Raw genomic sequence first — 54,654 nt, forward strand, 5'->3', positions numbered from 1 at the left:
GGTGATGGCCTGGTCGGCCCGCTGCTGGGTGGTCCCCACGGCGGCGATGGCGTCGTCGGCTCGCTGCTGGGTGCCCTGGACGGCGCTGATCGCGTCGTCGGCGCGCCGCTGGGTGGACTCGACGGCGACGATGGCCTGGTCGGCCCGCTGCTGGGTGGTACCCACAGCGTCGATGGCCTCGTCGGCCCGGCTGCGGGTCCCGTCGACGGCGGCGATCTCGTCGTCGGCCCGCCGGCGTGTGGACTCCACGGCCTCGATGGCGCGGTCGGCGGCCCCGATCGTGTCCCCGGCGTGCTCGACGAGGTCCTCCACCCGGCCGACGACCCGGTCGACGCGGTCGAGGAGGCCCTCCAGCCGGCCCACCGCGGCCGCCACCCGGGGCAGCAGGACCAACGCCTCGCCGATGCCCTCGCGCAGGCTCTCGACCGCGGAGAACACGTCGGAGGGGCCGGGTATCGAGGGCAGCCGCACGAGGGGGACGCTACGGCCGCGCCCGGCAGGTCGCCCGGCCGGCGAGTGGCCCACCACCCGCCCGGGTAGGTCCCGGCGCGATCGTCGGCACCGACCTCCCGCGCGTCGGCCGCCCTGGAGGACCGCGAGCCGTATCGTGGAGTGCTGCCGCGAGTGCGGGGTGCAACCGATCGGACGCCGCGGCGCGGACGACGTGACACGGACGACGACGATGGGATGTCGACACCGGTGGGCGACGAGCGGGGGCGGGGCGACCGGGCCGGTGGCCGGGTGCCCGACGCGTCCGGGCCGATCTCGGTCGAGCAGCTGATCGCGCGCTCCGGCAACGCCACGGGCCGCCGGGCCGCCCGGCGCACCGGCGAGGTGCCGATCCCGCTCGAGCCCGGTGAGTCCCTCCCGCCGCACCGCGGACCCCGTCCTCCGGTCCCCCCTGCCACCCGGCAGCCGGCGCCGGAGCGGGACCACCGGCCGGCCGGCGACGACACCCCGAGCCCCCGCCGCGGCCTGCCGCCGGTCCCCGCGGCCCCCGCCGGTGTCCAGCAGTCCCGGCCGGTGCCGCCCGCGGTCCGCGAGGGCGTGCGCCGCTCCCAGCCGGTGCCACCGCTGCACCCCGGGACGCCGGGAGCGGTCCACCGTTCCGGCCCGGTGCCGCCGCTGCCCGGGACCCCGGGGGCGGTCCACCGCTCGGGCCCGGTGCCGCCGCTGCCCGGGACGCCGGGTGTCGTCCACCGTTCCGGTCCCGTGCCGCCGCTGCCGGGGACCGCCGGGGCCGTCCACCGCTCCGCGCCGGTCCCGCCCATCCCGGGACTGGACGGCTCGCCGGTGTCCGGTGCCGGCAGCACCCGCCGCTCCCCGGCGCCGAGACCCCCGCGCAGCCCCTTCCGCCGGCGGCTGGTCCGGGTGGGCCTGGTCCTGGCCGTGGTGCTCGGCCTGGCCCTCACCTACCACCTGGGCCTGTACACCTACGTCGACCGGAGCGTCGCCCGCGTCGCCGCGCTCGCCCCCGAGGGGCCGGAGGTGATCGCCCCGCAGCTGCAGGAGGGGTCGACCACCTACCTCGTCGTCGGCACCGGCCTCCCCGGCACCGACGGGCCGGCCTCGGTCACCACGCTGCTCGTCCACGTGTCCGCCGAGGAGGACCGCGCCGTCCTGGTCAGCGTGCCGCCGACCGCGCTGGTCGACACCCCCGGCTGCCGCACCGACGACGGCGCCGTCCGCGAGCCGGTGTCCGAGGCGTTCGCGGCCTCGCTGCTCGACGGCGGACCGGCGTGCATGGTCCGCGCCGTCCAGCAGGTGTCGGGGCTGCGGGTCGACCACTACCTCGCCGTCGACCTCGCCCGGCTGCCCGGCCTGGTCGACGCGGTCGGCGGGGTGGACGTGTGCCTGCCCACCGGCGACCCCGCCGACGCCGCCTCCGCCGCCTCCCTCCCGGCCGGCACCTCGCGCCTCACCGGGGACCTGGCGACGCGCTACCTGACCCCCGGTGACGCCGCCGCCGACGCCACCGGCACCGCCGCCGCCGAGCGCACCCAGCGGCTGCTGTCGGCGATGCTGCGCACGGCGGTGACCGCCGGCACGCTGGCGAACACCGTCGAGCTGACCCGGGTCCTCACCGGCGCCGCCGACGCGCTCACCGTCGACGAGCAGACGACGCTCGGCGACCTGCGGACCCTGGCGACCGCGCTCGGCGACCTCGAGGGCGACGCCGTCCAGCGCGTCGCGCTGCCGGTCGCCCAGGTCGGCCACGTCCCCGCGGGCAGCGAGCGGTCCTACGTGCTGCTCGACGGCACCGGCGTCCGGTCGCTGTTCGACAGCGTCATCGAGGACAGCCGGGTCCCCGAGGAGCTCGCCGCGCCGGGGGTGGCCGTCGAGACCGCCGCGGCACCCGAGCCGACGCCCGAGCCCGCCCCCGCGGCCGGGCCGTCGCCGGCCCCGGCCCCGGCCCCGCAGGGTCCGACCGTCGCGCCGGCCGCGGTGACCGTCGACGTGCTCAACGGAACCGCCACCCGGGGGCTGGCCTCCACCGTGGCCGACCAGCTGCGCCAGCAGGGGTTCACCGTCGGCACGGTCGGCAACGAGACCGGCGGCGTCGACGGGACCGTCGTCCGCCACGGCCCCGGCGCCCTGGAGCAGGCGCGCACGGTGGCCGCCGCCGTCCCCGGCGCGGTGCTGCAGGAGAGTGCCGCCGCGGGCGACGCCGTGCAGCTCGTCGTGGGCCCGGGCTACGACGGGGTCGTCCCCGTCCAGCTGGCCGCCCCGGCGCCCGCTCCGACCCCCGCCGCCGAGGAGACCCCCGCCGACGCGACCGCCGCGGCGGCGGCCGCCCCCGCGTCCGGCACCGCCCCGGCCGACTGCGGCTGACGAAGGACCCCGCTGCCCCCCCCACCGCTCCCTCGCTCGCGGCGGGCCCCTGCAGCGGGGCCGACAGACGACGAGGGCCGCCGCGGACGTCCGCGGCGGCCCGGTCAGGCGAGGGGGTCCTCCGGTCAGCCGAAGCGGCCGGAGATGTAGTCCTCGGTCGCCTTCTGGTCGGGGTTGCTGAAGATCTTCTCGGTCGGGTTGAACTCGATCAGCCGGCCGGGCTGGCCCACGCCGTTGAGGTTGAAGAACCCGGTGGACTCGCTCACCCGCGCGGCCTGCTGCATGTTGTGGGTGACGATGACGATCGTGTAGCGGTCCTTGAGCTCGGCCATGAGGTCCTCGATCGCCAGGGTGGAGATCGGGTCCAGCGCCGAGCAGGGCTCGTCCATCAGCAGCACGTCGGGCTCGACGGCGATCGCGCGGGCGATGCACAGCCGCTGCTGCTGGCCGCCGGACAGGCTGGAGCCGGGGCGATCGAGGCGGTCCTTGACCTCGTTCCACAGGTTGGCGCCGCGCAGCGAGCGCTCGACGAGGTCGTCGGTCTCGGACTTCTTCATCTTCCGGTTGTTGAGCCGGTTCCCGGCCACGACGTTGTCGTAGATCGACATCGTCGGGAACGGGTTGGGGCGCTGGAAGACCATGCCGATCTGCCGCCGGACGTCGACCGGGTCGGCGTCGGGGCTGTAGAGGTCCTGGCCGTCCATGACGACCTTGCCCTCGACGCGGGCGCCGGGGATGACCTCGTGCATCCGGTTGAGCGAGCGCAGGAAGGTGGACTTGCCGCAACCCGAGGGGCCGATCAGCGCGGTGATGCTGCGCGGCTCGATCGAGACGTTGACGCCCTCCACGGCGAGGAAGTTGCCGTAGTAGATGTTGAGGTCGGAGACCTCGATGCGCTTGGCCACGTACGGATCCTCCGGGACTGTCCGGTCAGCGACCGGTCTTGGGGGCGAAGAAGCGGCTGATCAGGCGGGCCACGATGTTGAGGGCCATGACCAGGATGATGAGGACGAGGGCCGCCGTCCAGGCGCGGTCCAGGAACGCCTGGGTGTCCGTCCCCGGCTGGGTCAGCTGGTAGTAGGCGAACACCGGGAGCGTCGCCATCCTTCCGTCGAACGGGTTGAGGTTGGTGCCGGTGATCAGGCCCACGGTCACCAGCAGCGGCGCGGTCTCACCCACGACGCGCGCGACGGCCAGGGTGATGCCGGTGCCCAGTCCCGCGATGGCGGTCGGCAGGACGACCTTGACCACCGTCCGCCACTTCGGCACGCCCAGGGCGTAGCTGGCCTCCCGCAGCTCGTTCGGCACGAGCTTGATGACCTCCTCGCAGGAGCGCACGACCACCGGGATCATCAGCACCGAGAGGGCGACCGCGCCCATGACGCCCATCCGGACGTCGTTGCCGAACAGCAGCGTGAACAGGGCGAAGGCGAACAGGCCGGCCACGATCGACGGGATGCCGGTCATGACGTCGACGAAGAAGGTGATGGCACGCGCGAGCCGGCCGCGGCCGTACTCGACGAGGTAGATGGCGGTCAGCAGGCCGATCGGCACCGAGATGAGGGTGGCCAGCGCGGTGATGATCAGCGTGCCGAGGATGGCGTGGTAGGCGCCGCCGCCCTCCCCGACCACCCGGAACATCGAGTTGGTGAAGAAGGCGGCGTCGAACCGTGCCAGGCCCTTGTCGAGCACGGTGTAGACCAGGGACACCAGCGGGATCATGGCGATCACGAACGCCGTGGTGACCAGGGCGGTGACCAGCCGGTCGGTGGCCTTGCGGGTGCCCTCGACGGCCCGCGCCCCGACGTACACGGCGAGGGTGCCCAGGACCGCCCCGTAGACGACGGTCAGGGCGATGCTGAAGCCGGTGAGGGCCGACAGGCCGGCCCCGAGCGCGATGCCCGCGGCGTAGAGCCCGGCCGCGCCGTACCGGGGCAGCCGGCGCCGCGGGCGGATGCCGGGTTGCGGCTCGTCGGCGACCCGGACGGGCGGCTGGATCTGGGTGCTCATCAGTTGGCTCCGGAGAAGTCGGCGCGCCGGTTGACGATCCAGCGGGCGAGCATGTTGACCGCGAGCGTGATCACGAACAGCACCAGGCCGCTGGCGATCAGCGTGTTGACGTCGATGCCGGTGGCCTCGGGGAACCGCAGGGCGATGTTCGACGCGATCGTCGAGGGGTTGGAGCTGCTGATCAGGTTCAGCGTGGCACCGGCGCCACCGGACAGCACGATGGCCACCGCCATGGTCTCGCCGAGGGCGCGGCCCAGGCCCAGCATCGCGCCGGCGATGACGCCGGACTTGCCGTACGGCAGCACCGCCATCTTGATCATCTCCCAGCGGGTGGCGCCGAGGGCGAGGGCGGCCTCGCGGTGCAACGCCGGCGCCTGGCTGAACACCTCGCGGGCGATGGCCGAGATGATCGGCAGGATCATGACCGCCAGCACCAGGCCGACGGTGAACATCGTGCGCCCGCTGGAGGAGGCCGGGCCGGCGAAGAACGGGAGCCAGCCCAGGTTGTCGGCGGCCCACACGTGGAAGGGGACGAGGGCCGGCGCGAGGACCGCCAGGCCCCAGAAGCCGTAGACGACGCTCGGGATGGCCGCGAGCAGGTCGATGACGTAGCCCATGGTCGCGGCGATCCGCCGCGGCGCGTAGTAGGTGATGTAGAGCGCGATCCCCACGGCGAGCGGGGTGGCGACCAGCAGGGCGAGGACGGCGCCCAGGAGCGTCCCGAGGACCAGCGGGGCGACGTAGGCACCCAGGCCCTCGCCGCCGGGGATCTCCTCCGCCGGGGCCGTGAGGGCCGGGATCGCCTCGCCGATGAGGAAGGCGGCCACGCCGGCGAGCACGAGCAGGATGAAGATGCCCGAGCCCTTCGCGCTGCCGGCGAAGACGCGGTCGCCCGGCCTGCGGACCACGCGCTGCTTCGTCGGGGGTTCGGTCGGGGCCTTCGTGGCGGTCACCGCTGCTCCGGGTGGTCGGTCGGTGGTGCGGGGGAGCCCGTCTGCGGGCGGGGCGGGTGGCCCGGGACGTCGCCGACGCCCCGGGCCACCCGGGAGTGCTCCGGTCAGCCGGCGGTGATCGCGTCGACCGCGGGCTGCGCCTGCTCGCGGAGGGTGTCGGAGATGGGCGCGTTGCCCGCGTTCTCGGCGGCCGCCTGCTGGCCGTCCTCGCTGATCACGTAGGACATGAAGGCCTTGACGTTGTCGGCGGCCGACTGGTCATCGTACTGGATGCAGCCGATGTGGTAGCTGACCAGGACGATCGGGTACTCGCCCGAGCCCTCGGTCTGCCGGTTGACCTCGATGGCGAAGTCGTACTCGCCGCGGCCCTCGACGGCCGGGGAGTTCTCGACGACGGCCGCGGCGGCCTCGGCCGACGGCGCCACGAACTCCTGACCGACGCCGACGTTGACCACGCCCAGCTCGCCGGCGCGGCTCGCGTCGGCGTAGGTGACCGCACCGACGGTGCTCTCGACCACGCCCACGACGCCGGACGTGCCGTTGGCGGCCTCGCCACCGGGCAGCGGCCAGACGCCGTCGGGCTCGGAGGTCCACACGTCACCGGCGGTCTGGAACAGGTAGTCGGTGAAATTGTCGGTGGTGCCCGAGTCGTCGCCGCGGTGCACGGGGGTGATCGGCGTGTCCGGCAGCTGCGCGTCCGGGTTCTCCTGCGCGATCGCCGGGTCGTTCCAGGTGGTGATCTGGCCGGCGAAGATGCGGGCGATGGTGCCCGGCGAGAGGTCCAGCTGGTCGATGCCCTCGAGGTTGAAGATGACCGCGATCGGCGAGATGTAGTTGGGCAGCTCGAAGATCTCCCCGCCGCCGCAGCGCTCCTGCGCGGCGGTGAGCTCCTCCTCGTCCAGCGGGGCGTCGGAGCCGGCGAAGTCGGTGGCGCCGGCGATGAACTGCTCGCGGCCGCCCCCGGAGCCGACCGGGTCGTAGCTGAAGGCCACGTCGGGGTACTCGCCCTCGAAGCCGGCCTGCCACGCCTCCATGGCCGCCTGCTGGCTGCTCGCGCCGGCGCCGACGAGGTCACCGCTGAGCTCCGCGGCGCTCTCCTCGCTGCCGCCGCCGTTGCCCCCAGAGGCGGTGTCGGACTCGTTCGCAGCGCCACACGCGGTGAGCGCGAGGGTGCCGGCCAGCGCCGTCGAGAGGACGGCGGCGCGCGACCTGGTGCTGAGCTTCAACTGGGTGCCTTTCGCAGAGGGAGCCCGGGCCTCGTCGCCGGGCATGGCGGGACCAACGGGCAGCGACGCTAGGCAGCGCAGGTGGCCGGTCCCGGGTGGATCGGTGAACGCCGGGTGAACGCCCACCGAGCCTTTCCCGACCGGGTGAGAACGAGGTCACGTCCGGCAGGTGAACGAGTGCGTTTCGGGTGGCGCCGGGCACACCGGGTAGGGCAGAACTGAGCGGTTGCGCCTCAGGCCGGGACCTGCGGGACGCGCCGCCAGGAGACGTCGGCGGCGTACCGCGTGAACCCGCTGCGCTCGTAGAGGGCGACCGCGGGGACGTTGTCCTCCTCGACGTAGAGCAGCACCTGTTCCAGACCGAGGCGGCGCAGGTGGGCCAGGCCCAGGGTGGTCAGCCCGCGGCCCAGGCCGAGGCCCTGGGCGTCCGGGTCGACGCCGAGGACGTACACCTCGCCGACCGGGTCCGGGCCGGCGTCGCCCGGCGGGTGCACCTTCGTCCAGTGCGACCCGAGCAGCGTGCCGCCGGCGCCGGGGTCGCCCCGCCAGGCGAGCAGGAAGCCGGCCGGGTCGAACCAGGGCTCGGCCTCGCGCAGCCGCAGGTCCTCGGGCGTCCAGGAGCCCTGCTCGGGGTGGGTGGCGAAGGCGCGGGCGTTGACCCGCAGCCACGCCTCCTCGTCCCGCCCGGGCCGGAAGGCGGCGACGGTGACGTCCGCGGGCAGCGCCGGGCGAGGGTCGAGGTCGGCGTCGGTGAGCGGACGGCGCAGCTGCAGCAGCACCCGCGCCCGCGTGTACCCGCGCCCGCCGGCCAGCACGGCGGCCGCCGGCAGGTCGCCGTGCGCCCAGACCCGCAGCGGCCGGCTCCCGGCCAGCTCCTCGAGCCGGGACAGCAGCGCCCGCCCGGTCCCGCGGCCGCGGGCGGCGGGGGCGACGACGACCTCGGCCTCGGCGTCGCCGTCCGCCCCCGGCGCCCCCAGCTCCAGCCGGGCGTAGCCCACCGGCGCGCCGTCGGCGTCGGTGGCCAGCAGGTCGCGGCCGCCGGCCGGGCCGCCGTGCTGCAGGCGCAGCTCGGCCTCCTCCGACAGCGGCCGGACGCCGTCGACGGCGGCCGCCGCGCGCAGCAGCGCGAGGACGGCCGCGGTCTCGGCGGGGGCGAGCCGCTCGGTGTCGCGGACGGCGGCGGTGCTCAGCGCAGCGGGGCGGTGCTGCGGGAGCCCTCGGTCAGGGGCTCGGCGAGGTCGGCCTGGGCGCGCGCGGCGGCCGCGGTGGCGTCGGCGACCTGCTGGTCGAGCTTGTAGCCGACGTTGCGCACCGTGCCGATCAGCGCCTCGTGCTCGGTGCCGAGCTTGGCCCGCAGCCGGCGGACGTGGACGTCGACGGTGCGGGTGCCGCCGAAGTAGTCGTAGCCCCAGATCTCCTGCAGCAGCTGCGCGCGGGAGAACACCCGGCCCGGGTGCTGGGCCAGGTACTTGAGCAGCTCGAACTCCTTGTAGGTGAGGTCGAGCGGGCGGCCGCGGAGCTTGGCGGAGTAGCTGTGCTCGTCGATGACCAGCTCGCCGGCCTGGGTCACGCCGCCGTCGGCGCCGTCGGCGGGGGTGGCGGCGGCCAGCCGGCGGGCGGTGGCCCACCGGAGGCGGGCGTCGACCTCGGCGGGGCCGGCGGTGTCGAGCAGGACGTCGTCGACGCCCCAGTCGGCCGACAGCGCCACCAGCCCGCCCTCGGAGAGGACCGCCACCAGCGCGGAGGCCACCCCGGTGGAGGACAGCAGGGCGCACAGGGCGCGGGCCCGGACGAGGTCGTGGCGGGCGTCGACGAGCACCACGTCGCCGGAGTCGCCGTCGAGCAGGCTGGACAGCTCGGGCGCCACCACGCGCACCTGGTGGCCGAGCAGGCCCAGGGCGGGGAGCACCTCGGTGGTGGCCTGACGCGCCGCGGTCATGAGCACGAGTCGCATGTCGTCTCCTCGGGGAGGGCGTCGACGGCGCTGTCGAACCGAGATCGCAGGATAACCGACGGGTGCGGCCGGGACGCCGAGGTCACGGGTGCCCGCGTCGCGGCCGGACACGCCGGGGCCTCCGCTCGCCGGACGCGCCGGGCGGGGGGCGTCTGCGACGATCGGGGTCCAGCGGGCGCCGGGGCGCGGACCCGCCGTCCGCGGGCAGGAGGCGACGTGACCACCGCGCTGGAGACCGGGGCCGCCACGCGCGGGCGGCACCTCGCCGCGGCCGTCGTCGTCGCGGCCGCCGCGGCCGCCGTGGTCTGGGCGCCCGAGGTGGCCGGGGACGACGGCCGGCTGGGCGCGGTGCTCCTGCTGCAGGTCGCGCTGGCCGCCGCGTGGGCGCGGGCGCTCGCCCCTGCCGGAGCGGCCGGGGCGGTGGTGCTGGCCGTCGCGGCCGCCGCCGGCTCCGACCTGCTCGTCCGGTCGGTCGAGGACCCCGGGCCGGGCGTGCTGCTCGTCGTCGCGGGGCCGGCGCTGCTGGCCGCCGTCGTGCACCAGATGCTGCGCCGCCCGCCGCGGTCGGACGTGGTCGGCTCGCTCGGGTCGGTCGCCGTGCTCGTCTCGTCGGCCTGCGCGCTGTCACCGTTCCTGCTGCCCGGGGTGGCCGGCGACCCCGACTCCCCGGCCACCTCGCCGCTGCTGGTGGTCGCGGGCGCGCTCGCCGCCGGCCTGCTCGTCGACGCCGTGCTGCCGCGTCCGCCGGTCGCCGAGGGGGCCTCCCGCGGCGTGCTCGGCCTGCTGGCCGCGGTGGCGGCGGGCATGGCCGTGGCGCTGCTCGAGAGCGGCACCGCGGCGCTGGTCGAGGTCATCTCCGGGGTCACCACCGGGCTGGTGCTGGGCCTGGTCGCCGCGCTGGCCGGGACGGCGGCCTCCTTCCTGCTCGCCGACACCGGCCGCCGGGTGCCCGGGATCGCGGGAGCGGCGGTCGAGGCGCTGCTGCCACTGGCCGTCTGCGCGCCGGCGCTGCTCGCGCTCACCGTGGTCTGACCGTGCGGACCCTCCTCGCGCTCGTCGCGCTGCTGGTCGCGCTGCTCGTCGTCGTGGGGCTGGTCGCCGACCCGATCGCCGAGGGCGCCGCCGAGGAGCGCGTCGCGGCGGCGCTGCGGGACGGCGGCGGCCTGGCCGGCACGCCGGAGGTCGACGTCACCGGCTGGCCCTTCCTCACCCAGGCGGTGTCGGGCACCTACGACGACGTCCGGATCTCGCTGACCGCCGCGGACCTCGGCCGGCCCGAGGGCACCCGTGCCGACGTGACGCTGCGCGGCGTGCACGTGCCGCTGTCGGACGCGCTCGCCGGCTCGGTGCAGGAGGTCCCCGTCGACCGGATCGACGGGACCGCGACGCTGTCCTACGCGCTGCTGTCGCAGGAGCTCGGCGCCGACACCGTCCTGCGGCGCGAGGGCGACGGGCTGCGCGTCACGCGCACCGTCGAGGTGCTCGGGTACACGGTGCCCCTCACCGCCGTGGGCCGGGTGGCGCTCGACGGGCAGGACCTCGTCGTCGACGTCGAGGGGGCCTCGGCGGCCGGCGTCGACGTGCCCGACGCCGTCGTCGACCGGGCCGGCGACGCGCTCGACCTGCGCTACCCGGTGCAGCTGCCCTTCGGTCTGCGGCTGACCGGCGTCCGCCCGGCCGACGACGGCGTGCACGTGGCCGTCGAGGCCACCGACACGGTGCTGCGCACACCCTGACGGAACACCGCACCCCCCGGCCGGGTTGGTCGGGGGGATGCGCGAGGACGAGGGCGGGGGCGGGCCGACCGCCGTGCTCGAGGGCCTGGGCGTGCGGCCGGGTGACGCCGACCTGACCGTCGTCCAGTTCTCCACCGCGTTCTGCGGGCCGTGCCGGACCACCCGCGCCCGGTTGCAGCACCTGGCGGCCACCCGGCCGGGACTGGCCCACGTGCAGGTCGACGCTGAGAGCCACCTCGACGCCGTCCGCGAGCTCGGGGTCCGGCGCACGCCGACGCTGTTCTACCTCGACCGGGCGGGACGCCTGGTGGGCCGCAGCAGCGGCGCGCCGCGTCCGGAGGAGCTCACCGCCCTGGTCGACGCCCACACGGGCGCACGGACCTGATCGGTTACCCTCGTCACGTGGGCACCCTGCTGACCTCGCGCCGCACAGTGGACCTGTGCCGCGTCGGCAGCTGCCTGTGTCGCGCCTCCTGAGGGCGGCCCCGCTCCGCCCAGACGTGCCCTGACCGCCGTCCGGAGAGCCCATCCCATGCCCCACGGCCCCACGCGCACCGCCGACGTGCGCCCGGGGCGTGCGCCGTACCCCGTCGTCCGCCGGAGCCCCCCGGCGTGCACCGCCTGACCGCCGCACACCCACCACAGGGAGGAACACCCCCCATGAGCCGCAACGACGTGCTCGTCACCGCCGACTGGGCCCAGGAGCACATCGGCCAGCCCGGGATCGTCTTCATCGAGGTCGACGAGGACACCAGCGCCTACGACAAGGGCCACATCGAGGGCGCGGTGAAGCTCGACTGGAAGTCCGACCTCCAGGACCCGCTGCGCCGTGACTTCGTCAGCAAGGAGCAGTTCCAGGAGCTGCTGAGCGCCAAGGGCGTCGGCAACGACGACACCGTGGTCCTCTACGGCGGCAACAACAACTGGTTCGCCGCCTACGCGTACTGGTACTTCAAGCTCTACGGCCACGACCAGGTCACGCTCCTCGACGGCGGCCGCAAGAAGTGGGAGCTCGACAGCCGCCCGCTCTCGTCCGACGCCGTCGAGCGGCCGGCCACGCAGTACCAGGCGAAGGACCCCGACACCTCCATCCGCGCCTTCCGCGACGAGGTCGTCGCCGCGATCGGCCAGAAGAACCTGGTCGACGTCCGCTCGCCCGACGAGTTCGCCGGCAAGCTGGTCGCCCCGGCCCACCTGCCGCAGGAGGGTGCGCAGCGCCCGGGTCACATCCCCACCGCGGTGAACGTGCCGTGGAGCAAGGCGGCCAACGAGGACGGCACCTTCAAGAGCGACGACGAGCTGCGCAAGCTCTACGCCGACGCCGGCCTCGACGACTCCAGGCAGACCATCGCCTACTGCCGGATCGGCGAGCGCTCGAGCCACACCTGGTTCGTCCTGCGCGAGCTGCTCGGCCACCAGGACGTCAAGAACTACGACGGCTCCTGGACCGAGTACGGCTCGCTGGTCGGCGTCCCGATCGAGAAGGGCGCCTGAGCATGTGCGGAGCCCCGAAGCAGGGCGGCGCCCTCGCCGGGATCGACCTGGACACCCAGACGGTGATCCAGGGCCAGGTCTGGCACGACGGCGCACCGGTGGCCGGCGCCTACGTCCGGCTGCTCGACTCGACCGACGAGTTCACCGCGGAGGTGGTCACCAGCCCCGAGGGCGAGTTCCGCTTCTTCGCCGCACCCGGGAAGTGGAAGCTGCGCTCGCTGGCCCCGGTCGGCCGCGGTGAGCGGATCGTCGCCGCCGAGGTCGGCCTCACCGAGACGACCGTCGTCCTCGACTAGCCGGAGGCCCCCGCCGCTCGCCCACTCGCGGCGGGACCCCGCGACGAGGCCGTTCCGGCACGTCAGCACCGCGCCCGTCCCCCTTCCCGGGGGGCGGGCGCGGTGCTGTGCTCGGGTGCGTGCGCATCGCGGTCCTCGGCAGCGGTCAGGTGGGGCAGGCGCTGGCGCGGGGCTACCCGCGGCACGGGCACGACGTGGTGGTCGGCACCCGGCAGGCGGCGGTCGGCGACCTGCCCGTCGCGCGGCCCGAGGACGCGGTGCGGGGCGCCGACCTCGTCGTGCTCGCCGTACGGGGCGACGCCGCCGTCGACCTGGTGACCGCGCTGGCCCCGCGGTTGGAGGGCACGGTCCTGGTCGACGCCACCAACCCGCTCGACTCCTCCTCCGGCGCCCCGGCCCTCTTCGTGGGCACCGACGACTCGCTGGGCGAACGGGTGCAGCGGGCGGCTCCAGGTGCGCGCGTGGTCAAGGCCTACAACACGGTGGGCAACGCGCTGATGGTGGACCCGCAGTTGCCCGGGGGCCCGCCCACGATGTTCGTCGCTGGGGACGACCCCGCGGCCAAGGACCTGGTCACCGGCCTGCTCCGCGACACCGGCTGGGACGTCGCCGACCTCGGCGGGATCACCGCCAGCCGCTGGCTCGAGGGCCTGTGCATGGCGTGGGTGGCCTACGGCGCCACGCACGGCACCTGGGGTCACGCCTTCCGGCTGCTCCGCCCGGACGCGGGGGACTGACCGCGCCGCGACGCCCCCGGGCCCGGCGGCCGGCCGCGGCGCCGGCCCAGGTGCCAGGCGGCCGCACCCAGCACCGCGGCCACGCCCATCGCCGCGCCACCCGCCGTCGCGCCGGCGAACCCGGCCCGGAGCACGTCGGGCGCGCGGACGGCGGCGGCCCCGCCCACGACCGCGCCCAGCCCGACCAGCCCGGCCCACACCGCCCACGCGGTCCCGCGCAGGTCGCCGGGCCGCGACGGCGTCCGGCGCCACCACAGGACCAGCCAGCCGGCGAGGACGACCGCACCCAGCACCGTGCTCACGTGCTGCGCGACGTCGTAGCCGAACCAGTCCTCACCGGCCAGGGTGGCCACCGGTGCGGTCAGCGCCGGCACGTTCCGCGTGCCCCAGCCCCACCAGTGCGTGAACTGGTCCCAGCCGACGTGCGTGGCCGCCCCGACGGCGAGGGCGGCCAGGACGGCCGCCACCGCCCGCGCCGACCCGAGCCGCGCGCGCAGGCCCGGGGCCACGGTCACCCGGCGGCGCAGCCCGCCCGGTGCGGCGGCGAGCGCCGGCGCGGCCAGCAGGCCGTGCCACACCAGCCACAGCCCGGCGCCCAGGGCGACGTCGAGGGAGACCACCGCGAGCAGGTCGTGGGTCGGCCAGTCCGGGCGCCCGGGCAGGTAGAAGGGCACGTCGGGGGCGAGGCTCCCCGCCACGAGCGCGGACGCGGGCAGGCCGGATCGCAGGAACGGCAGCACCGCCGCGGGGTGGCTCCCGGTGAACGGCACCGGCCCATCGTGCCTCCCGCGGCGGGTCCGGCCACCGGTCGCGTGCCGGCGCGCCTACCGTGGCGCCGTGGTCGCCGCGTGGGTCCTGGTCGCGCTCGCCGCGCTGGCGGCCCTGGCCTGCCTCGCCGCCGCCCGGCGGCTGGCCCGGCCGGGCGGGCGCCCGCGCAGTGAGCGGCCCCGCCCGGGGCGCGGCGCGCGGGGCCGCTGACCCGCTGACCCGCCCGGTCGTCAGGCCGCGGTGAGGGTGCAGCCGGTGCCCGAGCTGCTCGCCACCCACGCGTCGGGGAGGGCGGCGGCCAGCGCGTGCTGAGCCCGCCAGCCCGTGCAGTGACCGGGGACGAGGAGGTCCGGCGCCAGCTCGGTCAGCGCACGCACGGTGGGCAGGATGACCCCCTCGAACGCGGGACCACCGAGGTGCAGTCCCCCGAACAGCGCGGTCAGCCGGTCGACACCGGTCAGCCGCATCGCGTGCCGCACCGTGTTGACCGCGCCGGCGTGGCCGCAACCGGTCAGCACGACCAGGCCGCGGCCGCGCACGTGCACGACCAGGGCCTGGTCGTCGAGGACCAGCGGGTCGTGCTCCCACGACGCGCCGGTCCACGCCTGGTGCGACGCGGGCATGCCGCGCTCGAAGTCGGTCGTCCGGTCGACCTCGCCGGTGACCAGCACGCATCCGTCGACCAGCAGCGACGGCTGCCGCCGCTCGACCACCGTGAAGCCCTCCGCCTCCAGCGCACGGCGGCTCAGCGTCGGCAGCTCGGTCGGCCGGGTGCCCGGCACCGTCACCCGCCGCCGCGTCCAGACCAGCGGGTGCACGGTCATCGGCAGGGACCGCCGGCGGGCCAGGCCGGCCAGCCCGCCGGCGTGATCGAAGTGACCGTGGCTGAGGACGACGCCCTGCACCGCGCCCAGGTCGACGCCGAGCCGCTCGGCGTTGTCCGCCATGCCGTCCGGGGAGATGCCGGTGTCGAACAGCAGGGTGGTGGACGTCCTCCCGCGTCGCACCGTCACCAGCGCCGAGAAGCCGTGCTCGGCGCGCAGCCCGGGCAGGGTCCCCCCGCCGTCGAACAGCGGTGCGACGACCGTGCCGGCCTGCCACGGGGCCACCCGGTGCACGTCCTCGGTGCCGGTCAGCAGGCCGTCGTAGGAGTTGTCGACGAGCGTGGTGACGACGACCTCGTCCACCGGCTCCAGCGCGATCGGGTCCACCGCCGGACCCACGGCCGGTCGGGGCGCCGTGGCGACCGGCTCCCCGGGTGCGCCTCCGCACATGGCCCGACGGTAGCCACGTCGCGGCCGCCCCGGCGGGGTGCCGGACCTGCCACGACCGGAGCCCGCCGGCCCGGCCCCGGCTACGGTGACGGGCATGTCTCCCCGGGACGCCGGCCGGTGACCGGCCCGACCGACCTGCCCGTCGCCGACACCGTCGACGTCCGCTCCGGACCCGAGGTCGCGCACGGCCTGCTGTCGGTGCTGCCGCTGCTGGGGGAGTGGCACGGCGAGGGCGTGCTCGCCGGGGGAGACACCGGCGACCGGCGCTTCGGCCAGTGGATCCGCTTCGCCCACGACGGCCGCGACTTCCTCGCCTACGAGTCCCGGACCTGGCTGATCGGCGACGACGGCCGGGTCGAGGGCCCCGCCGTCCGCGAGACCGGCTTCTGGCGGCCCCGCGGCGAGGACGACGTCGAGCTGCTGGTGACCAGCCCCGAGGGCCTGGTCGAGCTCTACGTCGGCTCGGCGCGGACCACCACGAGCTGGGAGCTGACCAGCGACGTGGTGGCCCGCACGCCCGACGCGCCGGAGACCACCCGGGCCGTGCGGCTCTACGGCATCGTCGAGGGGGCGCTCATGTACGCGATCGACCGGGCGGGGGCCGACACCCCGCTGCGGCCCACGATGTCGGCGCGGCTGGAGCGGCTGCGGTGAGCGTCCCGGTGAGCGGCTCGGTGAGCACCCCCCGCCAGGTCGCCGACCGCTACGTCGACGCCGTCTGCGACCTCGACCCCATCGTCGCGACGTCGCTGGGGACCCGGCCCGGCGACGACCGGCTGCCCGACCTGAGCCCCGACGGGCTGGCGGCCGAGGCCGACCTGACCCGGCGGACCCTGGCCGAGCTCGACGCCGTCCTGGCCGCCGACCCCGCGCTGGCCGACGACCCCGTCGAGCGGCGCTGCGCCCGCCTGCTCCGCGAGCGGCTGGGTGCCGAGCTCGCCGCGCACGAGGCCGGGGAGGGCTTCCGCGCGCTGTCGAACCTGTTCAGCCCGGTCCACTCGGTGCGCCAGGTCTTCCTGCTCATGCCCACGGCCACCGAGGACGACTGGTCGGTGGTCGCCCGCCGCATGGCGCGCATCCCGGAGGCCTACCGCGGCTACCTCGACACGCTGCGCGAGGGCGCCCGGCGCGGGCTCCTCGTCGCACCGCGCCAGGTGTCGACCGTCGTCGGGCAGCTCGACGAGTGGCTGTCCGGGCCGTTCTTCGGCGGCCTGGCCGCGTCCGGTCCCGAGGCGCGCCGGGGCGAGCTGGAGGCCGCCGCGCGGTCGGCCGACGCCGCGGTGGCCGAGGTCCGGGACTTCCTCCGCGACACCTACCTGCCGCAGGCGCAGCACACCCCGGACGCCGTCGGCCGCGACCGCTACGCGCTCGCCGCGCGCCGGTGGAACGGCTCCGACCTCGGCAGCGGGGACGGCCTGGAGGAGGCCTACGCCTGGGGCTGGGCCGAGCACCGGCGGATCCTGGCCGAGCAGCGGGCCGAGGCCGAGGCGCTGCGCCCCGGGTCGACCCCGCGCGAGGCCATGGCCTGGCTCGACGAGCACGGCCCCGCGGTCGACGGCGTCGAGGCCGTCCGGCAGCGGCTGCAGGCGATGATGGACGAGGCGATCGCCGCCCTCGACGGCACGCACTTCGACCTCGCCGAGCCGGTGCGCCGGGTGGAGGCGATGATCGCCCCGCCGGGCAGCGCGGCGGCGCCGTACTACACCCGCCCCGCCCTGGACTTCTCCCGTCCCGGCCGCACCTGGCTGCCGACCCTCGGCCGCGAGCGCTTCCCGCTGTGGGACCTGGTCTCGATCTGGTACCACGAGGGCGTCCCCGGCCACCACCTGCAGCTGGCGCAGTGGGTCTACGTCTCCCGCGACCTGTCGACCTACCAGACGTCGCTGGGCTCGGTGAGCGCCAACGTCGAGGGCTGGGCGCTGTACGCCGAGCGGCTCATGGACGAGCTCGGCTACCTCACCGAGCCGGGCGCGCGGATGGGTTACCTCGACGCCCAGCAGCTGCGCGCGATCCGGGTGGTGATCGACATCGGCATGCACCTGCGGCTGCCGGTCCCCGACGACGCCGAGGGCGCGCTCGCCGCCCACCGCGGGCAGCCGTGGACGCCTGAGCTCGCGCGCGCCTTCGCCGGCGACCACCTGGGCAGCGACCCGGCGTTCCTCGACAGCGAGCTGATCCGCTACCTGGGCCTCCCCGGCCAGGCGATCAGCTACAAGCTCGGCGAGCGCGCCTGGCTGGCGGGCCGCGCGGCGGCCCAGCGCGCCCGCGGCGCGGACTTCGACCTCAAGGCGTGGCACATGGCGGCGCTGTCGCAGGGTTCGCTCGGCCTCGACGACCTCGAGGCCGAGCTCGCCCGGCTCTAGTCAGGACGGCGCGAGCCCGACCAGGCGGGCCAGCTCGGCCGTCGCCCGGGCGAAGAAGCGGTCCCCGTCCTCGACCGACCCGACCAGCTGGCCGAACAGCTCGAAGCCCACCGTGCCGAACAGCGCGCAGTAGGCGAGCAGGGCGCGCACCCGGACGGCGTCGTCGATGCCCGGGGCGTCCTGCCCGAGGATCTCCACCGCGGCGTCGCCGAGCAGGCCCGGCTCCCGGCCGCCGTCCCCGGTGAGCAGCCCGGCCCGGGCGGCGTCGCCGAGGATCCGGCCGAGGACGATGCCGACCCGCGACGCCGCCGGCACCGTGTCCCGCGGCGCGGCGTAGCCGGGTACGGGCGAGCCGTAGAGCAGCGCGTACTCGTGCGGGTGCATCCGCGCCCAGTCCCGCACCGCGGCGCACACCGCCGACCAGCGCCGCTCCGGTGCCGCGGCAGGGTCGTCGGCGGCCTCGGCCGCGGCGCCGAGGGCGTCGTAGCCGTCGATGATCAGCCGGGTCAGCAGGTCGTCGCGGCTGGGGAAGTAGCGGTACACCGCCGACGACGCCATCCCCACCTCCCGCGCCACTGCGCGCAGCGAGAGGGCCGCGGCGCCGACCTCGGCCAGCTGCCGGCGCGCGGCCTCCGTGATCTCGACGGTCAGCTCGGCGCGGACGCGCTCGCGGGCGGTGGGCACGCCGGGATGGTGCCGTACCGAGAGCGGCGCACGCAAGTGCGAGCAGCGCTCTTGACAGGAGGCCGAGATGGCGCGATCGTCGTTCTCGAACGAGAGCACCGCTCTCGTCGGAGCGGACGAGGAGTCCTCATGGCACTGCACGTGATCGTGGGCAAGGGCCCGGTGGGCGCGACGACGGCCGAGCTGCTGGCCGCCCGGGGCCACCGGGTGCGGGTCCTCTCCCGCAGCGGCGGCACCTCCACCGGCACCGTCGAGCACCGCCGGGTCGACGCCGCCGATGCCCGGGCGCTCACCGAGGCCGCGGCCGGCGCCGCCGCGCTCTACAACGCCGTCAACCCGGCCTACCACCGTTGGCCCACCGACTGGCCGCCGGTCGCTGCCGCCCTGCTCGCGGCCGCCGAGCGCACCGGCGCGGTGCTGGTGACGATGTCGAACCTCTACGTGTACGGCCGGCCGGCCGGGCCGATGACGCCGGAGAGCCCGCTGGCGGCCACCGACACCAAGGGCCGGGTGCGGACGGCGATGTGGCGCGACGCGCTCGCCGCGCACGAGGCCGGCCGGATCCGGATGACCGAGGCCCGCGCCGGGGACTTCGTCGGACCGCAGGTCCCGCCCGCCCAGTCGCACCTCGTGCGCCAGCTGGAGACGCTGCGCCGCGGCCGCCGCGCCTGGGTGGTCGGGGACCCCGACGTGCCGCGCAGCTGGACCCACCTCCCCGACGTCGCCGCCACGCTGGCCGTCCTGGGCACCGACGAGCGGGCCCTGGGCCGCGCCTGGCACGTGCCGAGCAACCCGCCGCGCTCGCAGCGCCAGGCGCTCGCCGACCTGGCCCGGGCGATGGGCCGCCCGCCGGTGCCGGTCAGCGGCATCCCGTGGCCGGTGCTCTCCGCCATCGGGGTGGTCGCGCCGAAGATGCGCGAGATCGTCGACGTCCGGCACCAGTTCGACCAGGCGTACGTCCTGGACGCGACGGCTACCACCGAGACCTTCGGCCTGACCGCCACCCCGTGGGACCAGGTGGTCGCGGCGACGGTGGGCGCCGCGGTGGCGTCCCGGGCCTGAGTGCCCGGTGGGGTCTCCCCGGACGGCGGGCGCTCAGCGGACCCGGTCGACGACGTTGACCGGGTCGCTGTCCGGGGTGACCGGGTCGCCGGGCCGGGCCGGGGCCACCTCCAGCCGGCTGGCCAGCAGCGCATCGACGGCCGCCACGGTGCCGCCGACGTAGGTGCTGGTCAGCGCGGGGTCGGTGACCACGCACCAGGCGCGGTCGGCCGGCCACCACAGGGAGGCGCTCTGCTCGCGCGGTTCGGGGGCGAAGTTCTCGGCGGCCCGCTCGACCGGGCCGCGCACCAGCAGCAGGTCGGCGCGGGGCAGCAGCAGCCGCGGCAGGTCGGCGACAGCGCCGTCGTCCCAGCCGAACCAGCACTCGCCGGGGGTGGTGGTGTGCCCGGCGAGCACCGCGGCCAGCTCGCGGGCGACGTGCGCGGCCAGGTGCCCCTCGGCCGGAGCGTCGTTCCACAGCCCGGGCTGGTCGGCCTCGCCGAGGTGGTCCCAGGAGCCGGTGATGCCGGGCCACTGCATCAGCCGGTGCGGGGTCGTGCCGTTGGCCGCGGCGACCTCGTCCCAGCGGACGTGCACGTCGGCGTCGCCGTCGTAGCGGACGGCGGGGTGGAACACGCGGGCGGCGGCGGCGAAGCCGGCGGGGAGGAGCGCGGCGACGGTCTCCGGCGGAGCCCGGCGGACGGACTCGGCGATCCAGCGGCCGGCCGGCGCGGTGCGCCCCACGATCGACACCGGGCGCTGCCCCCTCCCCCGGGAACGGACAACCCCCGGGCTGCTCCGCGGCGCCGTCCCGGTACGGGTGGCAGCTCGCGGGCCGACTGGACAAGTGTCGGCGGCCCGGGGGTCGGGTGACTGTCCGGTTCTCGCTCGCCGCCGTACGACGGACGGGCGATCATGCCGTCGTTCGGATTCCACTCCGAACGGGCGGCCCATCTGGACGGCGGCTAGCGGACAGCCACCTCACGAGTCCGATAAGCATGCAAAGTACGGACCACCTCCTCTCTCGTGTACCTCGACGGTACGACGTGGTTCCGGGGTCGGCAACGACGTTCTTCAGCCGTCGGCGGAACCGCCGGCGGTGCGCCCGGGCGGCGGCGCGCCGCGCCAGTCGGGATCGTGGTCGGCCTCGTCCCGCACCGTGCCGCCCTGGAAGACGTCCGGGATGTCGTCGTGGTCGGCGTCGACCTGCTCCATCTCCCAGATCTGCCGGTACCGGCGGTTGCGGAGCCGCAGCACGACCGTGGCCAGCAGGGCCGACAGCAGGGTGCCGAGGAGCACACCGACCTTGACGTGCTCGTCGCGCTCGCTCCCGACGCCGAAGGCCAGCTCGCCGATGAGCAGGGACACGGTGAAACCGATGCCGCCGAGCAGCGCCAGGCCCACCACGTCGGGCCAGCCCAGGTCGTCGGCGAACTCCGCCCGGGTGAACCGGGTGACCAGCCAGCTCGCCCCGACGATGCCGGCCACCTTGCCGACGACGAGGCCGACGATGATCCCCAGGGTCACCCGGTCGTTGATCGACTCGACCAGCCCGGACAGCCCGCCGACGGTGACCCCGGCGGCGAAGAAGGCGAAGACCGGCACCGCGAAGCCGGCCGAGATCGGGCGGAACCGGTGCTCGAGGTGCTCGGCCAGGCCCGGTCCGGCGCCGGGCCCCCCGGCCGCCTCGCTGCGGACCACCGGCACGGTGAAGGCGAGCAGGACGCCGGCCACGGTGGCGTGCACGCCGGACTCGTGGACGAGCACCCAGGTGAGCACGGCCAGCGGCATCAGCAGCCACCACGAGCGGATCCGCTTCTGCACGAGGAACCCGAACACCGCCAGCGGCACCAGCGACAGTGCCAGCCAGCCCGCGGCCAGCGACGTCGTGTAGAAGACCGCGATGATCGTGATGGCCAGCAGGTCGTCGACGACGGCGAGGGTCAGCAGGAACGTGCGCAGCGCGCTGGGCAGGTGGGTGCTGATCACCGCCAGGACGGCGAGGGCGAAGGCGATGTCGGTGGCCACGGGGATCGCCCAGCCGCGCAGCGCGTCACCGCCCCCCAGGTTGATGACCGTGTAGAGCGCCGCCGGCACGACCATCCCGCCGACGGCCGCGGCCACCGGCAGTGCCGCCCGACGGGGGTCGCGCAGGTCACCGGCCACGAACTCGCGCTTGAGCTCGAGCCCGGCGACGAAGAAGAAGATCGCGAGCAGGCCGTCGGCCGCCCACGTGCCCAGGGTCAGGTCCAGGTGCAGGGAGGCCGGCCCGACACGGGTGTCACGCAGCGCCTCGTAGGCCGCGGACCACGGCGAGTTCGCCCACACGAGGGCGATGACGGTGCCGATCAGCAGCAGGACGCCGCCGACGGTCTCCTTGCGCAGGATGTCCGCGATCCGGCTGGTCTCGGTCCACGAGCCGCGGGCGAACATGCGGGTGGATCCGTGAGGGGCGTTCATGGGGCGGCTCCGGGGCGGTGGGTCGGGTGGGACACCGCCGACCAGACTTCCCGGCACACCCGGGGGAAGCCTAGCGGCGGGGTCCCGTCGTCGCCGTCCGGAGCCGGGGCCGTCCGTAGAGTGGGCGCCGTGGACCCCCGCCCGGCACCGCCCCCGCGGGAGCGTTCCCTCCGGCCGGCCGAGCTGGCCGGCCGCCGCGTGGGGGTGTGGGGTCACGGCCGCGAGGGCCGCGCCGCCGTCCGGGCCGCACTGGCCGCCGGGGCCGCCGGGGTGCTCGTCGCCGACAGCCGCCCGGTCGACCCCGCGTCCCTGCCCGAGGGCGTCACCGCGACCACCGACGCCGCCGACCTCGCCGGCTGTGACGTCGTCGTCCGCTCCCCGGGGATCAGCCCGTACCGCGAGGACGCGCGGCGGCTGGCCGACCGGACCGTGGTGACCACCGGCACCGGCATGGCGCTGGCCGAGGCCGCCGCGCGGGGCGTCCCGGTGCTGTGCGTCACCGGCACCAAGGGCAAGAGCACGACCAGCGCGCTGGCCGCCGCCGTCCTCACCGCGGCCGGGCGCCCGGCGGTGCACGCCGGCAACATCGGCACCCCGCTGCTCGACGTCCTGGCCGACGTGGGGGACCGGACGCTCGTCGTGGAGATCTCCAGCTACCAGGCCGCCGCCGTGCCGGACTTCGCCGGCCGTGGGGCGCTGACCTCGCTGGCCCCCGAGCACCTGGACTGGCACGGCTCGGAGGCGACCTACTTCCGCGACAAGCTGCGGGTCTTCACCGCCTGCCCGGAGCGGTCGGTGGTGGTCAGCGCGCAGGCGCGGCCACTGGCCGAGCGCCACCTCGACCCCGCCCAGCTGGTCGACCCCACCGAGGTGCTGCCGCCCGGCCTGGCCGACCGGGCCCGCCCGGTGCACCTGCCCGGCGCGCACAACCGCAGCAACGTCGGCGTCGCGCTGGCCGCCTGCGCGCTGCTCGGCCTCGACCTCGCCGCGGCCGCCGACGCGGTCACGGCGGCGGTCGCGGGTTTCCGCGCGCTGCCGCACCGGCTGGCGCCCGTGGCCACGCTGGGCGGCGTCACCTTCGTCGACGACACGCTCTCCACCACGCCGGTGTCGGTGCTCGCCGCGCTCGACGCCCTGGCCGACCGGCCCGTGACGCTGATCGCCGGCGGCCAGGACCGGGGCCTGGACTACACCGGCCTGGCCGCGGCGTTGGTGCAGCGGCGGGACTCCGTCGCGCTGGTCACCGTCCCCGACACCGGGGGGCGGCTGGCCGACGACGTCCGCCGGGAGGCCGCCGGGGCGGCGGTGCGCCTCACCGAGACGCAGTCCCTCGCCGAGGCGGTGGCGGCGGCGATCGCCGGCACGCCGCCGGGCGGGGTCGTGCTGCTTTCGCCCGGCGCCCCCAGCTACAACCGCTACCGCGACTTCGAGGAGTTGGCAGCCACCTATGAGCACGTCCTCGCCGATGCCGGCGCCGAGCGTGTCTGACCGCCCCGGCACCGGCGCCTTCGTCGTCGGCGGCCGGTCCCTCGACCCCGCCACCGGCGAGGCCGCCTTCACCTACCGGCTCGGCGACGACGAGTTCACCGAGCGGCTGACCCTCGACCCCGCGCTGCTGACCGGCCCGGCGCCCGCGCAGCTCGACGCCGCCCTCGACCTGGTGCACCTGGTCATGGGCACCAGCTACTACAAGCTGGCCGCGCCCGGCCGGGTCGTCGTCGAGCGGCCGGTCACCGCCGCCCAGCTCGCCGTCGCGCGGGCCGCCTACACCGACGGGCTCGGCGAGTTCGCCGCGGTGAACCGGCTGCCGGTGCCGCACCGGGTCGAGTTCGACGTCGAGGTCCGCCCGGCCGGCCCGGCGCCGTCCCCCGGCACCCGTGGTGCGCTGCTGCCGGTCGGCGGCGGGAAGGACTCCGCGCTGGCCCTGGTCGTCATCCCCGACGGCACCGCCCTGGCGGTCAACCCCACCGGCGCGCAGCGCGACGTCGCCCGCGCGGCCGGCGTGCCGCTGCTCGAGGTGCGCCGCCGGCTCGACCCGCTGCTGGCCGAGCGCACCGCGCAGGGCGGCCTCAACGGGCACGTCCCGGTGACCGCGATCAACTCCGCGATCGCCACGCTGGTGGCCGTGCTCGGTGGCCACGACCCCGTGGTCTTCGCCAACGAGCGCTCCGCCGACGAGGAGACGCTCACCGTCGACGGCGCGAGCGTGAACCACCAGTACTCGAAGTCCTTCGCCTTCGAGCGGCTGTTCACCGCGGCCGCCGCCGAGGTCGGCACCGGCTACTTCAGCCTGACCCGGCAGCTGTCGGAGCTGGCCACGGTCGCCGCCGTCGCCGCGCTGCCGCTGCGCTCCGACATCCTCAGCTGCAACCGCTCCTACACCCAGCGGCACCTGGGCGGGCAGGCCGAGCAGCGCTGGTGCCTGCACTGCGACAAGTGCCTGTTCACGTTCCTCTGCTTCGCCGTCTTCCTCACCCCCGACGAGGCGCGCGAGGTGTTCGGCGGCAACCCGCTGGACGACCCCGCGCTCGCCGACGGGTTCCGCAGGCTGTGGGCCACCGAGAAGCCCTTCGACTGCGTGGGGGAGCGGGCCGAGAGCGCCGCGGCGATGGCGCACCTGGCCGCCGGCCGCTCGTGGGGTGACGCGCCGGTGGTGCGGCTGCTCGGCGCCGAGGCCGCCGACGCCGCGGAGGTCACCGGGGCCACCGTCGCCCGGTTCCTGCCGCCGCGCGGCGAGCACGGCATCCCGCAGCGGTACCTCGAGGCGTTGCAGCGGGTGCTGGCGAACGCCCGGTCCGCCGTCGCCTAGCCCGGCCGGAACTACGCTCGTCGCCGTGGGACCGGAGCACGGGACGGCGCCGCTGGCCGAGCGGCTGCGAGCGCAGGGACTGCGGCTGACGCCCCAGCGCCAGCAGGTGCTGGCCGCCGTCGCCGCCCTCGACCACGCCACCCCCGAGGCCATCGGCGCGCGGCTGCGCGAGCAGGCCGGACCCGACGGCGCGGCCCCCGACACCTCGACGGTCTACCGCACGCTGGAACTGCTCGAGCGGCTCGGCCTGGTCTGGCACACCCACCTGGGCAAGGGAGCGCCGGTCTACCACTCCTCCGAGCACCCGCACCTGCACGTGGTCTGCGCCTCGTGCGGCGAGATCTCCTCCGCCGACCCGGGTCTCCTCGACGCCGCGGCGGAACGTCTGGCGGCCGACCTGGGTTTCACCGTGGACGTGGGGCACGTCGCGCTGTCGGGGACGTGCCGTCGATGCAGGGAAGCCGGGACGGAGAACCCATGACCACCTCACCGCTGGCCGCGCGAGCGGGCGCCGTCGTCGCCGAGGGCGCGACCGTGGCCGCCCACCTCGGCGACCCGCTGCGCGAGCAGCGGCTGCTCGCCGAGGGCGCCGGCTGGGTCGACCGCAGCGACCGGGACGTGCTCACCGTCCCCGGCGCCGACCGGCTCACCTGGCTGCACAGCCTCACCAGCCAGCACCTCGAGCGGCTCGCCGACGGCACCGGCACCGAGGCGCTGGTGCTCTCGCCGCACGGCCACGTGGAGCACCACCTGGTCCTCGCCGAGCTCGCCGGCACCACCTGGGCCGACGTCGAGCCCGGCACCGGGGCCGCCCTGCTGGCCTTCCTGCAGCGGATGGTCTTCATGCTGCGCGTCGAGCCGGCCCTGGTCACCGGCGAGTGGGCGGTGCTGTCGCTGGTCGGCCCGCGCGCGCCGGAGGTGCTGGCCGCCGCCGGGCTGCCCGCGCCCGCGACCCCGTACGCCGTCGCCGCGCTGCCCGACGGCGGCTGGGTGCGCCGGATGCCGCCGCTCGGCGACGGCGGCGCGACCGCGTTCGACCTGCTCGTCCCGCGCGCCGACCTGGCCGCCCGCGCCGACGCGCTCTCCGCCGCGGGTGCGGGCGCCGCCGGGCTGGACGCCTACGAGGCCCTGCGGGTCGAGGCGCGCCGCCCGCGGCTGGGCACCGACACCGACCACCGCACCATCCCCAACGAGCTGGAGTGGCTCACCAGCGCCGTTCACCTGGACAAGGGCTGCTACCGCGGGCAGGAGACCGTCGCCCGGGTGCACAACCTCGGCCGCCCGCCGCGGCGGCTGGTCCTGCTCCACCTCGACGGCGTCAGCGAGGACCTGCCCGCCCCGGGCGCCCCGGTCCTGTCCGGGGCCCGCGAGGTGGGCCGCGCCGGCACGGTGGTGCGCCACCACGAGCTCGGCGTCGTCGCGCTGGCGCTGGTCAAGCAGTCGGTGGGCGCAGCCGCCGAGCTCACCGTGGGTGGCTCGCGCGCCGTCGTCGACCCCGACGACGTCCCGGCCGCGGTCGACGACACCCGGGCCGCCGCCCGCGACCGGGTCCGGGCCGTCCGGTCTGCCACCATCGGGCGGTGACCTCGCTGAGCCCCGACCCGACGCCCGCCGGCGGTGCGGCCGTCGACGAGCTGCTCGACCCCGCGTTCCTCCGCGACGTCGAGCAGCGGTCCATGTCCGACGTGCGGCAGCTGCGCCGCCGCGCCGAACAGGAGGAGGTCAACCTCTCCTACACGCGGCGGCTGCTGCAGGGCCGGCTCGACATCGTGCGCCGCGAGCTGCAGCGCCGGGCCGACCAGGACGGCCGCTCGCTGCTCGACCTGCTGCCGGAGATCCTCGCCGAGAAGGGCCGCGGCCCGGCGCACGGCCTGGGCCGGCACCAGACGCTGCAGCCCGCCGCGCCCGGTGTCTACGAGTCGTGGGTGCACGGCCTGACGCCCGACGTCGACCTGTCCGACGTCGCCGCGCTCCCGGACGCCGACCTGGAGCGGGCCGCCCGCGCGCTCGCCGCCGCCGAGGGGTCGCTGTCCGAGCGCCGCCGCGGCGTGCAGCAGGTCATGGACACCCTCGCCGGGGAGCTCGCCCGCCGGTACCGCAACGGCGAGGCCGACGTCGCCGCGCTGCTCGCCGCCGAGGGCCGATGACGGGCTGGCCCGACGCGCCGGTCCTCGTCGAGGTGTGGCGCTCGGGGTTCCTGGAGTCGGTGCACCGCGGCGCCGTCGTCGTCGTGGACGCCGACGGCGGGGTGCGCTGGTCGGCCGGCGACGTCGACCGCCCGGTCCTCCCGCGGTCGGCCAACAAGCCCGTGCAGGCCACCGCCTACCTGGCCGCCGGCTGGGTCCCCCGCTCCGGCGAGGAGCTGGCGATCGCGGCCGGCTCGCACCTCGGCGAGGACGGCCACCGCGACCTCGCCGAGGGCATCCTCGCCGCCGCGGGCCTGGACCCGTCGGCCCTCGGCTGCCCGCCGGCCCTGCCCGGGCACGAGCCGACCCGCGCCGCCTGGCTGGTCGCCGGCCGCGCGCCCGAGCGGCTGGCGATGAACTGCTCGGGCAAGCACGCGGCGATGCTCGCGGCCTGCGCCGCCGCCGGCTGGCCGACCGAGGGCTACCTGCAGCGGGAGCACCCGCTGCAGCAGGCGATCGAGGCCCGCCTGGGCGCGGCGGCGGGTGAGCCGGTGGCGGCCGTGGTCGTCGACGGGTGCGGCGCGCCGCAGCACGGGCTGTCGCTGACCGGGCTGGCCCGCGGCGTCGGCTCACTGGTGGAGGCCCCGGCGGAGAGCCCGGAGCGGGCGGTGGCCGACGCGATGCGGGCGCACTCCTGGTACGTCGCCGGCACCGGCCGGGAGGACACCGACCTCATGACCGCCGTCCCGGGCCTGCTCGTGAAGGGCGGCGCCGACGGCGTGCACGTCGCCGCGCTGCCCGGCCGCGGCGCGGTGGCCTTCAAGCTCGACGACGGCGGCGACCGCGGCCGGGCCCCGGTGCTCGCCGCCGCCCTCCGCCGGCTCGGGGTCGACGCCGGCGTGCTGACGCCGTGGTCGGCTCCGCCCGTGACCGGCGGCGACGGCGTCGTGGGCGAGGTCCGGCCGTCGGCCGTGCTCGCCGCCTGACCTGCGGGGAGGGAGCGACACGCCGGGTGTGAGGCGACTCACGGAGGAGTGCTAGCAGCTGCGCTTGCAGTTGCTAGCACCCTTGCCTACCGTCGAGTACGTGCAGACCCCCGGCGAGTTCGTGAGCGGTCAGGTGAGGTCGGTCCGCGAGAAGGTGGACCAGCTCGCCGGCAGCGTCGCGGAGACGGTCGCGGCCGAGGCCCAGCAGGTCTCGACCGTGCGCTCGCAGGTGGGGGAGTTCATCCGGGAGCAGCGCAGCGCCGCCCGGGTGTCCCTGCGCGAGCTCGCCCGCGCCGCGGGAGTGAGCAACCCCTACCTCTCGCAGGTGGAGCGGGGGCTGCGCAAGCCGTCGGCGGAGATCCTCGCCGCCATCGCCAAGGGGCTGGAGATCTCCGCCGAGACGCTCTACGAGCAGGCGGGCATCCTCGACCGGCGCGCCGGCAACCCCGACACGGTCGCGGCCATCCGGTCCGACGACCAGCTCTCCGAGCGGCACAAGGCCGTGCTGCTCGAGCTGTACGAGACCTACGTCCGTGAGCACGCCACCGCTCCCCGCGGATCCGTGAGCACCGCCCGGGACCGCACGCCCGGGGACGACCCGAACCCCTCCAAGGAGACCGCATGACCACCGCCACCTCCCTCCTCGAGCAGGTCGCCGAGCGCGGCCGCACCCCGCTGCTGGTCGCCGTCGGCGCCGGTGACCTCGCCGTCGAGCAGGCCCGCACCGTCCTCGCCTCGCTGCGCTCGCGCGCCGTGGCCCTCCCCGGCGAGGCCCAGGTCCAGGTCGACCTGGCCACCCGCGAGGCCCGCACCCGCGCCGAGCAGGCTGCCGACCGCGCCCGCCAGCTGGCCCCCGTCGTCCGCCCCGACGCGGTCGTGTCCACCGTCAACGGGCTGGTCGAGCAGGCCCGCACCCAGGCCGTCGGCACCGTCGAGGCGCTGGCCGAGCGCGGCGCGGACGTCCTGCAGGAGCTGCGCCGTCAGCCCGGCCTCCGCCGCTTCGTGGTGCGCGCCGAGCAGGCCGTCGACACCGTCGAGGACGCCGTCGAGGAGGTCATCGAGGAGGCCGCCGAGGCCGTGACCGAGGCCTCCGACGAGATCACCTCGCGGGTCCAGAAGGCCGCCTCCCGGACGACCAAGGCCGCCGCCAAGGCCGAGGCCGCCGTCGAGGAGACCGCCGAGCAGGCCAAGGCCACCCTCGAGGAGACCGTCGAGGCCGCCGACCAGGCGACCGCCAAGGCCGCCCGCAAGCCCGCCAAGCGCACCACCGCCGCGCGCTCGTCGGCCGCCAAGGGCACCTCGGCCCGCGTCACCCGCACCCGCACCACCAAGAAGACCACCGACTGACGAAGGACCCTCCTGCTCCTGCAGGAGGGCCGCGACCCAGGGTGACGATCCAGGGCCCCGGAGCTGCACGTCGCGCTCCGGGGCCCTGTCGCGTCCCGGGACGGTGTCCACCCGTCGGGGGCAGCCCGAGCACCGCTCCGGCGGGTACCCTCCGGGCATGTCCTTCGACGGGATCGTGCTGTTGGCGCTCTACTACGCCACGCAGGCGCTGACCGTCTGGGCCCTCGTCGACGCCGTGATCCGCCCGGCCGCCGGGTACGTCGCGGCCGGCAAGCTCAGCAAGCCGGCCTGGGCGGCCATCACCGCGCTGGCCGCGGTGGTCATCTACCTGCAGGGCCCGATGACCTTCCTCGGCCTGCCCGCGGTCATCGCGGCCGTCGTCTACCTCGTCGACGTGCGCCCGGCCGTCCGCGGCGTGCAGCGGGGCAACAGCAGCTGGTGACGCAGCGGCCGGCTCAGTACCGGTCGTCGCGCGGCATGAACGCCCACAGCACCAGGTAGGCGATGAACTGCGGCCCCGGCAGGATGCACGAGACCACGAAGGCCAGCCGCAGGGCCCCGGTGGAGATGCCGTAGCGGCGGGCGATGCCGGCGCAGACGCCGGCGATCATCTTGTTGCGGGTGTCGCGGGCCAGCCGGCGCGGAGCCGGTGCGGGATAGGTCATGTCCCGACCCTAGGCGCGCCACGGGCCGCCGGGTATCGGGGAAGACCCTGGTCAGCGGCTGAACACACCCGGAGGCGGTTCCGGGGAGGCCACCGCCTGCGCGTCCCGGACCGGCGCCGCGTCGCCCGCGAAGCGCGCCAGGTCGTCGCCGGCCACCACCCGCGCCGGCATCGGGTCGCCCGCGCAACGCCGGGTCAGGGCGGCCACCGGCAGCGGTGCGTCGGAGGCCACCGTCACCAGGTTGCCGAAGCGCCGGCCGCGCAGCGTCCCGGGCTCGGCCAGCACGCAGACGTGCGCGAACACCGCCTGCAGCGTGGCCACCTGGCCGCGGGCGAAGCGCAGCGGCGGCCCGTCGGCGACGTTGGCGGTCAGCACGCCGCCCGGCCGCAGCACGCGGCGGGCCTCGGCGGCGTACTCGACGGTGGTCAGGTGCGCCGGGGTGCGGGCCCCGGCGAAGACGTCGCTGACGACGACGTCCGCGCTGCCGGCGGGCAGGGCCGCGAGCCCGGCGCGGGCGTCGGCGGCGCGCACCCGCACCCGCGCTCCCCGCGGCAGCGGCAGGTGGGCCCGGACCAGGTCGGTGAGCCGCTGGTCGGCCTCGACCACCCGCTGGCGCGAGCCCGGCCGGGTGACGGCGACGTAGCGGGCCAGCGTCAGCGCACCGCCGCCCAGGTGCACCGCGTCGACCGGCTCCCCCTCGGGAGCGACCAGGTCGAGGACGTGGCCCATCCGGCGGACGTACTCGAACTCCAGGTGCGCGGGGTCGTCGAGGTCCACGTGCGACTGCGGCGTCCCCGCCACGACGAGGACCCAGGAGCCGTCGCGGTCGGCGTCGCCGAGCAGCTCCGCGGTGCCGCCGTCGACCTCGGTGGGGCCCGGTGGCACCACCGGCGTCCGGTCCCTCCTCACCGCGGCGCGACCGCGGACCAGCGGACGCTGAGCTCGCCGTGCCGCCAGCGCCGGGTGGTGCCGACCAGCGGCCAGCCGTCGTCGGCCAGCGTCTGCACCGCGGCGACCCAGCGCTGCCGCGGCCCGAAGGTCGACAGCCCTGCCGCGGCCGCCCACGCGGCGTCGAACGCGCGCAGCAGCTCGTGCACCGGCTGCCCGGGCACGTTGTGGTGGACCAGCGCCTTCGGCAGTCGCTCGGCGAGGTCGGAGGGCCGGTCGAGGTCGGCGACCCGCGCGGCGAGGGTGAGGGTGAGTGGCCCGTCGGCGTCCAGCGCCACCCAGCTCGCCCGCCGTCCCCACTCGTCGCAGGTGCCCTCGACCAGCAGCCCGCCCGGGCCCAGGGCGGCGCACGTGGTCTCCCAGGCGCGGGCCGCGGACGCCTCGTCGTACTGGCGCAGCACGTTGAACTCGCGCACCAGCACCGGCCGCAGCCCGGCGAGCTCGAAGCCGCCGACGCGGAAGTCGACGCGCGGCGGGTCGCGGTCCTCGGCGACGGCGTCGACGCGGGCGGGGTCGATCTCCAGGCCCACGACCTCGAGCCCCGGCACCTCGGGGCCGAGCCGGTCGGCGAGCTCGAGGGTGGTCACCGCCGACGAGCCGTAGCCCAGGTCGACCACCAGCGGGCGGGCGGCGTCACGCAGCCGCGGGACCTGCGTGGCGAGGATCCAGCGGTCGACCCGGCGCAGGCGGTTGGCGTTGGTGGTGCCGCGCGTCGGCAGGCCCAGGGCCCGGGCGCGGCCCGCGGCCAGCCGGGGGTGGGCCCTGCGCGGTGCCAGGTTCGCCCGGCGCTTGTGCTCGCTGCCGCCCTCACTCACCGGACCCGAGGGTAGTCGGCCTCCCGAGTCGCCTCGCCGCCCGCGTCCACCCCGTGCGGCCCGGCCACCGATCGGCGTGACCCGATTACCGTGGGGCGGTGCTCGTCCGATCCGACGCCCGTCTCGCCGACCTCACCACCCTCGGGGTGGGTGGGCCCGTGCAGCGGCTGGTCGAGGTCACCGACGCCGCCGACCTGGTCGCCGCCGTCCGCGAGGCCGACGAGGCCGGCCGGCCGCTGCTGGTGCTCGGCGGGGGCTCCAACGTCGTCGCCCCCGACACGGGGTGGGACGGCGACGTCGTGGCCGTGCGCAGCCGCGGCGTCGAGCGGCGCGGCGACGTCCTCGAGGTGCAGGCCGGCGAGGACTGGGACGACCTCGTCGCGTACACCGTCGAGCAGCAGCTGGCCGGGATGGAGGCGCTCTCCGGCATCCCCGGCTCGACCGGCGCCACCCCGGTGCAGAACGTGGGCGCCTACGGCCAGGAGGTCGCCCAGACGATCACCGGGGTGCGGGTGTGGGACCGCGCCGAGAAGACCGAGCGGACGCTGCCCAACGCCGAGTGCGACTTCGGCTACCGCGACAGCCGGTTCAAGCGGGAGCCCGGCCGCTTCGTCGTCCTGACCGTGACCTTCGCGCTCGAGCCGGGACCGCTGTCGCGGCCGGTCGGCTACGCCGAGCTCGCCAAGCGGCTGGGCGTCGACCTGGGCGGCCGGGCGCCGCTGGCCGACGTCCGCGCCGCGGTGCTCGACCTGCGCCGGGGCAAGGGGATGGTCGTCGACCCGGCCGACCCCGACACCCGCAGCGCCGGGTCGTTCTTCACCAACCCGGTCGTCCCGGCCGAGCAGGCGGTGCCGGGGTGCCCGAGCTGGCCGGCCGGCGACGGGCGGGTCAAACTCAGCGCCGCGTGGCTGGTGCAGTCGGCGGGCTTCGGCCGCGGCACCCGCGAGGGCCGGGTCGGGACCTCGTCGCGGCACAGCCTGGCGCTGACCACCGAGCCGGGTGCGACGGCGGCCGAGCTCATGGCCTTCGCCGACCGCGTCGTCGCCGCCGTCCACGACCGCTTCGGCGTCACGCTGGTCCCCGAGCCGCAGCGGCTCTGACGCCGTCGGTCCGGCGTCGCCCCGCGGTGCCCGACCTCGCGCTGCAGGGTGAGGTCGGGCACCGCGGGGTGCGGTCGCCGCGCGGTGTGGCCGGTCACACCACCGGGGACCCCGGTTCGCGCAGTTGTGGCCGGCTGCGCGGGGTCACTCGGACTCGCGGTGCACCTTGTGCTGGGCGGCCTGGGCACGCGGCCGGACGACGAGCAGGTCGACGTTGACGTGGTGGGGCCGGGTGAGCGTCCAGGCGATGCAGTCGGCGACGTCCTCGGCGACCAGCGGCTCGCGCACCCCGCGGTAGACGGCGTCGGCGGCCTCCTGGCTGCCGGTGCGGACGAGCGAGAACTCCTCCGTCCGCACCATCCCGGGCGCGATCACGATGACCCGCACCGGCTCGCCGACCAGCTCCAGCCGCAGGGTCTCGGCCAGGGTGTGCACGCCGTGCTTGGCCGCCGTGTACGACGCGCCGCCCTCGTAGCTGACGATCCCCGCCGTGGAGCCGACGAACAGCACGTCGCCGGCGCCCGAGGAGCGCAGCGCCGGCAGGAGTGCCTTGGTCAGCCGGACCGTGCCCAGCACGTTGACGTCGTAGGTGCGCGCCCACGAGTCGAGGTCGGCCTCGGCCACCGGGTTGACGTCGAAGGCGCCACCGGCGTTGTTGACCAGGACGTCGACCCGGGGCAGCGCGGCCGCGAAGGCCTCGACCGAGGCGGCGTCGGTGACGTCGAGCGGCAGCGCGCGGCCACCGATGCGGTCGGCGAGCGCGGTCAGCCGGTCCAGCCGCCGGGCGCCCAGGACGACGTCGAACCCCTCGGCCACCAGCCGTTCCGCCGTCGCGGCGCCGATGCCGCTGGAGGCGCCGGTGACGACGGCGGTGCGCCCGGCCCCGGGCAGCGGGGCGGGGCCGGAGGGTGAGAGATCGCTGACACCGGGCATGTGGCCATCCTGTCGCTGTTGCAGGATGGAGAGCCGACAGGGGTGCCGCGACGGCGCTCCGGACGGGGACGAGGCGGGAGGTCGGAGTGCCTGCTCGCCGTCTCCTGCCGCACCGTGCGCCGCGCCGGGTGGCGACCATCTCGGTGCACACCAGCCCGCTCGACCAGCCCGGCGCCGGCGACGCCGGGGGCATGAACGTCTACATCGTCGAGGTCTCCCGCCGGCTGGCCGCCCGCGGCATCGCCGTCGACGTCTTCACCCGCGCCACCTCCAGCGACCTGCCGCCGGTGGTCGAGATGAGCCCCGGCGTCTGCGTGCGGCACGTCAGCGCCGGGCCGTTCGAGGGCCTGGGCAAGGACGAGCTGCCCGCCCAGCTGTGCGCCTTCACCGCCGGCGTGCTGCGCGAGGAGGCCCAGCACGAGCCCGGGCACTACGACGTCGTCCACTCGCACTACTGGCTCTCCGGCCAGGTCGGCTGGCTCGCGCGCGATCGGTGGAGCGTGCCGCTGATCCACACCGCGCACACGCTGGCCAAGGTCAAGAACGCCGCGCTGGCGGACGGCGACCGCCCCGAGCCGCGGCTGCGGGTGATCGGCGAGGAGCAGGTGGTCGCCGAGGCCGACCGGCTGGTGGCCAACACCGAGGAGGAGGCGCGCCAGCTCGTCGAGCACTACGGGGCCGACCCGCGGCGCACCCTCGTCGTCCCGCCGGGGGTCGACCTCGACCGGTTCGCGCCCGGCGACCGCGCCGTGGCCCGCCGTGTCCTGGGCGTGCCCGCCGACGCCGTCGTGCTGGCCTTCGTCGGTCGCATCCAGCCGCTCAAGGCGCCCGACGTGCTGCTGGCCGCGGCCGCCCGGATGCTGGAGGACGACCCTTCCCTCCGCGGCCGGCTGCAGGTGCACGTGGTGGGGGCGCCGAGCGGCTCGGGTCTGGAGGCGCCGCGCCAGCTCGAGGAGCTGGCCGCGTCCCTGGGCATCGCCGACCTCGTGCGCTTCCTGCCGCCGCAGCCGCCCGAGCGGCTGGCGCTGCACTACCGCGCCGCCGACGTCGCCGTCGTCCCCAGCCACAACGAGTCCTTCGGCCTGGTCGCGCTGGAGGCACAGGCCTGCGGGACGCCGGTGGTCGCCGCCGCGGTCGGCGGCCTGCCCACGGCGGTGCGCGACGGCGTCTCGGGGGTGCTCGTCGCCGGCCGCGACCCCGGTGCCTACGCCGCCGCCATCCGCTCGGTGCTGGCCCGGCGGCCGCTGCTGGCCGCCGGTGCCCGCCGGCACGCCGCGGACTTCTCCTGGGACCGCACCGCCGACGCCCTCGTCGCGGCCTACGCCTCGGCCGCCGCCGAGATGGCCGCGGCCGCGCGCCGCGCGCTGCGGCCGGTGGTCGGGGTCCCGCTGGGCACGCAGGTGGCCTGGTGACCGGCGGCACGGACGGCGCCGAGCGCCCGGCCCGGGCCGACGTCGTGGCCCGGCTCGACGCCGTCGTCGACCGGACGCTGCGCGAGGCCGAGCTGGTGCACGAGCACCCGGCGCCGGGCCGGTGGCTGGTGGACCTGCCCGGCACGCACAAGCTCAAGACGGTGTGCGGGCTGGTCGTCGGCGAGCACGCGCTGCGGGTCGAGGCGTTCGTCTGCCGCCAGCCCGACGAGAACCGCGAGCAGCTGTGGGCCCACCTGCTGCAGCGCAACGCCCGCATGTACGGCGTCGCGTGGTCGATCGACCGGGTCGGTGACATCTACCTGACCGGGCGGCTGCCGCACGCCGCGGTGACGCCCGAGGAGCTCGACCGGGTGCTCGGCGCGGTGCTCAGCTACGCCGACGACTCCTTCAACACCCTGCTGGAGATCGGGTTCGGCACGTCGATCCGCCGCGAGTGGGAGTGGCGGGTCCGGCGCGGGGAGTCCCTGCGCAACCTCGAGGCGTTCGCCGCCTTCGCCCGGGCCGGCCGCACCGACCGGCAGGGTGACGGGGGAGGGGATCCCCCGGACGGCGGGGGATGACCGCCACCGAGCGGGACGGGGCGCTCACCGAGGCCGAGGAGCGCCCCGGCTACGCCCGGCGGTGGTGGGTGCTGGCGACCATGACCGTGTGCCTGCTCGTGGTGATCACCGGCAACACCACGCTCAACGTCGCCATCCCCACGCTGCAGCGCGAGCTGGGCGCCACGCAGGGCGAGCTGCAGTGGGCCGTGGACGCCTACATCGTCGTCTTCGCCGGGCTCTTGTTCTCCTGGGGCGTGATCGGTGACCGGATCGGCCGGCGCCGGGTGCTGCTGGTCGGCCTCACCGTGTTCGCCGTCGGGTCGGTGTTCGCCGCGTTCTCCGGCAGCCCGCTCGAGCTCATCCTCTGGCGCGCGGTGATGGGGGTCGGCGGCGCCGCCGTGCAGCCGACCACCCTCGCCGTCATCACCAACGTCTTCCCGGCCGGTGAGCGCGGCCGCGCGATCGGCATCTGGGCGGCGACCGCGGGGCTCGCCGTCGCGGGCGGCCCGCTGGCCAGCGGCGCGGTGCTCACCCACTTCTGGTGGGGCGCGGTCTTCCTCGTCGGCGTCCCGGTGGCCGTGCTCGGCGTCGTCGGCACGTTGGCGGTCGTCCCCGAGTCCCGCGACCCGTCGCCGGGCCGGCTCGACGTCCCCGGGGTGCTGCTGTCGATCGTGGCCCTGGCCGGCCTGGTCTACGGGATCATCCACGCCGGCTCCGGGGTGGGCTGGGCGACGCCCGGGGTGCTGGTGCCGCTGGTCGGCGGCGCACTGCTCATGGCCCTGTTCGTCTGGCTGCAGCGGCGCTCCTCGCACCCGGCGCTGGACGTCTCGCTGTTCCGCGTCCCGGCCTTCTCCGCCGCGGCCGCCGCCCTCGGCCTGAACTTCTTCGCGCTGATGGGCGCCACCTTCTACCTCGTCTACTACCTGCAGGGCGCCCGCGGCTACGACCCGCTGCAGTCGGGTGCCGCGCTCATCCCGGTCGCGCTCGGGATGGCGCTCATGGCGACGCGCAGTTCCCGGCTGGCCGAGCGGTTCGGCGCCAAGGCCGTCTGCGCCGGCGGGTTCGCCCTCATCACCCTGTCGTTCCTGGGTTTCCAGCTGCTCGACGAGGCGGCGCCGCTGTGGTTGCTGGTCACCGTGCTGAGCGTGCAGGGGCTCGGCATGGGCGCGGTCATGGCGCCGGCCACCGAGTCGATCATGTCGGTGGTGCCGCGGGAGAAGGCCGGCGCCGGTGCCGCGGTCAACAACACCGTCCGGCAGGTCGGCGGCGCGCTGGGCGTGGCCATCCTCGGCTCGCTGCTGGCCACCGCCTACGCCGCGAACGTCGGCCGGGCCGTCGACGTGCTGCCCGCGCCGGTCCGCGACGAGGCCAGCACCTCGATCGCGGCCACGCTGGAGGCCGCCCGGACGACGGCGGTGCAGGCCCGCGCGGCCGGCGACGAGGCCACCGTGGCCGCGGCGGTACGGCTGGAGGACACCGCCCGCGACGCGTTCGTCTCGGCGATGCACCTGACCGCCGTCGGCACCGCCACCGCCTCGGCCGTCGCCGCCGTCGTGGTGCTCGTCTGGCTCCCCGGCCGCCGCCGGCCGGGGACAGGGGCGCCGTCCGCGGCCTAGCGTGGGCGGCGTGCAGGAGCCACCCGCGCAGCAGGAACGGCTCGGCCGGGCGCTGATCGGCGTGGTGGCCGCCTCCGGCCTGGTCTACCCGCTGCTGCTGTGCGCGGTGCAGCTCGTGCTCGCCCAGCTGGTCGTGGTCGACGTGGGCGCGACCGTGCTGTGGCTGGGCGTGGCGCTGACCTGCAGCGTGGCGCTGGTGGCCGCGGTGCGCTGGGGCGCGGCCCGCCGGGTGCGCAGCCCCTGGCTGCTGGTGGGCCTGGCGCCGCCGGTGCTCTACGAGGCCTGGGTGCTCTGGCCGCTGGTGACCCGTTAGGCCGCCTCGGCGGGCCGCCGGCCGGGCGGGTCGGGCAGGATGGACTCCGTGACCCAGTCTGCGGCGACCGCACCCGGCACCCTGGTCCTGCTCCGCCACGGCGAGAGCGAGTGGAACAAGGCCAACCTGTTCACCGGCTGGGTCGACGTCGAGCTGTCGGAGAAGGGCCGCGCCGAGGCCGCCCGTGGCGGCGAGCTGCTGGCCGAGCACGGCCTGCTGCCCGACGTGCTGCACACCTCGCTGCTCAAGCGCGCGATCACCACCGCCGAGCTGGCGCTGGCCGCCGCCGACCGGCAGTGGATCCCGGTGCGCCGCTCCTGGCGGCTCAACGAGCGGCACTACGGCGCGCTGCAGGGCAAGGACAAGGCCGCCACCCTCGCCGAGTACGGCGAGGAGCAGTTCATGGTGTGGCGGCGCTCCTACAGCACCCCGCCGCCGCCGATCGAGCCCGGCAGCGAGTACTCCCAGGACGCCGACCCGCGCTACGCCTTCCTGCCGCCGGAGGTCCGCCCGGCCACCGAGTGCCTGGCCGACGTCGTCGTGCGGATGCTGCCGTACTGGTACGACGCGATCGTCCCCGACCTGCGCACCGGCGCCACGGTGCTGGTGGCCGCGCACGGCAACAGCCTGCGCGCGCTGGTCAAGCACCTCGACGGCATGGGCGAGGAGGAAGTCGTGGGCCTCAACATCCCCACCGGCGTCCCGCTGCGCTACGACCTCGACGACGACCTGCGGCCGGTCAAGCCCGGCGGCGAGTACCTCGACCCCGAGGCCGCCGCGGCCGCGATCGAGGCGGTCAAGAACCAGGGCAAGCAGAAGTAGCGGAGACGCCGAGGGCCTCCCCACCGCACGGTGGGGAGGCCCTCGGCGTCTCCGGGATCACGTGGGGATGGAGGTCATCTCCCGCTCGCCGGTGACCAGGTAGACCACCCGGCGGGCGACGCTGACGGCGTGGTCGGCGAAGCGCTCGTAGTAGCGGCCGAGCAGCGTGATGTCGATGGCCGACTCCATGCCGTGCGGCCAGCCCGGGCTGAGCAGCTCGGTGAACAGCTGCCGGTGCAGCGCGTCCATCAGGTCGTCGTCGCTCTCGAGCTCGGTGGCCGCGCGGACGTCGAGCTTGGCGATCACCGCGCCGGTCTTGGTCACCAGGCTCTGCGCCACGTGGCCGGCCTCGAAGAAGATCGGCCGCACCTCGGCCGGGACGGCCGACTCGGGGAACCGCATCCGTGCCAGCTTCGCCACGTGCACCGCGAGGTCGCCCATGCGCTCGAGGTCGGCGACGATCCGCATGGCGGTGGTGATCGTGCGCAGGTCGGTGGCAACCGGCTGCTGCCGGGCCAGCAGGGTGAAGCAGCGCTCCTCGATGCTCTCGCGCACCGCGTCGACGTGCTCGTCCCCGGCGATGACGAGGTCGGCGAGGGCGACGTCGGCGTCGAGCAGGGCGGTGGTCGCCTTGCTCATGGCCGAGCCGACCGAGTTCGCCATCTCCACCAGGCAGGTGTTGATGTCCTCGAGCTCTTCGCGGTAGTGCTCGCGCACGGGTCCTCCTCCCGACCGGTCGGACGCCGGCCCCCGCCGTCCGGACACCGTCTGCTCGATGCGCCGCCAGCTGTCCCCCCGAGGGTAGGTGCTGTTCCGCGGCCTGCAGGTCCGGGCCGGGTGAACGCCGGGGCACCCGGGTGTGAACAATCGCCCGGACCGGTTCTGCGGCCACTCACACGGGGGATGTCCCCGGTGGGGTGCGGCCTAGCATCGGTTCCGTGATCCTGTTGGCCGTCCTCGGCGGCCTCGTCGTCGGCGCGGTCCTGGGGGCCGTCGTCGTCCTGCTGGCCCGGCGGTCGTCCGCCGCGGCCGAGCAGGCCGGGGCCGACCCCGGGGACGCCGCGCGGGAGGCCGCGCTGGCCAGGAGACTGCTCGACCTCATGGACCCCGCCGTCGTCGTCCTCGACAAGGACGACGCCGTCGTGGTGGCCAACCCCGCGGCGCGGGCCCTCGGCATCGTCCGCGACCGGCGGCTGCTGGTCCCCGCCCTGCAGCAGGTGGTGCGCGAGGTGCACTCCTCGGGGAGCCGGCGCGCCGACGTGTCGCTGCCCGGCGAGCTCGTCGGTGGCGGCTCCCGGCTGGTCGGCGTCCACGGCATCCCGCTGGACGCCGTCCCCACCGTCGTCCCCGGCCCGGTCGCCCTCGTGCTCCAGGACGTCACCGAGGCCCGCCGGGTCGAGGCCGTCCGGCGCGACTTCGTCGCCAACGTCGGCCACGAGCTGAAGACGCCGGTGGGCGCCCTGGGGCTGCTGGCCGAGGCCATGCTCGGCGCCGCCGACGACCCCGAGACGGTGCAGCGCTTCGCCGCCCGCATGGCGCACGAGGCCGACCGGCTGGCCAAGCTGGTGCGCGAGCTGATCGACCTGTCGCGACTGCAGGGCGCCGAGCCGCTGCCGGAGCTGGTGCCCGTCGACGTCGACACGGTGCTCGCCGAGGCCGTGGACCGCACCGGGCTGGCCGCCGCCGCGAAGGGGATCACCATCGCCGTCGGTGGCCGGCGCGGGCTGGTGGTCCGCGGCGTCGAGTCCCAGCTGACGACGGCGGTCACCAACCTGCTGGCCAACGCCGTCGCCTACAGCCCGGAGAACACGCGGATCGCCGTCGGGGCGCGGGCGCGCAGCGGGCAGGCCGAGATCGCCGTCACCGACAGCGGGATCGGCATCCCGCGGGCCGACCGCGAGCGGGTCTTCGAGCGCTTCTACCGCGTCGACCAGTCGCGGGCCAGCAGCACCGGGGGCACCGGGCTCGGGCTGGCGATCGTCAAGCACGTCGCCAGCAACCACGGCGGCTCGGTCAGCGTGTGGAGCGAGGAGGGCCTCGGCTCCACCTTCACCCTCCGCATCCCCCTGGCGGTCGAGGACCCCTCCGACCGCCCCGAACCCGCCGGCGCGGCGCGCGACGCCGAGGCCGCGGTCCTGCAGGAAGGACGGTCATGACCCGAGTGCTGGTGGTGGAGGACGAGGAGTCCTTCTCCGACGCGCTGTCCTACATGCTCGGCCGGGAGGGGTTCGAGGCGGTCGTCGCCGCCACCGGGCCCGACGCCCTCGCCGAGTTCGACCGCGCGGGGGCCGACATCGTCCTGCTCGACCTCATGCTCCCCGGCCTGCCGGGCACCGAGGTCTGCCGGGCACTGCGCTCCCGGAGCAACGTCCCCATCATCATGCTCACGGCCAAGGACTCCGAGGTGGACAAGGTCGTCGGCCTGGAACTCGGCGCCGACGACTACGTGACCAAGCCCTACTCGGCCCGGGAGCTGGTCGCCCGCATCCGTGCGGTGCTCCGCCGCCGCGGCGACGTCGAGCCCGCCGACGACGGCACGCTCGAGGCCGGCCCGGTGCGGATGGACGTCGAGCGGCACGTGGTCGCCGTCGACGGCGAGCCGGTGGCGCTGCCGCTCAAGGAGTTCGACCTGCTCGAGCTGCTGTTGCGCAACGCCGGGCGGGTGCTGACCCGCGGGCAGCTCATCGACCGGGTGTGGGGCTCGGACTACGTCGGGGACACCAAGACCCTCGACGTCCACGTCAAGCGGCTGCGGGCCAAGATCGAGCCCGACCCGGCCAACCCCAAGCACCTGGTGACGGTGCGCGGCCTGGGCTACAAGTTCGAGCAGTGAGAGGACCCCTCCGCCCCCCACCGCTCGCTCGCGGCGGGACCCTGCGAAGGGGCCGTTCCAGCACGTCAGCGGGCCGCGGGACCGGCCGGGGTCACTGACCCCGGCCGGTCTCCTCCTGCAGCTCGTCGATCTTGCGCGACGCGTCGGCCTTGGTGATGTCGTCGGGCACGTCCTCGCCGGCCTGGCGGGCCAGCGTGTGCAGGTAGCTCTTCTGGGCCCCGGTGGCGGGCTCGTCGCCGGTCACCCAGTCCGACGGGTCCTTCTCCGCGGTCGGGTCGCCGGCCTGGCCCGTGTTGACGTTCGCTTCGCTCATGTGTTCGATCCTAGGCGGGGGTGAGCTCCGCCGCAGCCCGAGCCGGAGGGGTGGTGGAGCGCGACGCCCAGCGGCGTCCGGTCCGGTAGACGTGCACGCTCCCGCAGGAGGGGCACTCCACACCCAGGGCGATGTGGGTCGGGTGGTTGGTGACCGACCGGATGCGCCGGTCGGCGACCAGCTCGTCGGTCCGGGTCACGGGGCAGGTGATCAGCAACATGCGACGAGCGTGCTCCGCGGCCCCCCGCCGCACGAGTGGCAGGAACGACACGGTCCGCGTCTTTTCTGCCATGCTGTGCGCATGACCGGATCCGACCGTCCCCTCGTCGTCAGCGCCGTCGTCGCCGACGGTCTCGTGGGCAGCTTCGGGGTGGGCGTGGCCGCCGAGGTGTTCGGCTACGACCGGCGGCACATGGGCCTGCCGCGCTTCGACTTCGCCCTGGTCAGCGAGCGGCCCGGGGTCCTGCGCACCGACACCGGCATCGCGATCACCGTCGAGCACGGCTTCGAGCGGCTGGCCGCCAGCGACATCCTGCTGGTGACCGCCTGGGAGCTGGTCGACCACGAGCCCACCACCGCGCTCGTCGAGGCGCTGCGGGCCGCGCACGACCGCGGCGCGCTCATCGTCAGCCACTGCACCGGGGCCTTCGTCGTCGCGGCGGCGGGCCTGCTCGACGGCAAGCGGGCCACCACGCACTGGCGCTACGCCGGCGAGCTGGCCGCCCGGTTCCCGGCCGTGCGGGTCGACCCCGCCGTCCTCTACGTCGACAACGGGCAGGTCATCACCGGTGCCGGCACGGCGGCCGGCGTCGACGCGACGCTGCACCTGGTGCGCCGCGAGTGGGGCGCCGCCGCGGCGAACGCGCTCGCGCGCGAGATGGTCGTCCCGCCGCACCGCGACGGCGGGCAGGCCCAGTTCATCGACGCGCCGGTCGCCCGCTGCGAGGACGACCGGCTCTCGCTGGTCCTCGAGTGGGCCTGCGCGCACCTGGCCGAGGACATCAGCGTCGAGGTGCTCGCCCGCCGCGCGCTGATGAGCCCGCGCAGCTTCGCCCGCCGGTTCAAGGCCACCACCGGGACGACGCCGCACGCGTGGCTGCTCGGCCAGCGGCTGGCCGCCGCCGAGACGCTGCTGGAGGAGAGCGACGCGCCGGTCGAGGAGATCGCGCGGCTGGTCGGCTTCGGGACGGCCGCCGGCTTCCGCGAGCAGTTCGCCCGCCGCCGGGGCGTGTCCCCGCGCGCCTACCGGCAGACGTTCCGGACCGCCGCGGCGGTGCCCGTGGGGGAGGGCTCGGCCGCCTGACCCGGCCGCGGCTCAGTCGAGCGGGATCGGGCGGGCGACGCCGACCAGGGAGTCCAGCCGCCCGGCGTTGCTCGGCGCCAGCGGGCTGCGCACCACCCGGGTGAGGGCGAAGCCGGCCCGGGCCAGCAGCATCGCGTGCGTGCGCGGCGTGAAGTGCCAGATGTGCTCGGCCGGCTTGAGCGTCCACCAGCGGGTGCCCAGCAGCCGGGCGGGCAGCGAGGACACGTAGGGGGTGGAGAACAGCACGATGCCGTCGTCGGCCACCAGCGAGCGCGCCGCCCGCCAGAAGTCGAGCGGGTCGGGCACGTGCTCGACGGTGTCCCACGCGCACAGGACGTCGACGCCGGGCTCCAGCGGCGCCTCGGCGAGCTGACCGCAGAAGACGTCGAGTCCGAGGGCCTCGACGGCGTGCCGGGCGCCGGTGCGCGAGAGCTCGACGCCGCTGGTCCGCCAGCCCGCCGCCCGGGCGGCGTCGAGGAACAGGCCGTACCCGGCGCCCACCTCGAGCAGCCGGCCGCCGGGGGCCCGGCCGCGGACCCGGTCGAGCAGCGCCAGCCGGCCGGCGGTCCAGGTGCGCTGCAGCAGCATCGCGGGGTCGAGACGGTGGGGCTCCTGCGCGGCCTCCCCGTACACCCCGCCCTCGAAGTAGCCGACGTCGTCGTAGAGCCGCTGCAGGGCCGCCGGTGCCAGCCGTGGGCTGACGAACACCAGCGAGCACGACGGGCAGCGGACGACCCCGAAGGGCCGCAGGTCGTGCACGAGTCGGCCGCGCACGCCGCAGAGGCAGCAGTCGACCTCCTCGGTGTCCTCGGCGGTCCACGTCACCGGGGCGGAGGTCACCGGGGCAGCCACGGCGGTCAGCCTACGGAGCGGCCGGCGCTCCTCCCGGTAGCGGTGCGCGCCGCGCCGACCGGCGGGTCGTCGGCACCGCCGGCCCCGCTGCCCTCCGCGCCGCCGGGGCCGGCCTCGGGGTAGCGCTGGGCGAGCAGTGCGGTGAGCCGGCGCCTGACCACGGGGGAGACCAGTCCGTCCCCGCCGGTCGGGGCGTCGGCGGCGAGCAGCTCGCCGGGGACGACGACGTAGCGGTCGGGGGCGGCGTCGGCCTGGGCGAGGAAGCCGGCGCGCACCGCGTCGGCGTCGGCGCCGGCCGGGGCCGCGGTGACGTCGGAGTCGACGACGACGGTCAGGTCGGGCAGCAGGCCGCGGGTGGCCCACAGCGAGGTGCGGGTGATGCGGTCGGCGTCGAGGCCCTGCCCGGCGCCGTGGAAGGCGATCGAGGTGTCCACGTAGTGGTTGCACACCACGACCTGGCGCCGCTGCAGCGCCGGGCGGATGACCGTGGCCACGTGCTCGGCGCGGTCGGCGGCGGCCAGCAGCGCCGCGGTGTAGGCGGCCACCGGGCGGCCCTCGCCGTCGGTGACCGGCTGGCCGGGCGCGGCCTCGGGCGCCGACGGGTAGAGCAGCTGGCGCACCTGGCGGCCGAGCGCGGTGTCGCTGGGCTCGTGGGTGGTGACCACCGGGTGGCCGGTGCTGCGCAGCACGCGGGCGAGGTCGGCGGTGTAGCGGCGGGTGAGGTCGCGGTCGGCGCCCTCCACCACGACGAACAGCCCGACGCCGCTGGAGGACGCCGAGAGGATGTCCGAGCTGCCCCACAGCAGCCGCAGCAGGTCCCGGGGGCGGGTGTGCGCCCGGCCGCGGGGGGCGACCTGCCGGACGGCGTAGCCGCTCACCAGCAGCGCGATGACCCCGCCGATCAGCAGGGTCAGCCCCGGGCCGGTCAGGGTGAGCAGCAGCTCCCCGACGCGCAGGTCGTGCGTGCCGAGCAGACCCGCCAGGCCCGGGCCGACGGCGACCGAGAGCAGCAGCACGATCCGCACCGACGAGACGACGAAGGCGAACACCCGCCCGCGCAGCCGGTCCTCGACCTCGAAGCCGATCAGCGTGTAGCCGATGATCCAGGCGATCCCGGCGAACAGGCCGACGAGGAAGGCCGCGGCGGTGGCCAGCACGAAGTCCCGCAGCACCGACATGGCCAGCAGGGCGATGCCGGCCAGGCCGATCGAGCGGGCGAACAGTGACCGCCGCGGCACCGTGGGCAGAATCCGCGGCCCGGTGAGCATGCCCAGGGCCAGGCCGGTGAACACGATGCCGAACACCACGCCGTAGCCGGCCGCGCCGGCGTCGAGCGTGGCGATGTAGAGCTGGGCGACGCCGATGATCAGGCCCCCGGCGCCGAACGCGCCGATCACGCCGACGTAGAGCGCGCGCATCAGCGGCTGGCCGCGCAGGAACGAGATCCCCTCGGCGACGAGGGAGAACACGTTGGTCGGCGCCTCGCGGTCGACGGCCGTGGGCGGGATGAGCCGGCGGGACAGGAACACCGTGACCGCCGAGACCGCGAAGCTCGCGGAGTTGAACAGCAGGGCGACCGTGATCGCCGTGCGCGCGTCGCCGCCCTCCTCGCTCCCGGGGAACACGCGGGCGACGGTGGACAGCAGGGCGAACAGCAGCGAGGCCACCGGCACCGAGCCGTACACGCTGAACAGCGAGACCTGGTTGGCCACCGCGAGCCGCTCCCGCGGCACGATCGCCACCCAGATCGCCTGCTTGGCGGGGTTGGTGAACAGCCCGACGGCCTCGACCAGGAACTGGGCGACGTAGAGCCAGGTCAGCTCGTAGCTGACCGCGATCGACAGGTACAGCCCGCAGGCGAGCAGCTCCCCGACGACGACGGTGATCCGCCGGTCGAGCCGGTCTGCCAGCGCCCCGGCCAGCGGGCCGAGCAGGAGGTCGGGCAGCAGCCGGGTGAGGATGACCCCGGAGATCGCCGCGCCCTGGACCGCGGTCGACTCGTCGCGGGTGAGCTGCTGGGCGAGCGCGGTGGTGGCGAGCAGGCCCAGCCAGTCGCCGAGGCTGGAGACGGTGATCGACGCCCACAGCCGCCGGAACACCGGGATCCGCACCAGCGCGAGCAGCGCGTTGTCGGCCCGGTGCCCGCTCGGCGACGACCCCGACGCGCGCGTGCCCGCCGGGTCCGCCGCCTGTCCGTCGCTCACTGTCCTCGCCGTCCGGTCGTCGCGGTCGTCCTGGGCAGGGTAGTGGCGCGGGGTGACGTCCGGGGGTCACCGCACCCGGACGGAGGAGAACGCTCAGTCCGCCGGCCGCCGCCGCTGCAGCGTCAGGGGGACCGGGGCGGGGCTGGCCGGGTGCGGCGCGACCAGCCCCTGGTCCAGCCGTGCCTCGGTGAGCCGGCGCAGCTCGGCGTAGGCGGCCGGGCCCAGCAGGGCGGTGAGCTCGGCGGCGTAGGTGAGCACGAGCGGCTCGGGGGAGACGTGCGCGGCGGGGGAGCCGGTGCACCACCAGTGCAGGTCGGCGCCGCCGGGGCCCCAGCCGCGGCGGTCGAACTCGCCGACCGTGCTGACCAGCACCGTGCTGCCGTCGGGCCGCTCGACCTCCTCCTGCTCGCGGCGGACCGGCAGCTGCCAGCAGACGTCGGGCTTGGTGTAGAGCGGGTGCAGGTCCTCGCGCAGCGCCATGCGGTGCAGCGCGCAGCCGGTCCCGCCGGGGAAGCCGGGCCGGTTGAGGAACACGCAGGCGCCGTCGACCAGGCGGGTGCGCAGCGACCGGATCCCGCCCTCGTCGTCGGCGGTGTCCTCCTCCGTCCAGGCGCCGCGCCCGACCGGCGCGAGCTGCCAGTCGTCGTCGGCGAGGTCGGCGACGGCGGCGGTGACCCGCGCGAGGTCGTCCTCGTCGCTGAAGAAGGCGCCGTGGCTGCAGCAGCCGTCGTCGGCCCGGCCGGGGACCACGCCGGCGCAGCCGCGGCCGAAGACGCAGGTCCAGGCCGAGGACAGCCAGGTCAGGTCGGCGCGGACCCGGTGCCGGGGGTCGGCCGGGTCGGGGAACTCCACCCACTCGCGGGCGAAGTCGGGATCGACCTCGGGCGGCACGTCCTCCACGGCGCCAGGCTAGAGAAGGGCCGCCTCCCCCTGACGCCTCCCTGCGCTGGGCACGAGTCCCCGGAGGGCGCCAGGCAGACTGGGCCCATGCGGCTCGGGGTGCTGGACGTCGGCTCGAACACCGTCCACCTGCTCGTGGTCGACGCCCACCGCGGGGCCGAGCCCACCGCCCAGCACGACGACCGCTGGCTGCTGCGCCTGGCCGAGCACGTCGGCGCCGACGACGTGCTGTCCAGGGAGGGCGAGAAGGCCCTGGTCAAGGCGGTGCAGAAGGCGTGCGTCCAGGCGGAGGAGGAGGGCTGCGACGAGGTCCTCGCCCTGGTCACCTCGGCCATCCGCGAGGCGCGCAACGGCATGGAGGTGCTCGCGCGGGTCCGCCAGCGGACCGGCGTCGACCTGCAGGTCACCAGCGGCGAGGAGGAGGCCCGGCTGACCTTCCTCGCCGTGCGCCGCTGGTACGGCTGGAGCGCCGGGCGGCTGCTGGTCCTCGACATCGGCGGTGGCTCGCTGGAGCTGGCCGCCGGCACCGACGAGGACCCCGACGTGGCCCTGTCGCTCCCGCTGGGCGCCGGCCGGATGACCCGCCGGTTCCTCCCCGAGGCCGCGACCGGGGGCCGTCCCGACCTGGCCGCGCTCCGCGCGCTCGGCGAGCACGCCGCCGACGTGCTCCGGCCGGCGGCCAAGAAGCTCCGCGGCGCCGGGCCGCCCGACCTGGTCGCGGCCACGAGCAAGACCTTCCGCACGCTGGCCCGGCTCACCGGCGCCGCGCCCTACTCCGCGGGCCTGCGCGTGCCCCGCGAGCTCAGCGCCGACGGCCTGGGCCAGCTGATCGGTTTCGTGTCCCGCATCGAGTCCCGCGCGCTGGCCGAGCTGCGCGGCGTGTCGCCCGACCGCGCCCACCAGGTGCCCGCCGGTGCCGTGGTGGCGCAGGCCGCCATGCAGGCACTGGATCTACCCTCCGTGCGGATCTGCCCGTGGGCCCTGCGCGAGGGCGTCATCCTCCGCCGGCTCGACACCTTGGGAGGCGCGTGATGGCACAGCCCCGCCGGGACCCCGATCCCGGGCGCGGGCCCGAGACCGGCGGGCGGCCGCTGGCCGACATCCTCCGCGAGGCCGGCATCGAGGCACCGCGCAGCGCCCGTCGGCGGCGGGGCGACACCGGCGACGTCCCGATCAAGCAGCGCCAGCGCGACGCCGACACCGACGCCGACCGGCCCAACCCGGGGCGCCGGGCCAGCGACACCGGCCGGGTGTCGGAGAGCAGGGTGTCGGACACCGGCCGCGTCGCCCGCGAGGCAGCCCGGCCTGCCCGGGAGCCGGACCGGGACACCGGGCGGGTGTCGCCGGAGGAGCCCGGCCGCGGGCCACAGGGACCCTCCACGGCGGCCATCCCCGGGATCCGGCCCTCGCGCAAGCCCGGCGTCCCCGGCGCCGACGGTCCCGCTCCCGCCACCGGGCCCATCCCGGTGGCCCGCGCCCGCGAGACGCAGGTCCTCGACGAGCCGCTGGGCGCCCGCGAGGGCGCGCTGGCGTGGCTGCGCTTCGCCGGCGAGCTCGTGGTCGCGCTGGCCGCCGGCGTCGGCATCTACTTCCTCTCCACCGTGGTGTGGGAACAGCTGCCCCAGCTCGCGGTGGTCCTGGTCCCGCTGGCGGTCACCGGGCTGGTCGCGAGCGTGGGGGCGTGGCGCGCGCGGACCGGCCGCGAGCCCACCGGCCCGAGGCTGGTCGCCGTCCTCGTGTTCGCCGGGACGCTGCTCACCATCGCCCCGGCCGCCGGGCTGCTCGCCGCCACCTGAGCCGGCGGGCGGGCCGGCTCACCCGTCCTCGTCGGCCTCGTCGTCGGTGGCCTGCGCGAACCGCTCGACGATCGCCGCGCAGAAGGCGTCGAGGTCGTCGGGGTCGCGGCTGGTGACCAGGTTGCCGTCGACGACGACCTCCTCGTCCACCCACGTCGCGCCGGCGTTGCGCAGGTCGGTCTGCAGCGAGGGCCACGAGGTCATCCGCCGCCCCCGCACGACGTCGGCCTCCGCGAGCACCCAGGGCGCGTGACAGATGGCCGCCACCGGCCGGCCCGCCTCGAAGAAGGCCGTGACGAAGGCGACCGCGTCGGCCTCGGCCCGCACGAAGTCCCCGTTGACGACGCCGCCGGGCAGGACCAGCGCCGCGTAGTCGTCGGGGTCGGCGGTGGCGACCGTCGTGTCGACCTTCTTCTGGTCTCCCTTGTCGAGGTGCTGGAAGGCGGTGATCGTGCCGCCCGCCAGGGACACCAGCTCCGGCTCGGCCCCGGCCTCCTCCAGGGCCTGCCAGGGCCGGTCGAGCTCCACCTGCTCGACGCCGTCGGTCGCGAGCACGGCCACCTTCATCCCGTCCAGTTCTCCTGCCATGCGGGCGCGGCTACCCGGGCCCCCCGGGCAGCACACCCGCGCGCACTACGGTCCCGACCGGGGACCTCGACAGGCGGGAGCGGGCGATGGGCGGACGGCGGGGACTGGCGGTCCTGGGCGGCGGCAAGATGGGCGAGGCCCTGCTGGCGGGGCTGGTGCGGCGCTCGGGCCCCGACGGCGTGGTCGTCTGCGAGCGGCACCCGGAGCGCGGGGCCGAGCTCGCGGCGCGCTACGGCATCGACGCCGTCGGCGTGGCGGAGGCCGCCGCGCGGGCGCGGGTGCTGCTGCTGGCGGTCAAGCCCCAGGACCTGCCGTCGCTGCTCGAGCAGCTCGCGCCGTCGGTGGACCCCGGGCACCTGGTGGTGAGCATCGCCGCCGGCTTCCCCACCGCCGCGATCGAGGCGGCGTTGCCCTCCGGGGTCCCGGTGGTGCGGGTCATGCCCAACACCCCGGCGCTGGTCGACCAGGGGATGAGCGTGCTCTCGGCCGGGAACTCGGCGGGGGAGGCCGAGCTCGACGAGGCCGAGGCGCTGCTGTCGACCGTCGGCCGGGTGGCGCGGGTGCCGGAGTACCAGCAGGACGCGGTGACGGCGCTGTCGGGCAGCGGGCCGGCCTACTTCTTCTACCTCGTCGAGGCGATGGTCGACGCCGGCGTGCTGCTCGGCCTGCCGCGGGCGCTGACCACCGAGCTGGTGGTGCAGACCGCGCTGGGGTCGGCGGTGATGCTGCGCGAGTCCGGGGAGCACCCGGCCCAGCTGCGCGACGCGGTGAGCAGCCCCGGCGGGACGACGATCGCCGGCATCCGCGAGCTGGAGCGCCACTCGGTCCGCTCGGCGCTCATCGCGGCCATCGAGGCGGCCGCGCAGCGCTCGGTCGAGCTCGGCCGGGCCGACGGGAGCCGGTGACCGTACCCCGTCTCACGGCTCCGTTCGTGGACGCTGCGTCACCGTGTCGACACATCTCCTTGCTGACGCGCCGATACAGCTGTGAAGCGAGTTGCATAGGTGTAGTTCTGCCCAGGACGGACCGTTCCGCATGTCCGTTTCTTCCATCGCTTCCGTCACGCGGGTCCCCCTACTCTCTGTGTCAGCACGTGTGAGTCCCGTAGTCGGTGGGGAAGCCGGCGCTCGACTCGTGCTGAGTCCGGAGACAGAGATGACCATGCCCCAGCGCACCAACGCCGCCTACGTCCGCCCGGCCGTCCCCGGCCCGCGCCCGATGGCCCGCCCGATCCCGGCCGCCGCCGTCGCCCGCCCGGTGGGCCCGCAGCACCCCGCCGCCGTCCCGGTCGGCCGCGCCGCCGTCCCGCAGCCGCGCGCCGCGGTCACCTTCCTGACCGTCGCCGAGGTCGCCAGCATGATGCGCGTCTCCAAGATGACCGTGTACCGCCTCGTCCACGCCGGCGAGCTCTCCGCCGTCCGCGTCGGCCGGTCCTTCCGCGTGCCCGAGCGCGCCGTCCAGGACTACCTCCGCGACGCCTACACCGACATCGCCTGACGCCGGCACGCCGTCGGCCCACCGGCCGACGAGGCCCCCACCCGCGACAGCGGTGTCGCGAGGAGTGGGGGCCGGAGGCTCCCGCGAGGAGTGACGGTCGGGCTCCGCGCGACGCGGGAGGGCACCTGGCCGCGGTGTCGCGAGGAGTGGGGGCCGGAGGCTCCCGCGAGGAGTGACGGTCGGGCTCCGCGCGACGCGGGAGGGCACCTGGTCGCGGTGTCGCGAGGAGTGGGGGCCGGAGGCTCCCGCGAGGAGTGACGGTCGGGCTCCGTGCGACGCGGGAGGGCACCTGGTCGCGGTGTCACCCGGAGGGTGACGGTGTCAGAGCGTCGCCACGGGGGCGCCGGGTAGGCTCGGGCGCCGAGCGACAACCCCGGCCCCGGCCGGAACCGTCGCACACGAGCTGATCCACACTCGCGTGGCGCCCGGTTCCGACCCCCGCGGTCGCCGGCGGGCGCCCCGCGGCCACGACGTCGGGAGCAGGACATGGGTTCGGTCATCAAGAAGCGCCGCAAGCGGATGGCGAAGAAGAAGCACCGCAAGCTGCTGAAGAAGACCCGCGTGCAGCGTCGCAACAAGAAGTGAGCTGAGGCTCGTGCCGCCTGCCGTCGTCCTGGTCACCGGCGTGAGCCGGTGGCTCGGCGGTGCGCTGGCGGCCGAGCTCGCTCAGGACCCGGCCATCGACCGGGTCATCGGGGTCGACACCGTCCCGCCCTCGGCGGAGCTGCTGCGCCGCCTCGGCCGCACCGAGTTCGTGCGGGCCGACATCCGCAACCCGCTGATCGGCAAGGTGGTCAGCACCGCGGGCGTCGACACGGTCGTCCACATGAACATCAGCTCCACCCCGGCCGGGTCCGGCGGGCGCGGGCCGATGAAGGAGCTCAACGTCATCGGGACGATGCAGCTCCTGGCCGCCTGCCAGCGCGCGCCGTCGGTGCGCCGGCTGGTGCTCAAGTCGACCAGCGCCGTCTACGGCGCCTCGCCGCGCGACCCGGCCGTGTTCACCGAGGCCATGCAGGCCCGCCGGGTCCCCTCGGGCGGCTTCGCCAAGGACAGCCTCGACATCGAGGGCTACGTGCGCTCCTTCTCGCGCCGGCGTCCCGACGTCGGGGTGGCCGTCCTGCGGTTCACCAACTTCATCGGCCCGCGGATCGACTCGGTGCTGAGCGGGTTCCTGCGGATGCCGGTCGTGCCCACGGCGCTGGGCTACGACGCCCGCGTCCAGCTGCTGCACGAGGACGACGCGCTGGGCGTGCTGACCCGGGCCACCACGGGGGAGTTCACCGGCACGGTGAACGTCGGGGGAGAGGGCACGTTGCTGTTGTCGCAGGTCATCCGCCGGCTGGGCCGGCTGCAGCTGCCGGTGCCCTCGCCCGCCCTGGGGTCCCTGGGCCGGCTCACCCGTCGCTTCGGCGGCGTCGACTACTCACCGGAGCAGATGCGCTTCCTCAACTTCGGCCGCGTCGTCGACACCACGGTGCTGCGCACCGAGTTCGGCTACACGCCCCGCTACACCACCGCCGAGGCCCTGGCCGACTACGCGCGCACCGTCCCCCCGGTGGTGTCGCCCGGCCTGGTCGCCGACGTCACCACCCGCGCGCAGGAGCTGGTCTCCCGGGCCGGGTCGGTCGCCTCCTCGGTGGGCTCGACGGTGCACGGCCGGCTGCGCCCGGCACCCGCCCCGCCGGGGCTGCGGGCGGTGCGCGATGCCTGAGGCCCGCGTCATCCGGCTGCGGCCCGACGACGAGCAGCCGCACGTCCCGCTGCCGGCGGACCCGAGCTGGGACGACCAGGTCGCCGGTGGCCTGGACTTCCTCCGCCGCCGGCTGACCGGCGAGTACGAGACCGACGAGTTCGGCTTCGACCCCGACCTCACCGACCACCTCCTGCTGCCGCTGCTGCGGCCGCTGTTCTCCCGCTGGTTCCGGGTGGAGACCCACGGCGTGGAGAACGTGCCCAGCACCGGAGGTGCACTGGTGGTGGCCAACCACTCGGGCACCGTGCCGGTCGACGCGCTGATGACCACCGTGGCCCTGCACGACGACCACCCGGCGCAGCGGCGGTTCCGGCTGCTGGGGGCCGACCTGGTCTTCGAGCTCCCGGCGATCGGGTCGCTCGCCCGCAAGTTCGGCGCCACGCTGGCCTGCAGCGAGGACGCCGAGCGGCTGCTCTGCGGGGACGAGCTGGTCGGGGTCTTCCCCGAGGGGTTCAAGGGCATCGGCAAGCCGTTCCGCGACCGGTACACCCTGCAGCGGTTCGGTCGCGGGGGTTTCGTCACGGCGGCACTGCGCACCGGCAAGCCGATCATCCCGTGCGCGATCGTCGGCGCCGAGGAGATCTACCCGATGATCGGCAACGCCCGGACGCTCGCCCGGCTGCTCGGGCTGCCCTACTTCCCGGTGACGCCGACCTTCCCCGCCCTCGGCCCGCTCGGGCTGGTGCCGCTGCCGTCGAAGTGGCTCATCGCCTTCGGCACCCCCATCGAGACGGCGTCCTACGGCCCCGCCGCCGCCGAGGACCCGATGCTGGTGTTCAACCTGACCGACCAGGTCCGCGAAACCATCCAGCAGTCGATCTACCAGCTGCTCCTGCAGCGCTCCTCCGTCTTCAGTTGATCCCGCGCCGGGCCGCACTTCGTGCACACACCGCGGCCCCGGGCGTCGCCCGAGCGCGCTGCGTGCACGAACCGCGCCGGCCGACGGGTCAGAACGGCCAGGCGTTGCGACGACGGAGGGCCACGGCGCCGCCGACGACGCCGCCGGTGAGCGCCGCCGCGGCGACCGTGGGGACGCCGATCCGCGCCGCCTTGCGGCCGGTGCGGAAGTCGCGCACGGTCCACCCGCGCGAGCGGGCGACGGCGCGCAGCTCGGTGTCGGGGTTGACCGCGATCGCCGTGCCGGTCAGCGAGAGCATCGGCAGGTCGTTGGCCGAGTCGCTGTAGGCGGTGCAGCGGGAGAGGTCCAGCTCCTCCCGCTCGGCCAGCGCCCGCACCGCCTCGGCCTTGGCCTCCCCGTGCATCAGCTCACCGACCAGGCGCCCGGTGTAGCGGCCGTCGACGACCTCGGCCACCGTGCCGAGCGCCCCGGTCAGCCCCAGCCGGTGGGCGATGATCCGCGCCAGCTCGACGGGGGTCGCGGTGACCAGCCAGACCCGCTGCCCGGCGTCGAGGTGCTGCTGGGCGAGGTTGCGGGTGCCCGACCAGATCCGGTCGGCCATCAGCTCGTCGTAGATCTCCTCGCCGGCCTGGGTGATCTCGGCGACCTCCCGGCCGGCGACGAAGGCGAGCGCGTTCTCGCGGATGTTGTGCATGTCGTCGGCGCTCTCGTTGCCGGCGACGCGGAACTTGGCCTGCTGCCAGGCGAACCGGGCGATGTCGCGGGAGCTCAGGTACTTGCGGGAGGCCAGGCCGCGGGCGAACCAGAACAGCGAGGCGCCCATCATCATCGTGTTGTCGACGTCGAAGAAGGCGGCGGCCGTGCGGTCGGCGACGACGACGGGGACCGGCTCGACCTCCGCGGCCGCGGCCGACGCCAGGCCCGCGACGTGCGCGCGGATCTCCTCCTCCGACGGCGCGCCGGCGTCCTCGCGCCGACGGCGCCGGAACGGCAGTCCCGGCACGGGCACCCTCCCCCTGGTCCGGCGGCCGCCGCGTGGCGGCACCCGGTCGACCCTATCGGCACCCCCGGGCGGGGCCGCCGGGCCTCAGCAGACCAGCGGCCGGACGCAGACGGGCAGCGGGGTGTCCAGGAGCGAGCCGGTCGAGCTGCCCGGGACGGCCGGATCCGACGGCGTCGGGCCCGCACCAGGCATCGGGAGCGGCGGCAGCGGCAGCTCCGGCAGCGGCAGCTCGGGCAGCGGGAGCCGCGGGACGGGGAGCTGCGGCACGGGCAGCTGCGGGACCGCCGGCCGGCCGGCCGGTCCCGGCGGCGGCGCCGTCGGCGCGCTGCTCCCGGTCGGCGGGGCGACGCCGGACGGGCTGCCCGCGGTCGGCGCCGCCGGTGACCCGCCCGGGCCCGCCCCGCCTCCCGAGCCGCTCCCCGGAACGGGGGACGTGGGTGTGGCGGGGGGCGGAGCCGCGGGCGATG

60 protein-coding genes and 1 pseudogene (1 of these 61 only partly in view) are annotated in these 54,654 nt (G+C 76.0%); 36 read left to right on the top strand and 25 right to left on the bottom strand.

From position 1 onward, the window contains the following. A pseudogene (locus ACI79V_RS09275) lies at positions 1-471 on the bottom strand (hypothetical protein); the annotation flags it as partial. Positions 472-687: 216 nt separating this feature from the next. Here ACI79V_RS09275 and ACI79V_RS09280 point away from each other — a divergent pair. Then, entirely contained in the window at positions 688-2,832 is a 2,145-nt protein-coding gene (locus ACI79V_RS09280; protein ID WP_456888591.1) for an LCP family glycopolymer transferase, read from the top strand. A 125-nt stretch (positions 2,833-2,957) separates the two neighbouring features. Here ACI79V_RS09280 and pstB read toward each other — a convergent pair whose 3' ends face one another. The 6 genes from pstB to ACI79V_RS09310 all read right to left on the bottom strand — a co-directional run bounded on the left by pstB (position 2,958) and on the right by ACI79V_RS09310 (position 8,975). Beyond that, a complete protein-coding gene (gene pstB, locus ACI79V_RS09285) occupies positions 2,958-3,737 on the bottom strand; it encodes a phosphate ABC transporter ATP-binding protein PstB (protein ID WP_456876354.1) in 780 nt (259 codons plus the stop codon). A 25-nt stretch (positions 3,738-3,762) separates the two neighbouring features. Then, the gene (pstA, locus tag ACI79V_RS09290) at positions 3,763-4,842 is read right to left on the bottom strand and encodes a phosphate ABC transporter permease PstA (RefSeq protein ID WP_456888593.1); all 1,080 of its coding nucleotides are present in this window, start codon (positions 4,840-4,842) and stop codon (positions 3,763-3,765) included. Then, positions 4,842-5,795 carry a phosphate ABC transporter permease subunit PstC gene (gene pstC / locus ACI79V_RS09295; protein WP_456876352.1) on the bottom strand — a complete coding sequence of 318 codons (954 nt, stop codon included), beginning with the start codon at positions 5,793-5,795 and terminating at the stop codon, positions 4,842-4,844. The genes pstA and pstC overlap by 1 nt, the downstream gene beginning before the upstream one ends. Positions 5,796-5,899: 104 nt before the next feature. Then, on the bottom strand, positions 5,900-7,021 hold the full coding sequence (pstS, locus tag ACI79V_RS09300) for a phosphate ABC transporter substrate-binding protein PstS (RefSeq protein WP_456888595.1): 1,122 nt from the start codon (positions 7,019-7,021) through the stop codon (positions 5,900-5,902). A 233-nt stretch (positions 7,022-7,254) separates the two neighbouring features. Next, on the bottom strand, positions 7,255-8,211 hold the full coding sequence (gene mshD / locus ACI79V_RS09305) for a mycothiol synthase (RefSeq protein WP_456888788.1): 957 nt from the start codon (positions 8,209-8,211) through the stop codon (positions 7,255-7,257). Next, complete coding sequence (locus ACI79V_RS09310) at positions 8,208-8,975, bottom strand: winged helix-turn-helix transcriptional regulator (RefSeq protein ID WP_456888597.1); 768 nt, start codon at positions 8,973-8,975, stop codon at positions 8,208-8,210. The genes mshD and ACI79V_RS09310 overlap by 4 nt, the downstream gene beginning before the upstream one ends. Before the next feature lie 216 nt (positions 8,976-9,191). Between ACI79V_RS09310 and ACI79V_RS09315 the strand changes: the two genes are divergently transcribed. From ACI79V_RS09315 to ACI79V_RS09340, 6 genes are all read left to right on the top strand, one after another. Beyond that, positions 9,192-10,007, top strand: coding sequence for a hypothetical protein (locus ACI79V_RS09315; RefSeq protein WP_456888599.1), 816 nt, complete (start codon positions 9,192-9,194; stop codon positions 10,005-10,007). Positions 10,008-10,009: 2 nt separating this feature from the next. Then, positions 10,010-10,711 (top strand): LmeA family phospholipid-binding protein, encoded by a 702-nt coding sequence (locus tag ACI79V_RS09320; protein ID WP_456888600.1) that lies wholly within the window; start codon positions 10,010-10,012, stop codon positions 10,709-10,711. Between the two features lie 37 nt (positions 10,712-10,748). After that, a complete protein-coding gene (locus ACI79V_RS09325; protein WP_456888602.1) occupies positions 10,749-11,096 on the top strand; it encodes a thioredoxin family protein in 348 nt (115 codons plus the stop codon). 275 nt (positions 11,097-11,371) lie between these two features. Continuing rightward, positions 11,372-12,205, top strand: coding sequence for a sulfurtransferase (locus tag ACI79V_RS09330; RefSeq protein ID WP_456888606.1), 834 nt, complete (start codon positions 11,372-11,374; stop codon positions 12,203-12,205). 2 nt (positions 12,206-12,207) lie between these two features. Continuing rightward, positions 12,208-12,501 (top strand): DUF1416 domain-containing protein, encoded by a 294-nt coding sequence (locus tag ACI79V_RS09335; protein ID WP_456876345.1) that lies wholly within the window; start codon positions 12,208-12,210, stop codon positions 12,499-12,501. A gap of 119 nt (positions 12,502-12,620) precedes the next feature. Beyond that, positions 12,621-13,238, top strand: a complete 618-nt coding sequence (locus ACI79V_RS09340) for an NADPH-dependent F420 reductase (protein ID WP_456888607.1) — start codon at positions 12,621-12,623, stop codon at positions 13,236-13,238. On the opposite strand, the gene ACI79V_RS09345 is transcribed toward ACI79V_RS09340, so the two are convergent. Further along, the gene (locus ACI79V_RS09345; protein WP_456888609.1) at positions 13,199-14,008 is read right to left on the bottom strand and encodes a DUF4184 family protein; all 810 of its coding nucleotides are present in this window, start codon (positions 14,006-14,008) and stop codon (positions 13,199-13,201) included. The two genes, ACI79V_RS09340 and ACI79V_RS09345, sit on opposite strands and share 40 nt — an antisense overlap. Before the next feature lie 67 nt (positions 14,009-14,075). Here ACI79V_RS09345 and ACI79V_RS09350 point away from each other — a divergent pair, with 67 nt between their 5' ends. Continuing rightward, positions 14,076-14,216: a hypothetical protein gene (locus ACI79V_RS09350; protein ID WP_456888612.1), complete on the top strand. Its 141-nt coding sequence runs from the start codon at positions 14,076-14,078 to the stop codon at positions 14,214-14,216. 20 nt (positions 14,217-14,236) lie between these two features. Here the strand turns inward: ACI79V_RS09350 and ACI79V_RS09355 are convergent, their stop codons facing one another. Continuing rightward, complete coding sequence (locus ACI79V_RS09355; RefSeq protein ID WP_456888615.1) at positions 14,237-15,280, bottom strand: MBL fold metallo-hydrolase; 1,044 nt, start codon at positions 15,278-15,280, stop codon at positions 14,237-14,239. Positions 15,281-15,397: 117 nt separating this feature from the next. Here ACI79V_RS09355 and ACI79V_RS09360 point away from each other — a divergent pair, with 117 nt between their 5' ends. Further along, positions 15,398-15,934, top strand: coding sequence for an FABP family protein (locus ACI79V_RS09360; protein ID WP_456888617.1), 537 nt, complete (start codon positions 15,398-15,400; stop codon positions 15,932-15,934). Continuing rightward, positions 15,931-17,643 (top strand): DUF885 domain-containing protein, encoded by a 1,713-nt coding sequence (locus ACI79V_RS09365; protein WP_456888619.1) that lies wholly within the window; start codon positions 15,931-15,933, stop codon positions 17,641-17,643. The genes ACI79V_RS09360 and ACI79V_RS09365 overlap by 4 nt, the downstream gene beginning before the upstream one ends. Here ACI79V_RS09365 and ACI79V_RS09370 read toward each other — a convergent pair whose 3' ends face one another. Further along, entirely contained in the window at positions 17,644-18,327 is a 684-nt protein-coding gene (locus ACI79V_RS09370; RefSeq protein WP_456888620.1) for a TetR/AcrR family transcriptional regulator, read from the bottom strand. 129 nt (positions 18,328-18,456) lie between these two features. Between ACI79V_RS09370 and ACI79V_RS09375 the strand changes: the two genes are divergently transcribed. After that, the gene (locus ACI79V_RS09375; protein WP_456888622.1) at positions 18,457-19,389 is read left to right on the top strand and encodes an NAD-dependent epimerase/dehydratase family protein; all 933 of its coding nucleotides are present in this window, start codon (positions 18,457-18,459) and stop codon (positions 19,387-19,389) included. 33 nt (positions 19,390-19,422) lie between these two features. Here ACI79V_RS09375 and ACI79V_RS09380 read toward each other — a convergent pair whose 3' ends face one another. Next, a complete protein-coding gene (locus tag ACI79V_RS09380) occupies positions 19,423-20,121 on the bottom strand; it encodes a hypothetical protein (RefSeq protein ID WP_456888625.1) in 699 nt (232 codons plus the stop codon). Between the two features lie 321 nt (positions 20,122-20,442). Next, entirely contained in the window at positions 20,443-21,828 is a 1,386-nt protein-coding gene (gene nhaA / locus ACI79V_RS09385; RefSeq protein WP_456888627.1) for a Na+/H+ antiporter NhaA, read from the bottom strand. A 129-nt stretch (positions 21,829-21,957) separates the two neighbouring features. Between nhaA and murD the strand changes: the two genes are divergently transcribed. From murD to ACI79V_RS09430, 9 genes are all read left to right on the top strand, one after another. Beyond that, on the top strand, positions 21,958-23,316 hold the full coding sequence (murD, locus tag ACI79V_RS09390; RefSeq protein ID WP_456888629.1) for a UDP-N-acetylmuramoyl-L-alanine--D-glutamate ligase: 1,359 nt from the start codon (positions 21,958-21,960) through the stop codon (positions 23,314-23,316). Next, a complete protein-coding gene (locus tag ACI79V_RS09395) occupies positions 23,309-24,637 on the top strand; it encodes a hypothetical protein (RefSeq protein ID WP_456888630.1) in 1,329 nt (442 codons plus the stop codon). The genes murD and ACI79V_RS09395 overlap by 8 nt, the downstream gene beginning before the upstream one ends. Before the next feature lie 25 nt (positions 24,638-24,662). Next, a complete protein-coding gene (locus ACI79V_RS09400; RefSeq protein ID WP_456876333.1) occupies positions 24,663-25,118 on the top strand; it encodes a Fur family transcriptional regulator in 456 nt (151 codons plus the stop codon). Beyond that, the gene (ygfZ, locus tag ACI79V_RS09405) at positions 25,115-26,221 is read left to right on the top strand and encodes a CAF17-like 4Fe-4S cluster assembly/insertion protein YgfZ (protein ID WP_456888632.1); all 1,107 of its coding nucleotides are present in this window, start codon (positions 25,115-25,117) and stop codon (positions 26,219-26,221) included. The genes ACI79V_RS09400 and ygfZ overlap by 4 nt, the downstream gene beginning before the upstream one ends. Beyond that, on the top strand, positions 26,218-26,784 hold the full coding sequence (locus tag ACI79V_RS09410; RefSeq protein ID WP_456888634.1) for an RsiG family protein: 567 nt from the start codon (positions 26,218-26,220) through the stop codon (positions 26,782-26,784). Before ygfZ ends, ACI79V_RS09410 begins: the two co-directional genes overlap by 4 nt. Continuing rightward, a complete protein-coding gene (locus tag ACI79V_RS09415) occupies positions 26,781-27,749 on the top strand; it encodes an asparaginase (protein ID WP_456888636.1) in 969 nt (322 codons plus the stop codon). The genes ACI79V_RS09410 and ACI79V_RS09415 overlap by 4 nt, the downstream gene beginning before the upstream one ends. Before the next feature lie 100 nt (positions 27,750-27,849). Next, entirely contained in the window at positions 27,850-28,374 is a 525-nt protein-coding gene (locus ACI79V_RS09420) for a helix-turn-helix domain-containing protein (protein WP_456888637.1), read from the top strand. Further along, positions 28,371-29,096 carry a hypothetical protein gene (locus ACI79V_RS09425; protein ID WP_456888638.1) on the top strand — a complete coding sequence of 242 codons (726 nt, stop codon included), beginning with the start codon at positions 28,371-28,373 and terminating at the stop codon, positions 29,094-29,096. Before ACI79V_RS09420 ends, ACI79V_RS09425 begins: the two co-directional genes overlap by 4 nt. A 157-nt stretch (positions 29,097-29,253) precedes the next feature. Continuing rightward, positions 29,254-29,538 carry a DUF2516 family protein gene (locus ACI79V_RS09430; RefSeq protein WP_456888640.1) on the top strand — a complete coding sequence of 95 codons (285 nt, stop codon included), beginning with the start codon at positions 29,254-29,256 and terminating at the stop codon, positions 29,536-29,538. Positions 29,539-29,551: 13 nt separating this feature from the next. On the opposite strand, the gene ACI79V_RS09435 is transcribed toward ACI79V_RS09430, so the two are convergent. From ACI79V_RS09435 to ACI79V_RS09445, 3 genes are read right to left on the bottom strand one after another with little or no spacing between them, the layout of a single operon-like run. After that, positions 29,552-29,761 carry a PspC domain-containing protein gene (locus ACI79V_RS09435; RefSeq protein WP_456876326.1) on the bottom strand — a complete coding sequence of 70 codons (210 nt, stop codon included), beginning with the start codon at positions 29,759-29,761 and terminating at the stop codon, positions 29,552-29,554. Between the two features lie 51 nt (positions 29,762-29,812). Further along, positions 29,813-30,649, bottom strand: coding sequence for a spermidine synthase (locus tag ACI79V_RS09440; RefSeq protein WP_456888642.1), 837 nt, complete (start codon positions 30,647-30,649; stop codon positions 29,813-29,815). Between the two features lie 17 nt (positions 30,650-30,666). Continuing rightward, positions 30,667-31,524: a class I SAM-dependent methyltransferase gene (locus tag ACI79V_RS09445; RefSeq protein WP_456888644.1), complete on the bottom strand. Its 858-nt coding sequence runs from the start codon at positions 31,522-31,524 to the stop codon at positions 30,667-30,669. 98 nt (positions 31,525-31,622) lie between these two features. Here ACI79V_RS09445 and ACI79V_RS09450 point away from each other — a divergent pair, with 98 nt between their 5' ends. Beyond that, positions 31,623-32,624 (top strand): UDP-N-acetylmuramate dehydrogenase, encoded by a 1,002-nt coding sequence (locus tag ACI79V_RS09450; protein WP_456888645.1) that lies wholly within the window; start codon positions 31,623-31,625, stop codon positions 32,622-32,624. Positions 32,625-32,768: 144 nt separating this feature from the next. Here the strand turns inward: ACI79V_RS09450 and ACI79V_RS09455 are convergent, their stop codons facing one another. Then, entirely contained in the window at positions 32,769-33,557 is a 789-nt protein-coding gene (locus tag ACI79V_RS09455) for an SDR family oxidoreductase (RefSeq protein ID WP_456888646.1), read from the bottom strand. A gap of 128 nt (positions 33,558-33,685) precedes the next feature. Between ACI79V_RS09455 and mshA the strand changes: the two genes are divergently transcribed. From mshA to ACI79V_RS09480, 5 genes are read left to right on the top strand one after another with little or no spacing between them, the layout of a single operon-like run. Continuing rightward, positions 33,686-34,969, top strand: a complete 1,284-nt coding sequence (gene mshA, locus ACI79V_RS09460; protein ID WP_456888648.1) for a D-inositol-3-phosphate glycosyltransferase — start codon at positions 33,686-33,688, stop codon at positions 34,967-34,969. Continuing rightward, a complete protein-coding gene (locus ACI79V_RS09465; RefSeq protein ID WP_456888650.1) occupies positions 34,966-35,550 on the top strand; it encodes a YbjN domain-containing protein in 585 nt (194 codons plus the stop codon). Before mshA ends, ACI79V_RS09465 begins: the two co-directional genes overlap by 4 nt. After that, a complete protein-coding gene (locus tag ACI79V_RS09470; RefSeq protein WP_456888652.1) occupies positions 35,547-37,148 on the top strand; it encodes an MFS transporter in 1,602 nt (533 codons plus the stop codon). The genes ACI79V_RS09465 and ACI79V_RS09470 overlap by 4 nt, the downstream gene beginning before the upstream one ends. A 10-nt stretch (positions 37,149-37,158) precedes the next feature. Then, a complete protein-coding gene (locus ACI79V_RS09475; protein ID WP_456876318.1) occupies positions 37,159-37,461 on the top strand; it encodes a hypothetical protein in 303 nt (100 codons plus the stop codon). Positions 37,462-37,509: 48 nt separating this feature from the next. Next, positions 37,510-38,283 (top strand): phosphoglyceromutase, encoded by a 774-nt coding sequence (locus ACI79V_RS09480; RefSeq protein WP_456888654.1) that lies wholly within the window; start codon positions 37,510-37,512, stop codon positions 38,281-38,283. A gap of 57 nt (positions 38,284-38,340) precedes the next feature. Here ACI79V_RS09480 and phoU read toward each other — a convergent pair whose 3' ends face one another. Beyond that, entirely contained in the window at positions 38,341-39,000 is a 660-nt protein-coding gene (phoU, locus tag ACI79V_RS09485; protein WP_456888655.1) for a phosphate signaling complex protein PhoU, read from the bottom strand. A gap of 221 nt (positions 39,001-39,221) precedes the next feature. Between phoU and ACI79V_RS09490 the strand changes: the two genes are divergently transcribed. Both ACI79V_RS09490 and ACI79V_RS09495 read left to right on the top strand, forming a co-directional pair. Next, positions 39,222-40,439 (top strand): sensor histidine kinase, encoded by a 1,218-nt coding sequence (locus ACI79V_RS09490; RefSeq protein ID WP_456888657.1) that lies wholly within the window; start codon positions 39,222-39,224, stop codon positions 40,437-40,439. Beyond that, positions 40,436-41,116: a winged helix-turn-helix domain-containing protein gene (locus ACI79V_RS09495; RefSeq protein ID WP_456888659.1), complete on the top strand. Its 681-nt coding sequence runs from the start codon at positions 40,436-40,438 to the stop codon at positions 41,114-41,116. The genes ACI79V_RS09490 and ACI79V_RS09495 overlap by 4 nt, the downstream gene beginning before the upstream one ends. Before the next feature lie 91 nt (positions 41,117-41,207). On the opposite strand, the gene ACI79V_RS09500 is transcribed toward ACI79V_RS09495, so the two are convergent. Together ACI79V_RS09500 and ACI79V_RS09505 are read right to left on the bottom strand one after the other, a co-directional pair. After that, positions 41,208-41,429 (bottom strand): DUF3072 domain-containing protein, encoded by a 222-nt coding sequence (locus tag ACI79V_RS09500; protein WP_456888660.1) that lies wholly within the window; start codon positions 41,427-41,429, stop codon positions 41,208-41,210. Between the two features lie 10 nt (positions 41,430-41,439). After that, positions 41,440-41,649: a hypothetical protein gene (locus ACI79V_RS09505; protein ID WP_456876312.1), complete on the bottom strand. Its 210-nt coding sequence runs from the start codon at positions 41,647-41,649 to the stop codon at positions 41,440-41,442. 81 nt (positions 41,650-41,730) lie between these two features. Here ACI79V_RS09505 and ACI79V_RS09510 point away from each other — a divergent pair, with 81 nt between their 5' ends. Further along, the gene (locus ACI79V_RS09510) at positions 41,731-42,732 is read left to right on the top strand and encodes a helix-turn-helix domain-containing protein (RefSeq protein WP_456888662.1); all 1,002 of its coding nucleotides are present in this window, start codon (positions 41,731-41,733) and stop codon (positions 42,730-42,732) included. Positions 42,733-42,744: 12 nt separating this feature from the next. On the opposite strand, the gene ACI79V_RS09515 is transcribed toward ACI79V_RS09510, so the two are convergent. The 3 genes from ACI79V_RS09515 to ACI79V_RS09525 all read right to left on the bottom strand — a co-directional run bounded on the left by ACI79V_RS09515 (position 42,745) and on the right by ACI79V_RS09525 (position 46,688). After that, a complete protein-coding gene (locus ACI79V_RS09515; RefSeq protein ID WP_456888664.1) occupies positions 42,745-43,584 on the bottom strand; it encodes a class I SAM-dependent methyltransferase in 840 nt (279 codons plus the stop codon). 5 nt (positions 43,585-43,589) lie between these two features. After that, positions 43,590-45,788: a bifunctional MFS transporter/dTMP kinase gene (locus ACI79V_RS09520; RefSeq protein ID WP_456888666.1), complete on the bottom strand. Its 2,199-nt coding sequence runs from the start codon at positions 45,786-45,788 to the stop codon at positions 43,590-43,592. Between the two features lie 93 nt (positions 45,789-45,881). Then, positions 45,882-46,688, bottom strand: coding sequence for a hypothetical protein (locus tag ACI79V_RS09525; protein ID WP_456888667.1), 807 nt, complete (start codon positions 46,686-46,688; stop codon positions 45,882-45,884). A gap of 87 nt (positions 46,689-46,775) precedes the next feature. Between ACI79V_RS09525 and ACI79V_RS09530 the strand changes: the two genes are divergently transcribed. Together ACI79V_RS09530 and ACI79V_RS09535 are read left to right on the top strand one after the other, a co-directional pair. Then, positions 46,776-47,720: a Ppx/GppA phosphatase family protein gene (locus tag ACI79V_RS09530; RefSeq protein WP_456888669.1), complete on the top strand. Its 945-nt coding sequence runs from the start codon at positions 46,776-46,778 to the stop codon at positions 47,718-47,720. Continuing rightward, positions 47,720-48,484, top strand: coding sequence for a hypothetical protein (locus ACI79V_RS09535; RefSeq protein ID WP_456888671.1), 765 nt, complete (start codon positions 47,720-47,722; stop codon positions 48,482-48,484). Before ACI79V_RS09530 ends, ACI79V_RS09535 begins: the two co-directional genes overlap by 1 nt. Positions 48,485-48,502: 18 nt before the next feature. Here ACI79V_RS09535 and ACI79V_RS09540 read toward each other — a convergent pair whose 3' ends face one another. Continuing rightward, positions 48,503-49,072, bottom strand: a complete 570-nt coding sequence (locus ACI79V_RS09540; protein WP_456888672.1) for a type 1 glutamine amidotransferase domain-containing protein — start codon at positions 49,070-49,072, stop codon at positions 48,503-48,505. An 86-nt stretch (positions 49,073-49,158) separates the two neighbouring features. Here ACI79V_RS09540 and proC point away from each other — a divergent pair, with 86 nt between their 5' ends. The 5 genes from proC to ACI79V_RS09565 all read left to right on the top strand — a co-directional run bounded on the left by proC (position 49,159) and on the right by ACI79V_RS09565 (position 53,184). After that, complete coding sequence (gene proC / locus ACI79V_RS09545) at positions 49,159-49,977, top strand: pyrroline-5-carboxylate reductase (protein WP_456876304.1); 819 nt, start codon at positions 49,159-49,161, stop codon at positions 49,975-49,977. Between the two features lie 250 nt (positions 49,978-50,227). After that, positions 50,228-50,569, top strand: a complete 342-nt coding sequence (locus ACI79V_RS09550; RefSeq protein WP_456876303.1) for a helix-turn-helix domain-containing protein — start codon at positions 50,228-50,230, stop codon at positions 50,567-50,569. 486 nt (positions 50,570-51,055) lie between these two features. Beyond that, entirely contained in the window at positions 51,056-51,154 is a 99-nt protein-coding gene (locus ACI79V_RS09555; RefSeq protein WP_012854759.1) for a 30S ribosomal protein bS22, read from the top strand. A gap of 10 nt (positions 51,155-51,164) precedes the next feature. Then, positions 51,165-52,283, top strand: a complete 1,119-nt coding sequence (locus ACI79V_RS09560; RefSeq protein WP_456888673.1) for an NAD-dependent epimerase/dehydratase family protein — start codon at positions 51,165-51,167, stop codon at positions 52,281-52,283. Beyond that, on the top strand, positions 52,276-53,184 hold the full coding sequence (locus ACI79V_RS09565) for a lysophospholipid acyltransferase family protein (protein WP_456888674.1): 909 nt from the start codon (positions 52,276-52,278) through the stop codon (positions 53,182-53,184). The genes ACI79V_RS09560 and ACI79V_RS09565 overlap by 8 nt, the downstream gene beginning before the upstream one ends. 88 nt (positions 53,185-53,272) lie before the next feature. Here the strand turns inward: ACI79V_RS09565 and ACI79V_RS09570 are convergent, their stop codons facing one another. Both ACI79V_RS09570 and ACI79V_RS09575 read right to left on the bottom strand, forming a co-directional pair. After that, the gene (locus ACI79V_RS09570) at positions 53,273-54,187 is read right to left on the bottom strand and encodes an HAD family hydrolase (protein WP_456874379.1); all 915 of its coding nucleotides are present in this window, start codon (positions 54,185-54,187) and stop codon (positions 53,273-53,275) included. Positions 54,188-54,271: 84 nt separating this feature from the next. After that, positions 54,272-54,654 carry the final stretch of a DUF5667 domain-containing protein gene (locus ACI79V_RS09575; protein WP_456888675.1) on the bottom strand. It continues 838 nt past the right edge of the window, so 383 of the gene's 1,221 nt are visible here — the last part of the coding sequence; its start codon lies beyond the right edge, outside the window; its stop codon occupies positions 54,272-54,274.

This window comes from Geodermatophilus sp. SYSU D00700 (assembly GCF_054050255.1).

Bases quoted from the DNA above. Each gene is read 5' to 3' on its own strand.
- ACI79V_RS09555 (WP_012854759.1), top strand. From the start codon at position 51,056: ATGGGTTCGGTCATCAAGAAGCGCCGCAAGCGGATGGCGAAGAAGAAG.
- ACI79V_RS09335 (WP_456876345.1), top strand. From the start codon at position 12,208: ATGTGCGGAGCCCCGAAGCAGGGCGGCGCCCTCGCCGGGATCGACCTG.
- ACI79V_RS09550 (WP_456876303.1), top strand. From the start codon at position 50,228: ATGACCATGCCCCAGCGCACCAACGCCGCCTACGTCCGCCCGGCCGTC.
- proC (WP_456876304.1), top strand. From the start codon at position 49,159: ATGGGCGGACGGCGGGGACTGGCGGTCCTGGGCGGCGGCAAGATGGGC.
- nhaA (WP_456888627.1), bottom strand. From the start codon at position 21,828: ATGAACGCCCCTCACGGATCCACCCGCATGTTCGCCCGCGGCTCGTGG.
- ACI79V_RS09325 (WP_456888602.1), top strand. From the start codon at position 10,749: ATGCGCGAGGACGAGGGCGGGGGCGGGCCGACCGCCGTGCTCGAGGGC.
- ACI79V_RS09310 (WP_456888597.1), bottom strand. From the start codon at position 8,975: ATGCGACTCGTGCTCATGACCGCGGCGCGTCAGGCCACCACCGAGGTG.
- ACI79V_RS09530 (WP_456888669.1), top strand. From the start codon at position 46,776: ATGCGGCTCGGGGTGCTGGACGTCGGCTCGAACACCGTCCACCTGCTC.
- ygfZ (WP_456888632.1), top strand. From the start codon at position 25,115: ATGACCACCTCACCGCTGGCCGCGCGAGCGGGCGCCGTCGTCGCCGAG.
- ACI79V_RS09355 (WP_456888615.1), bottom strand. From the start codon at position 15,280: ATGTGCGGAGGCGCACCCGGGGAGCCGGTCGCCACGGCGCCCCGACCG.
- ACI79V_RS09470 (WP_456888652.1), top strand. From the start codon at position 35,547: ATGACCGCCACCGAGCGGGACGGGGCGCTCACCGAGGCCGAGGAGCGC.
- ACI79V_RS09455 (WP_456888646.1), bottom strand. From the start codon at position 33,557: ATGCCCGGTGTCAGCGATCTCTCACCCTCCGGCCCCGCCCCGCTGCCC.
- ACI79V_RS09375 (WP_456888622.1), top strand. From the start codon at position 18,457: ATGGCACTGCACGTGATCGTGGGCAAGGGCCCGGTGGGCGCGACGACG.
- ACI79V_RS09430 (WP_456888640.1), top strand. From the start codon at position 29,254: ATGTCCTTCGACGGGATCGTGCTGTTGGCGCTCTACTACGCCACGCAG.
- ACI79V_RS09280 (WP_456888591.1), top strand. From the start codon at position 688: ATGTCGACACCGGTGGGCGACGAGCGGGGGCGGGGCGACCGGGCCGGT.
- pstA (WP_456888593.1), bottom strand. From the start codon at position 4,842: ATGAGCACCCAGATCCAGCCGCCCGTCCGGGTCGCCGACGAGCCGCAA.
- ACI79V_RS09510 (WP_456888662.1), top strand. From the start codon at position 41,731: ATGACCGGATCCGACCGTCCCCTCGTCGTCAGCGCCGTCGTCGCCGAC.
- ACI79V_RS09565 (WP_456888674.1), top strand. From the start codon at position 52,276: ATGCCTGAGGCCCGCGTCATCCGGCTGCGGCCCGACGACGAGCAGCCG.
- ACI79V_RS09425 (WP_456888638.1), top strand. From the start codon at position 28,371: ATGACCACCGCCACCTCCCTCCTCGAGCAGGTCGCCGAGCGCGGCCGC.
- ACI79V_RS09435 (WP_456876326.1), bottom strand. From the start codon at position 29,761: ATGACCTATCCCGCACCGGCTCCGCGCCGGCTGGCCCGCGACACCCGC.
- ACI79V_RS09535 (WP_456888671.1), top strand. From the start codon at position 47,720: ATGGCACAGCCCCGCCGGGACCCCGATCCCGGGCGCGGGCCCGAGACC.
- ACI79V_RS09540 (WP_456888672.1), bottom strand. From the start codon at position 49,072: ATGGCAGGAGAACTGGACGGGATGAAGGTGGCCGTGCTCGCGACCGAC.
- ACI79V_RS09415 (WP_456888636.1), top strand. From the start codon at position 26,781: ATGACGGGCTGGCCCGACGCGCCGGTCCTCGTCGAGGTGTGGCGCTCG.
- ACI79V_RS09505 (WP_456876312.1), bottom strand. From the start codon at position 41,649: ATGTTGCTGATCACCTGCCCCGTGACCCGGACCGACGAGCTGGTCGCC.
- ACI79V_RS09330 (WP_456888606.1), top strand. From the start codon at position 11,372: ATGAGCCGCAACGACGTGCTCGTCACCGCCGACTGGGCCCAGGAGCAC.
- ACI79V_RS09500 (WP_456888660.1), bottom strand. From the start codon at position 41,429: ATGAGCGAAGCGAACGTCAACACGGGCCAGGCCGGCGACCCGACCGCG.
- ACI79V_RS09495 (WP_456888659.1), top strand. From the start codon at position 40,436: ATGACCCGAGTGCTGGTGGTGGAGGACGAGGAGTCCTTCTCCGACGCG.